The following is a 43,102-nucleotide window of genomic DNA, read 5'->3' as shown; positions in this document are numbered from 1 at the left end:
TCCGCCCCAGACCCCGTTCGCGCCTCAAGGGCGCTCGTCCTCAAACTCCCCCAAGGCCTCAAGGGCCAGGGGGGACCCCCATGACGGGCTGAAGATGCCGGTGCCGGCCAGCACCGACGCTGTCAGGGGCGCGGGGCTGTGACATTGTGCGGCTCCGCCGCGATGGGGGTCCCCCTGTTCGAGCGGAGCCGAGAACTTGGGGGAGCGACCAGCCATCCACCGCCCGCAGGCCGAAGGGCATCGGGAGTCCGTCCGGGGCACAGCCCCGGGGCAGGCCGCGCCGCATCCTGCCGGGGACCGGAGGGCGGGCGGCCCGCATCCCCTCGCACCGCCCGCCCCCCGGAGGGGTCAGCCCCGGCCGCCCCGCGCCCGCACCCGGGTCAGCACCAGCGCCCCCGCACCCCCCACGAGCAGCACCGCCGCCCCGCCCGCGAGGTACGGCGTGGCAGAACTCCCCCCGGTCTCCGCCAATTTCGTATCCGACGCGACGCTCTGCGTCTTCACTGCCGTGGAGACGGCACCTGCGTCCGGGTCCGCCGCGGCCGGTGCCGGCTTCACGGGCGCCTTGGGCGACTGGCAGGTCGCCTCGGCGAGGGTGACCTCGCCCTTGACGACGGCGACGTTCAGGTGGAGCGGGTTGACCGAGACCTTCAGCTGAAGGGCGACGGCCGCCGCGGTGCGCGAGGTGGTCGTGGCCTTCGACAGGTCGAGGGTGACCTCGCCGACCCCCGGCACCAGCACCCGCGTGGCCCCGCCCGCCGACAGCGTGACCTTCCTCCCGAGCACGGTCACCGCCCCCAGCACATTCGACTTGGCGACCGGCGTACGCCCCGCCTCGCAGACCGCGCTTGAGGTCACCTCCCCCACCTCGACGAGGGAGAGCAGCGGAAGCCCGGGCACGTGCAGCCGGGCGTTGACCAGCCGCGACGACCCCTCCGCCCGCTTCGCGTCGACGCTCGCCCCGGCCGTGGCCACGTCCGCCTTCAGGACATCGACGGGCTGCCCGCCGCCGACCCCGTCCAGCTTCACGGTCAGCGCGGTCTTCTCGGCACCGGCCGGCGCCTGCACCTCGTTGAGCGTGGCCTTGAGCGGTACGTCGACGGCCTTGTCGAGCAGGGACACATCGAGCCCGGTGCGCAGCACGACGGCGCTCGCCCGGCCGCCGCCGTCACCCTCGACGCCGGTGGCCCGCGCGGGCGCGGCGAGCAGCAGCGGCCCGGCGGCGAGCGCCACGCAGGCCGCGACCGCGGCGGAGCGGCGGACCGCCGGACGACGGGTGGCCGGACCGTTCGCGGGCAGGCAGAAGGGCAGGCCGAAGTTGTTGCTGTTCAAAGTGGTGGAACCCCCACAGGAGACATGACTGGCCGGACGCCCGCCACGGGGACTCGTGGGACTCCTGCGAATCGAGGGGCGCCCCGGCGACTTGGGACACCGAATCTTTACGCACTGAGAGTGAACTGGCGGTCACCTGGCGCGAGTTCACCCCAAAGGGTGGTTTCCGTTCCCACATTCGATTCTTCCGACACGGGCATCCCCTCCCGTCACCCCCGACACCGCCCCGCACCCCATACGCCGCCCCACCACCCCGGCGTACGCATGAAGAACTTCAACGACCCGGCCGCGCCGGGCGTAACGCCCGGTCAACCAAGCAATGTATTGGACAGCTCGATTCAAAATCGTGCTACGGTACGACCATGGCCCGACCGAGACAGTTCGACGAGGAGCGGGCCCTGGACGCGGCGATGCGCGCCTTCTGGGCGAACGGCTACGAGGCCACTTCGACCCAGGACCTGTGCGAGGCCACCGGACTGGGCCGCAGCAGCATCTACAACACGTTCGTCAGCAAGCACGACCTCTTCGAGCGGGCACTCGGCCGCTATATCGACATGATGACGTCGACCCAGCTAGAACTCCTCCAGGACGAGCGGCTCGGCCCCCTGGAACGGATCCGGGCCCTGTTCGCCACGGTCGTCGACGGCGAGATGAAGGAGCGCCGGGACGGGCGCAGCATCGGCTGCCTCGCGGTCAACTCCACGGTCGAGCTCGCCCGCCGCGACACCAGGGCCGCCGCCCTCCTGGAGCGCGACCTGGCCCGCCGTCTCGACGCGCTGCGTACGGTCATCGCCACCGGCCGGAGCGCCGGCGAGATCACCTCCCGGCGCGATCCGCTCACCCTCGCCCGCTACCTCAACTCGGTCATCGCCGGGCTGCGAGTGGCCGGCCAGGGCGGCGCCGACCGCGCCGATCTGGAGGGCATCGTCGACGCGGCCATGGACGCCCTGACCCACTGAGCCAGTAACTCACCGGCCCGCTGCCCCTTTCTCAACTTCCCCCGAATATCGCCTAGTTGATGCACACCCCGGTTTTGTACTAAACAATCCATAACCAGCAACACCCCCGAACAGGAGCGCACCTGTCATGCCTCGCGCCGTTTACGTACTGGCCCTGGGGATCTTCGCCATGGTCACCAGCGAGTTCGTCGTCGCCGGACTGATGCCGCAGATGGCGGCGGGCCTCGATGTCACCGTCCCCCAAATCGGCTATCTCATCACCGCGTTCGCGCTGGCGATGGCGTTCGGAGGCCCGTTCCTGACCGTGACCGTGATGCGGCTGCCGCAGAGACAGGCGCTGATGGTGCTGTTCGGCGTCTTCCTGGTCGGCAACGTGCTGGCCGCGACCGCCACCACGTACGCGGTCATGCTGCTGGCCCGGGTCGTCACGGGCACGGCCTCGCAGGCGTTCTTCGGTGTCTCGCTGTCGATCTGCGCCCAGCTGGCCCGCCCCGAGGAACGCGGCCGGGCCACGTCCGTCGCGCTCAACGGGCTGATGCTCGGCACCCTCCTCGGGCTGCCGCTCTCCACCCTGATGGGTGAACACCTGGGCTGGCGGGCCGCGTTCTGGGCCATCACGGTCCTGACCGTGGCCGCCGCCCTGTGCACCCTTGCCGGGGTGCCCCGGCTCGGCCGGGCCGAGGACGGCGGGGGCTTCGGCAAGGAGCTGGCCGCCTTCCGGCGCCCCGGGCTGTGGCTGGCGCTCGTCACCAGCACCTTCATCATCGGTGCGACGTTCTCCGCGTTCAGCTACTTCAATCCGATCCTGACCGAGGTCACCGGGTTCGGCAGCGGGGCCGTCCCGGTGCTGCTCATCGCGTACGGGGCCGCGACCGTGATCGGCAACCACGTGGTCGGCCGCCTCGCCGACCGGTACGCCCTGAACGTGCTCGCGGCCGGGCTCGCCCTGAACCTGCTCTTCCTCACCGGGTTCGCGCTGCTCGCCCACCTCGCCCTGCCCGCCGTGGTGTTCATGCTGGGCATCGGCCTTGTCGGGGTCACCATGAACCCGGCGATGGTCACGCGCGTCCAGCGCATCGCCAACGCCCGGCCGCTGGTGAACTCGGTGCACGCCTCGTTCATCACGCTCGGCGTCGGCATCGGCTCCTCGCTCGGCGGGGTCGGCGTCACCCACTTCGGCCTCCGGGCGCCGCTGTGGCTCGGCGCGGGCCTTGCCGCGCTCGGCGTCCTCAGCCTGCTGCCCGAACTGGCCGCCCGGCGGCGCGCCCCTGAACCCACCAGCCCTGAACGGGAGTTGGTCAGCCCACAACGCGCCCGTTGAGCACGATCCGGCTCGGCGCGGCAAGCGCCCGGACGTCCGCGCGCGGGTCCTGGTCGTAGACCACCAGGTCCGCCGGGGCGCCTTCTTCGAGGACGGGGCGGCCGAGCCACGTCCGGGCGCCCCAGGCCGTCGCCGAGAGCGCGTCGACCGGCGGGATGCCCGCCTTCACGAGCTCGGCGACCTCGGCGGCGACCAGGCCGTGGGCGAGCGAGCCGCCCGCGTCCGTGCCGACGAAGACGGGGATCCCGGCTTCGTAGGCCGAGCGCACCGTGTCGTAGCGGCGCTCGTACAACCGCCGCATGTGGGCGGCCCAGTTGGGGAACTTGGCCTCGCCGCCGTCGGCCATGTGCGGGAACGTGGCGATGTTGACCAGCGTCGGGACGATCGCCACGCCGCGCTCGGCGAACAGCGGGATGGTGTCCTCGGTCAGGCCCGTGGCGTGCTCGATGCAGTCAATACCCGCCTCGACCAGGTCCCTGAGCGAGTCCTCGGCGAAGCAGTGCGCGGTGACCCGGGCGCCGAGCCGGTGGGCCTCGGCGATAGCGGCCTCGACCTCGCCGCGCGGCCAGCACGCGGTCAGATCACCCTCGTCCCGGTCGATCCAGTCGCCGACCAGCTTGACCCAGCCGTCGCCGCGCCGCGCCTCCTGGGCGACGTAGGCGACGAGGTCGCCGGGCTCGATCTCGTGGGCGTAGTTGCGGATGTAGCGGCGGGTGCGGGCGATGTGCCGGCCCGCCCTGATGATCTTCGGCAGGTCCTCGCGGTCGTCGACCCAGCGGGTGTCGGAGGGCGAGCCCGCGTCGCGGAGCAGCAGCGTCCCGGCGTCGCGGTCGGTGAGGGCCTGCTTCTCGCTCACCTCGTCCGGCACCGGGCCGTGCTTGTCGAGCCCGACGTGGCAGTGCGCGTCGACCAGGCCCGGCAGCACCCAGCCGGTCACGGTGAAGGCCTCGCCCGGGGGCCGCTCGTAGGTGATCCGCCCGTCGACCGCCCACAGCTCGTCCCGTACGTCCTCGGGTCCCGCGAGGACGCGCCCCTTCACATGCAGCACCGTGCGATCGCTCATGGTCAGCACTGTACGAGGCGCTGGGTAGTCTCCATCCAGAGGATCGAACACCCGACCCGACCCCCGACTTGACCCCCGACTTGATCGAAGAAGGCATCGCCGTGACACACCCGCTCCTGGATCTGGCCCCGCTGACCGCCGACCACTTCGCGGCGATCGAGCGCCGCGTGGCCGTCCTGCTCGACACCGAGCAGGACGTGGTGATCATGCAGGGCGAGGCGCTGCTCCCCCTGGAGGGCTGCATCCGCGGCGCCGCGCACCCCGGCTCCACCGCGCTGAACGTGGTGACCGGGCCGTACGGGCAGACCTTCGGCAACTGGCTGCGCGACTGCGGGGCCGAGGTGATCGATCTGGAGGTGCCGTTCCATGCGGCGGTCACCGCGGAGCAGATCGATCGATCGCTGACCGAACATCCGGAGATCGATTTCGTTTCGCTCGTTCACGCGGAGGCGGCGACCGGCAATACGAACCCGGTCGCGGAGATCGGCGAGGTCGTGCGCCGGCACGGCGCCCTGTTCATGCTGGACGCGGTGGCCTCGGTGGCCGCCGAGCCGCTGCTGCCCGACGCCTGGGGCGTGGACCTGTGCGTGATCGGCGCGCAGAAGGCGATGGGCGGCCCGGCCGGCGTCTCGGCGGTCTCGGTCAGCGCCCGTGCCTGGGAGCGGATCGCCGCCAACCCGAACGCGCCGCGCCGCTCCTACCTCTCCCTCCTGGACTGGAAGCAGCGCTGGATCGACGGCGGCCGCAAGGCCCTGCTGCACGCGCCCGCGCAGTTGGAGATGCTCGCCCTTGAGGCGTGTGTGGAGCGCATCGAGTCCGAGGGCCTGGCCGCGGTGACGGCCCGGCACGCCTCGGCCGCCGCCGCGACCCGGGCGGGCTCCGTGGCGCTGGGCGGCGGGCTCACCCCGTACGTCCACGAGGCCGCGGACGCCGCCCCGGTGGCCACAACTCTGCGCGCACCGGCCAGAGTCGACGCCTCGGAGCTGGTCGCCAAGGCGCTCGCCTCCGACCCCTCGCTGCCGTTGATCGCCGGTGGCGGGGCACTGGCCTCGACGATGATCCGGGTCAACCACTACGGCGTGGACGCCACGCGCGGCGTCGTCCAGTCCTCGCTCGCGGCGCTGGGGGCGGCACTCGGCGAGTACGGAATCGCGGTGGACCTGGAAGCTGCCCGCAAGGCCGTTTCCGAAACCTGGTGACACTTTTTCCGCGTTCCTCCGGCGGGTAAATCACAACTGAATTCCGCAAAACGATCCACATAACGGGAAGCTGCTTATCCATCGCAGCTTCCCGTTTTCTTCTGCCCCGACTTCCCGACCTCAAACACAAAGGTTTCAACAAGGTTCCGGGGCCGTCACAGGGGTGTGATCGACTCCACAACCCTGCCCTTTTGTCCGGTAATTCCCGGACAAACCGGTTCGCGCGCATGCTCGCGTGATAACACGGATGACCTTCTGGCACACCCCCTCACGGGAATGCGATTTCAATTTCTGGTCGGTAAATTCCCTCGGCATGACCGCCGCGCAAACAGCAGTCCGTATCGAAAGCCCACGAGTGGAGGACGGAGCCGCGATCTGGCGCATCGCCCGTGACTCCGAGGTACTCGACCTCAACTCCTCGTACAGCTATCTGCTCTGGTGCCGCGACTTCGCCGGGACCTCCGTCGTCGCCCGCGACGACGCCGGCGAGCCGATCGCGTTCATCACCGGCTACGTACGGCCCGAGCGTCCCGGCACCCTGGTCGTCTGGCAGGTCGCCGTCGACCACGCCCACCGGGGCCACGGGCTCGCCGGACTGCTGCTCGAAGCGCTGACCGCGAAGGTGCGCGCCTCGCACGGGATCACCGGCGTCGAGACGACGGTGTCGCCGGACAACACCCCCTCCGACCGGCTCTTCACCTCGTACGCCAAGCGGCGCGGCGCCACCCTCGACCGTGAACTCCTCTTCGATGCGGGCCTGTTCCCCGACGACGGGCACCAGCCCGAAGTCCTCTACCGCATCGGCCCCCTCCACCCCCAGGGAGAATCGCTGTGACCATCACCCCGCCCGCCCTCAGTGTCTTCGAGTCGCTCGAATCGGAGGTGCGCAGCTACTGCCGCGGCTGGCCCGCCGTGTTCGACCGCGCGCAGGGTGCCCGCCTCACCGACGAGGACGGCCACAGCTACCTGGACTTCTTCGCCGGGGCCGGATCACTCAACTACGGCCACAACAACCCCGTACTGAAACGGGCGTTGATCGACTACATCGAGCGAGACGGCATCACGCACGGCCTGGACATGGCGACGACCGCGAAACGGGCGTTCCTGGAGACGTTCCAGAACGTGATCCTGCGCCCGCGCGACCTGCCGTACAAGGTCATGTTCCCCGGCCCGACCGGCACCAACGCGGTGGAGGCCGCGCTGAAGCTGGCCCGCAAGGTGAAGGGCCGCGAGTCGATCGTCTCCTTCACCAACGCCTTCCACGGCATGTCGCTCGGCTCGCTCGCGGTGACCGGCAACGCCTTCAAGCGGGCCGGGGCCGGCATCCCGCTGGTGCACGGCACGCCGATGCCGTTCGACAACTACCTCGACGGCCGGGTGCCCGACTTCCTGTGGTTCGAGCGGCTCCTGGAGGATCAGGGCTCCGGCCTCAACAAGCCGGCCGCCGTGATCGTGGAGACCGTGCAGGGCGAGGGCGGCATCAACGTGGCCCGCGCCGAGTGGCTGCGCGCGCTCGCCGACCTGTGCCGGCGCCGCGACATGCTGCTCATCGTCGACGACATCCAGATGGGCTGCGGGCGCACCGGCGCGTTCTTCTCCTTCGAGGAGGCGGGCATCGTGCCGGACATCGTCACCGTCTCCAAGTCGATCAGCGGCTACGGACTCCCCCTGTCGCTCTGCCTGTTCAAGGGCGAGCTCGACGTGTGGGAGCCCGGCGAGCACAACGGCACCTTCCGCGGCAACAACCCGGCGTTCGTCACCGCGACCGCCGCGCTCGACGCGTACTGGGCCGACGGCCAGATGGAGAAGCACACCCTGGCCCGCGGCGAGCAGGTCGAGCAGGCGCTGCTCGCGCTGTGCGCCGAGCACGGCCGGCTCGGCGCGAGCTACCGGGGCCGGGGCCTGGTCTGGGGCCTGGAGTTCGCCGACCCGGCCCGCGCCTCCGAGGTCTGCGCCCGCGCCTTCGAACTCGGGCTGCTCCTGGAGACCTCCGGGCCGAAGAGCGAGGTGGTCAAGCTGCTGCCGCCGCTGACCATCACGCCCGATGAACTGGACGAGGGCCTGCGGACGCTGGCCCGCGCGGTCGCCGCGACCGTCTGACCGGCCCGCACCCCACCGACACACACAGCCTGCGCAGACAGCGAAGAGAGAAAGGCACCAACTCACCGTGATCGTCCGCTCGTTCAAGGACATCGAGAACACCGACCGCCATGTGAAGGCCGCCTCCGGCACCTGGGAGAGCAAGCGGATCGTGCTCGCGAAGGAGAAGGTCGGCTTCTCCCTGCACGAGACCGTCCTGTACGCGGGCACCGAGACCTCCATGTGGTACGCCAACCACATCGAGGCCGTGCTGTGCACCGAGGGCGAGGCCGAGCTCACCGACGACGAGACCGGCGAGACCCACTGGATCGCGCCGGGCACGATGTACCTCCTCGACGGCCACGAGCGCCACACCCTGCGCCCCAAGACCGACTTCCGCTGCGTCTGCGTCTTCAACCCGCCCGTCACCGGACGGGAGGACCACGACGAGAACGGCGTCTACCCGCTGCTGACCGAACCCGAGGAGGGCTGACCATGACCGCCCAGGATCTCTACCCCACCCGTGGCACCGCCGAGGTGATCACGCCCCGCCAGGACCCGGTCGTCTGGGGCCCGTCCGCCGGGCTCGAATCGTTCGAGCGGGACGGCTTCCTCGCGATCGAAGATCTGCTCACGGACGACGAAGTATCGCTCTATCGCTCGGAACTTGAGCGATTGATCGCCGATCCTTCCGTGCGTGCCGATGAGCGGTCGATCATCGAACCGCAGTCGCAGTCCGTGCGTTCGGTCTTCGAGGTGCACCGGATCAGCGAGCTCTTCGGGCGGCTCGTGCACGACGAGCGGGTGGTGGGCACGGCCCGGCGGATCCTCGGCTCGGACGTGTACGTCCACCAGTCGCGGATCAACGTGAAGCCGGGCTTCGGCGCCTCGGGCTTCTACTGGCACTCGGACTTCGAGACCTGGCACGCCGAGGACGGCCTGCCGCGGATGCGGGCGGTGTCCGTCTCGATCGCGCTGACCGAGAACCACGACACCAACGGCGGCCTGATGATCATGCCCGGCTCGCACCGGGACTTCCTCGGCTGCGAGGGCGCCACCCCGAAGGACAACTACAAGAAGTCCCTCCAGATGCAGGACGCGGGGACGCCGTCCGACGAGGCGCTCACGAAGATGGCCGACCGGCACGGCATCCGGCTGTTCACCGGCCGGGCGGGCTCGGCCACCTGGTTCGACTGCAACGCGATGCACGGCTCCGGGGACAACATCACCCCGTACCCGCGCAGCAACGTCTTCATCGTCTTCAACAGCGTGGAGAACGCGGCGCAGGAGCCGTTCGCGGCCCCGATCCGCCGACCGGAGTTCATCGGGGCGAGGGACTTCACTCCGGTGAGCCGGTGAGGTGAAGCGCTTTCCCGGCCGGGGGTTCCCGGTACGCCGAACTGCCCGCGGCCGGAAGCCCCGCCCACAGAGATCGTTGGTACGGTCCCCCCATGTCCATGGTCGATGAATCTTCGCGAACTCCCGTCACCGCCGCCGACGTCGAGCACTCCGTGCGCCTTTCGGTGACCGCGCTGCGGGCCGGGCTCGCGGCGGACTGGGGCGTGAAGGCCGGAACGCTGGAGTGGGACTGCTGGGAGACCGTCGAGCACCTCTCGGACGATCTCTTCGCCTACGCGGTGCAGCTCGGTCCCGCCCAGCCGCCGCTGGACGGCGAGGTGCCGTACCTGTGGGAGGCGAAACGTCACGGCGGCCCCCGCAACGCGGTGCACGCGGACCGCGCGGCGGGGCCGGCCGGGCTGCTCCAGACCCTGGAGGCGAGCGGCGCCCTGCTCACCGCGATGGTCCGCACCACCTCGCCGGAGGTGCGGGCGTACCACGGATTCGGCGTCTCGGACCCGGAGGGATTCGGGGCGATGGGCATCGTGGAGACCCTGCTGCACACGCACGACGTGGCCGAGGGGCTCGGTCTTGCCTGGACCCCGCCGGCCGGACTGTGCGACCGGGTGCTCGCCCGGCTCTTCCGGGACGTGCCGGACGACCAGGACCGCTGGCGGGTGCTGCTCTGGGCCACCGGCCGGGCGGATCTGCCGGGGCGGGCCCGCCCGGACAAGTGGCGCTGGTACGGCGAACCGCTCAGCTGACACCCGGCACTCGCACGACCGGACCGCTCAGCCCTGGTGCAGCCACACGCTGAGCGGTCCGGTCGTGGTGAAGCCCGCGCGCAGCGCCGCCGCCAGGTCGTCGCCGCTCTCGTAGCCGACGACGGCGAGGCCGGGCCAGAGGCGGGCAACGGTGGCGAGGCAGCCTGCCCAGGCCGCGCCCTGGTCGCCGTCGACCGCGTACAGGTTGGAGATGCCCACCACCTGTCCGCTCCTGCCGGCGACGGCTCCCGCCACCACCTTTCCTTCCCCGTCGCGCTCCGCCAGGAAGGTGTGGGCGGATTCGGCGAGCAGTCCCGGCGGGAAGAGCATTTCGCTGTCCCCGTCGGACCAGGCCCGCTCCCACTCGGCCAACTCGCCCTCGGTACGCACGAGTTGCCAGCCCTGGCCGGTGGCTCGCGGGGCCGGGCGATGGATCCACTCGGCCTCGAAGAGCACCTCGAAGCCGTCGCCGGTCAGGTCGAGCGAGGCGAAGCTGTCCTTCACCGAGGCGCCGGGGTTCGCGAGGTCGATACGGCCGACGATGTCGCGGGGCGAGGCCTCGGGGGTGAGCGTCACGGCGTCCGGATAGTAGAGCGGGGTTCTGCGCGGGCTGGTCCAGGCGTACGGTCCCGTTTCCCCCGCGATGCCGTGCGCGCGGCAGAGCGCGGCGCACCATTCGGCGTTGTTGCGGACGGCTTCGCGCACGCGCCCGGTGTCACTGGTGTCACTGGTCACGGCCCGATCCTGCATGCTCCTCCCGGGCCGTGCCCAGCGGATTTCACGCGTCGAGCGCCGGGTAGTCGGTGTAGCCGCGGTCGTCGCCGCCGAAGAACGTGGAGCGGTCGGGGGTGTTGTAGGGGCCGCCCGCCCTGAGCCGGGCCGGCAGGTCCGGGTTGGCGAGGAAGAGGGCGCCGTAGGAGATGAGGTCGGCGGTGCCGTCCTCGACGAGGGCGAGCGCGTCGGGCCCGGTCGGCCCAGCGGTCGCCGCGTTGAGGATGAACGTGCCCGAAAAGGACTTGCGCAGCTGAAGCGTGAACTCCCGCTGCTCCGGGCTGCCTTCGAGGAGGTGCAGGTAGGCGAGGCTTAGCGGTTCGAGGGCGGCGACGAGCGCGGTGTAGGTCGGCTGCGGCTCGGGCTCGGCGATGTCGTTGTACGGGTTGCCGGGCGAGAGGCGGATGGCGGTGCGCTCGGGGCCGATCTCGGCGACGACGGCCTTGGTGACCTCGACGGCGAAGCGGATGCGGCCTTCGACCGAGCCGCCCCAGCCGTCGTTGCGCACATTGGAGTTGGGCGCGAGGAACTGGTGGATGAGGTAGCCGTTGGCACCGTGCAGCTCGACCCCGTCGAAGCCCGCCTCGATGGCGTTGCGGGCGGCGGACACGAACTCGCCGATGGTGACCTGGATCTGGTCCTCGCTCAGCGCCTGCGGGGTGACGAACGGCTTCGGCCCCTCGTGGGTGTAGACCTGCCCCTCGGCGGCCACCGCGGACGGGGCCACGTTGATCAGCCCGTCGGGCAGCAGATCGGGGTGGCCGATCCGGCCCGTGTGCATCAGCTGGGCGAAGATCCGGCCGCCCTTGGCGTGCACGGCGTCGGTGACCTTGCGCCAGGCCGCGATCTGCTCGGCGCTGTGCAGTCCGGGGGTGTCGGGGTAGCCCTGGCCGACCACGGAGGGCTGGATGCCCTCGGTGATGACGAGCCCCGCCGAGGCGCGCTGGGCGTAGTACTCGGCCGTCGAGGAGGTCGGCGAGTTCCCCGGGCCGTGGGCGCGGCTGCGGGTCATCGGCGCCAGGGCGATGCGGTTGGCGAGCCGGGTGCCGGCCAGGTCGATCGGATCGAAAGCTGTGGTCACAACGGCCTCCAGGGAGACATGAGGGGGGAATATGTGGTCGGCCAAGTAATGTCGACGAGAGCCACTGTAGCGCAATGATTGGCCGACCAAGGTAATCTTGACGCATGATCTCCGAAGACCCCGCCCGTACCGAGTACTCCCGCCTGCCGAGCGCCGCGAGCTGCGGCCCGTTCAGTCACGCGGTCTCCCGGGTGGCCCGCCTTCACCGCTTCACCGCGGGCCGCCTGCTGCGCACCATCGGGCTCTACCCGGGCCAGGAGTTCCTGATGATGCACCTGTGGGACGCGGGGGCGACCCGGCAGTCCGAGCTGATCAGGCTGCTCGATCTCGACCCCTCGACGGTCACCAAGATGCTCCAGCGCCTGGAGCAGGCGGGCTATGTGCGGCGCAGCCCGGACCCGAAGGACCGGCGCGCCTCGCTGGTCGAGGCGACCGAGGACAGCCTCGTACTCCACGAGCGGGTGAAGGCGGCCTGGAACGAGCTGGAGCAGCAGACCCTGGCCGGCCTCGACGCGGCCGAACGGGCCGAGCTGACAAGGCTGTTGGGGAAGGTCGAGGCCAATCTGTGCCCTACGGCGGGCGACGGCGGCTGCTGACGGCGGGGCGGCCGGGGAGCCCCGACCCCCCGGCCGTAAGCGGCCCCTGCCGCGGCCGCGACTCCGGCTCAGCGGGCGGGCAGCAGGTCGAGCAGCCGGTCGACGTCCTCGGCCGAGGTGTAGAGGTGGAAGGCCGCACGCAGGTTGCCGGCCCGGTTGGAGAGCTCGATGCCCGAGCGGCTCAGCTCCTCCTGGCGGTGGCCGAGCCCCGGCACCGCGACGATCGCCGAGCCCGGCGCGGCCACCGGCTCGTATCCGAGCGGCGCGAGCCCGGCGCGGAAGCGGTCGGCGAGTGCGGTGTTGTGCGCGCGGATGCGTTCGGTGCCCAGCTCCTCGACGAGCGCGAGGGAATGCCGGGCCCCGGTGTACGAGAAGAGCGCGGGGCTCTCGTCGAACCGCCGCGCGGAGTGGGCGAGTTCCTCGACGGGCCCGTAGCAGGCGTCCCAGGGGTACTCGCCGGCCACCCAGCCCGCGAAGATCGGGTTCAGGCCGCCGAGGTCGTCGGGGACGGTGAGGAAGGCGACCCCGCGCGGGGTGGTCAGCCACTTGAAGCCGACCGTCACCGTGAAGTCGTACGCGTCGGCGTCGACCGGGTACCAGCCCGCCCCCTGGGACACGTCGACCAGGGTCCGGGTGCCGTGGGCGCGGGCGGCCTCGCGGATCGCGGCGAGGTCGGCGATGCGACCGTCGGCGGACTGGACCGCGCTGACCGCGACCAGCGCGGTGCCCGGTCGCACCGCCTCGGCGAGCCGCTCCAGCGGAGCGGTGCGCACCTTCAGGTCGCGGCGCATGTGGAACGGGTTCACCACCGAGCTGAAGTCGGCCTCCGCGACGAGGACTTCGGAGCCTTCGGGCAGCGAGGTCGCGACGAGGCCGGTGTAGACGGCGACGGACGCACCGGCCGCGACGCGCCGCACGGGCACGCCGGCGATCCGGGCGTAGGCGGCGCGGGCCGCCTCCACGTCGCCGAACATGTCGGTCGGCGCCCCGGCGGCCGAGGCGGCCACGGCTTCACCCATGGCCGCCACGGTCCGGGCGGGCAGCAGCCCGGTGCTCGCGGTGTTGAGGTAGGTGGTCTGCGGCGCGAATTCGCCGCGCGCGAGGGAGTCCAGTTCCATGACTCCACCCTGAATCCCCGCCAACCCCAAGTCAATTGGGCAAAATTGACTGATGCCCCTAAGCAACTCTTATGAAAGGGCCCTCACCGGGGAACCTCGCACCCCTCGGGGCCGCAGGCCTCGGCGTCGCCCTCGATGGTCTTCAGGGCCGGGGTGTGCGCCTGCCAGGCCTGGTCGAGGGCCTGCGTGAAGACCTCGGCGGGCTGGCCGCCGGAGATCCCGTACTTGCGGTCGAGCACGAAGAACGGGACGGCGTTGGCGCCGAGCTCGGCCGCCTCCCGCTCGTCCGCGCGCACCTCGTCGGCGTACGCGTCCTCGTCGGCGAGGACCGTACGGACCTCGTCGGCGTCCAGGCCGGCCGCGACCGCGATGTCGACCAGGACCTCGGCGTCGAAGACGGAGCGCTCCTCGGCGAAGTTGGCCCGGTAGGCGAGGTCGAGCAGCTCACTCTGGCGGCCGCGAGCCTTGGCCAGGTGCAGGACGCGGTGGATGTCGAAGGTGTTGCCGTGGTCGCGGCCGTCGGCCAGGTACCCCAGGCCCTCGGCGTGCGCGTTGGACGCGACGTGCGCCTCCATCTCGCGGGCCTCCTCGATGGTGCGGCCGTACTTCTTGGCCAGCATCGGGATCACCGGGCCGACGTCGCCCTTGGCCCGGTTCGGGTCGAGCTCGAAGGAGCGGTGGACCACCTCGATGTCGTCGCGGTGGGCGAACTCCGCCAGGCCCCTCTCGAAGCGGGCCTTCCCGATGTAGCACCACGGGCAGGCGATGTCGCTCCAGATCTCGACGCGCATGTCACTTCTCTCAGTTTGTTGAAGGTCGTACGTTTTACGCCAACGCGCGGGGCGCCCGGCCCATTCCCGGAGGAACCTCCCGGCTCATGCCGCCGCCGTCAGCCTGCTGAAGGTGGCCCGGTAGGTGCTCGGCGTGAGCCCGGTGCGCCGCACGAGGTGGCCGCGCAGCGAGTCCGCGCTGCCCAGGCCGCTGGCATCGGCGACCTGGTCCATGGCGAGGGTCGTCGTCTCCAGGAGCTCCTTGGCCCGCTCGATGCGCTGGTGAAGGAGCCACTGGAGCGGGCTCACGCCGCTCTCGGCGTGGAAGCGCCGGGTCAGGGTGCGCACGCTTACGCCCGCGTGCCGGGCCAGGTCGGTCAGAGTGAGCGGCTTGTCGAGGTTGCGCATCGCCCAGCCCCGGGTGTCCGCGCAGACCGCCCCGCGCTCGGCGGGCAGCGGGGTCTGGGTGAACTGGGTCTGCCCGCCCGGCCGCACCGGTGCGACCAGCGTCCTGCGGGCCACCGTGTTGGCGACGGCGGCGCCGTAGTCGGTGCGGATGACGTGCAGGCACAGGTCGATCCCGGCCGCGTACCCGGACGAGGTCATGACATTGCCGTCCTGGACGTACAGGACATCGCCCTTGAGGTCGAGCGCCGGGTAGCGCCTGCGCAGCTCCTCGGCGAGCTCCCAGTACGTGGTGGCGCTGCGGCCGTCGAGCAGCCCGGCCTCGGCGAGCACGAAGGCGCCGCTGCAGATGGACGCGATGCGCACGCCCTCGGCGGCCGCCTTCGCGACCGCGGCCACCGTGCGCGGGTCGGGCTCGTAGCGCTGTCCGGTACCGGCGACGAGGATCGTGTCGGCGCCCTCGACCGCGTCCAGGCCCCGGCCCACGTACAGGTCGAGGCCGGCGGTCGTGGCGATCGGGCCCGGCTCAGGGGTGCAGACGACCACCTCGTACCCGGGCCCGCCGTCCACCTCGACCTTGCTGAAGAGCAGCTCGGGGATGGCGAGGTTGAACATCGAGACGGGCGAGGGCGCGATGACGGCGACCCGGTGCAGCGGCATGGCCAGAACCTCCGGACGTATGGCATTCAGGCCACTACTGTACGCGGCTCACCCTCGCCAGGCTGGGGGCATGTCACCGAACGCCGCACTCCAAGCCCCGCCCACCGACCGCCAGTTGGCCCCGAAGCCGCCGCGCGGAGCCTCCCCCGCCCTCACTCTCGCCGCCTCCCTGCTGGGCTTCGCGCTGATCACCCTGGACGCGTCCGTGGTGAACGTGGCGCTGCCGGCGATCGGAAGCGACCTCGGCGGCGGCATGTCCGGGCTCCAGTGGGTGGTGGACGCCTACACCCTCGCGTTCGCCGCGCTGATGCTCTCGACGGGGGCCTTCGCCGACCGGATCGGCTCGGCGAAGGCGTACGCGCTGGGCACGGTCGTCTTCACCCTGGCCTCGGCGGCCTGCGGCCTGGCCCCGAACCTGGACGTACTGATCGGCGCCCGCGTCGTACAGGGCGTGGCGGCGGCCGTGGTGCTGCCGGCCTCCCTCGCCCTGGTCCGCCAGGCCTATCCGGACCCGGCGCGGAGGGCCAGGGCGGTGGCGCTCTGGGCGGCCGGGGGTTCGGGCGCTGTCGCGCTCGGCCCGGTCGCGGGCGGCGCGCTGACCACGGTGTGGGACTGGCGCGGCATCTTCTTCATCAACCTGCCCCTCGGGCTCGCCGCCCTCGCCCTGACCGCCCGCGCCCCGCGCACCGAGCGACGTCCCGCGCCGCTCGACCTGCCGGGCCAGCTGGCGGCGGCGATCGCGCTCGCCGCGCTCGCCTTCGCGGTGATCGAGCAGGGCACCGTACGGATCGTGGCGGGCGCCATCGCGCTGGCCGCCGGGGTGACGTTCTGGCTGATCGAGCGCCGCGTCGCGCACCCGGTGGTGCCGCTCGGCCTGTTCCGCAACCGGACGGTGGTCGTCGCCATCGGCGCGGGCGCCGCGGCCAGCGTCGCCTTCTACGGGGTGATCTTCGTCTTCAGCCTCTACTTCCAGCGGGTGCGCGGGGAATCCGCCCTGACGGCCGGCCTGATGTTCCTCCCGATGACCGCACTGATCCCGGTGGTGAACGTGTTGTCGGGGAAGCTGTCGAACCGGTACGGGCCGCGTGTCCCGATGCTGATCGGCCAACTCCTCGCGCTGGCCGGTCTGTTGGTGCTCCTCGTGGCCGACGAGCACACCCCCGCGCTGCTCGCCGCGTTCCTGATGGTCCCGCTCGCGCTGGGCTGCGGCATCTCGGTGCCCGCGCTGACCGCCGCGATGATGGAAGCGCTGCCGCAGGAGCGGGCGGGTCTTGCGGCGGGCGTCCTCAACGCGGGCCGGCAGGTCGCGGGGGCGCTGAGCATCGCGGTGTTCGGCACGATGGTCGCGGGCGAGGGGGGTTTCGTTCCGGGGCTGCGGGCGAGTCTGCTGGTTGCGGCGGGATTGTTCGCGCTGTCGGCGCTGGCGACGCTGCGCCTGCGGCCGACCAAGTGATCCCCGCCCCGCCCCTTCCCGAGACCCTCCGGGGGTGAAGGACCCTGGGGCTCGGCCCCAGACCCCGTATCGCGCCTCAAGGGAGCTCGTCCTCAAGCTCCCCCAAGGCCTTAAGGGCCAGGGGGGACCCCCATGACGGGCTGGAGGTGCCTGTACCCGGCGTAGTTAGGAGCGCGGGGAACTGCGCGACCAGCCACGCACGGCCCGCAGCCGAACCCCACCCACCCCCGGCGGGTCTCGGGAAGGGGTGCAGTGGGGGTTCAACCGGGGTCTGGGGCGGAGCCCCAGGAACGGCCACCAGGGTCAGGTTCCATCCCGTAGGGCTTTCGGCGCGTACCCCCGGAACTCCACCGAGTCGAACGCCACCGCACACCCCTCGCCCGCAGGCGACTGCGCCAAGAACCCGACCCGTGCCACCCCGCTCTCCTGAGCCGTGCCGAGCGCGAAGACCCGGACGAAGATCCAGCGCTCGCCGTCGGTCGAGGCGTGGAAGGCGAACGCCTTGCCGGTCCGGCTGACCCGCAGCCAGACGCTGTCCCCCTCCACCTCCCAGGAGTTCGCGTCGTCGGAGAGCCCCCGCGTGACGACCGTGCAGATCGTCGGCCGCCGTGGCGAGAGCTCCAGGCAGAGCTTGGCCCACTGCCGCTCACCGACGTGGACGTACAGGGCGCCCGCGTCGAAGGGCGCCTCGAACGAGACGGTCGCCCGCGCGATCAGCTGGAAGTCTCCCGCGGGGGCGGCCCCGAGCAGCCGGGGCGCGTCGGAGGCGGGCTCCGGGCCCTCCCCGGCCGGCGGCACGAACCGGTCCTGGCGGGCTCCGGCGCGTACCGAGAGGACGCCGTCGTCGTACGTCCAGGGCATGGCCGGCCCGAACTGCTCAAGCGGGAAGGGCAGTTCGGGCAGGCGCAGCGTCATCCGAGCGCGCCGTTCACGCGGCGGGGCAGCCCCTGCGGGTTGTCGTCGCGCAGCTCGGGCGGCAGCAGGGCCTGGGGAGTGCTCTGGTACGTGACCGGGCGCAGCCAGCGCTCCACGGCGGTGGCGCCGACCGACGTGGAGGTGGAGGTCGTCGCCGGGTAGGGGCCGCCGTGGTGCTGGGCGGGGGCGACCGCGACCCCGGTGGGCCAGCCGTCGACCAGCACGCGACCGGCCAACTTGGTCAGTTCCGCGAGGAGTTGAGGACCGGAGCCCTCACCTGCCGCCTCGGCGGAGGACAGCTGGAGGGTCGCGGTGAGGTTGCCCGGCAGGCGTGAGAGCACCGCGCCGATCTCGGACTCGTCCGCGTACCGGGCGACGACGGTGACCGGGCCGAAGCACTCCTCCAGGAGCAGGTCGTGCTCGCCCTGCGCGGCAAGGAGCGCCGCCGGTACGGTCAGGAATCCGCCGCTCACCGTGTGCTCGCCGCCCGCGCCGGGCGTCACCGGGGCCTCGACGCCCGGCAGCGCGGCCCGCTCGGCGACCCCGGCGACGAACGCGTCCCGCATCCGGTGGTCGAGCATGACCCCGGCTTCGGTGTCGCTGACGGCGGCCGTCAGGGCCTTGAGCAGGGCGTCGCCCGCCTCGCCCCCGGGAGCGAGCACGAAGCCCGGCTTGGTGCAGAACTGGCCGACGCCCATGGTCATCGAGGCGCCGAGACCGGCCCCGATCTGCTCGCCGCGCTCCTCGGCGGCCGCCGCCGTCACCACGACGGGGTTCAGCGAGCCGAGCTCGCCGTGGAAGGGGATCGGCACGGGCCGCGCGGCCGCCGCGTCGAACAGCGCCCGCCCGCCGCGCACCGACCCGGTGAACCCGGCGGCCGACACCAGCGGATGACGTACGAGCTCGACGCCCGCGGTGAAGCCGTGCACCAGGACCACGACGTCCTCGGGGAGGCCGACCCGAGCCGCCGCGCGGCGAAGGAGCGAGACGCAGAGCTCCGAGGTCGCCGGGTGGTCGGGGTGCGCCTTGACCACGACCGGGCAGCCGGCCGCGAGCGCGCTCGCGGTGTCGCCGCCGGGCACGGAGAAGGCCAGCGGGAAGTTGGAGGCCGCGTAGACGGCGACGACGCCGAGCGGGATCTTGACGCGCCTGAGGTCCGGCCACGGCGGTGTGCGGGTCGGGTCGGCGTGGTCGATGCGTATGTCGAGGAAGGAGCCGTCCTCGACGGCCTCGGCGAACGCCCTCAACTGGGCGGTGGTCCGGGCCAGTTCGCCCTTCAGGCGGACCGGGCCGAGCGCCGTCTCGGCGTCGGCGGCCTCCACCACGTGCTCGGCCGAGGCGTCCAGGAGGTCGGCCGCGGTCCGCAGGAACACGGCGCGTACGCTCAGGCCGGCCAGCGCACCGCGCGCGGCGTGGGCGGCCCGGACGGCCTGGTCGACCTCTTCGGGCGTGGCTTCGACCGCAACCTCTTCACGCGGCTTCCCCGTTCGGGGGTCGACACTCCAGACTGGTGCTGCTGCGCTCACCGCGTTGTCCTTCCACTGCCGGTCCGCTCCTGCCGCCCACCAGGACTTGTTCGGTATTCTGAACAGAGTTCCCGATGCTGAATATGCTGGGACTCTATTGATGGGCGTTCCGCCTTGGCAAGAAGCCTCGGCGAGAAGGAGCGGGGTGCTGGATGTCGGCTGCCGATTCAGGTGGAGCACAGGTCAAGTCCGCGGTGCGGACCGTCGAGTTGCTGGAGTATTTCGCGGGGCGGCCCGGAATGCACTCCCTAGCCGCGGTCCAGGAAGCGGTTGGCTACCCGAAGTCCAGTTTGTACATGCTTCTGCGCACCCTGGTCGAGCTCGGCTGGGTGGAGACCGACGCGACGGGCACCCGGTACGGCATCGGCGTGCGGGCCCTGCTGGTCGGCACCTCGTACATCGACGGCGACGAGGTGGTGGCGGCGGCCCGCCCCACCCTGGACCGGCTCTCGGACGACACCACCGAGACGATCCACCTCGCCCGGCTCGACGGCACGAACGTGGTCTACCTCGCCACCCGCCAGTCCCAGCACTACCTGCGCCCGTTCACCCGGGTCGGCCGACGCCTGCCGGCCCACTCGACCTCGCTCGGCAAGGCGCTGCTCGCCACCCACAGCGACGAGCAGGTGCGCAAGCTGCTCCCGGAGACCCTGCAGCAGCTCACCGAGCACACCATCACCGACCGCGAGAAGCTCATCGAGGAGCTGCACCTCATCCGTGAGCAGGGCTACGCCGTGGACCGCGAGGAGAACACGCTGGGCCTGCGCTGCTTCGGCGTCGCGATCCCGTACCGCACCCCGGCCCGCGACGCGATCAGTTGCTCGGTGCCGGTGGCCCGGCTCACCCCGGCCCACGAACAGATGGTGAAGGACGCCCTGTTCGACGCACGGGACCGCCTGACCCTGGCGACCCGCCGCCTCTGACCAGGCTCGCCCCGCCTCCCCCGCGCGGCGGAGGCGGATCGTCGGGGCGCAGGACGCGGTGGGGCGGGGCCGCGCGGGACCGTGAGGGCATGACCACCGTCGCCGCGCCGCGCCCCGCCCTCCGCCCCGCTCTGCGGGCCGCCGCCATCGCCGCCTGCCTGCCCTACCTCTGCCTCAAGTTCGCCTGGGTCGCGGGCAGCCACCTGGGCATCCCTGACCACAGCGTCCTGCTCGCCCACCGCGCCTCGATGGCGGCGGCCAACAGCGCCTCGGTGCTCATGGACTCGTGCGTGATCGTCCTCGCGCTGCTCCTGACCCGGCCGTGGGGGCTGCGGGTGAGGGCCTGGCTGCTCGCGCTGCCGATGTGGCTCGCCACCGGTCTGCTCGCGCCTGTCATGACCGGATACCCCCTCCAGCTCCTGGTGCGCGCGCTGAGCGGCACCGCCGTCGGCAAGCCTTCCGACCCGGCGAGCGCTCCGTTCCTCGACGAGTGGGTCTTCGGCGTCGTCTACACCGGTTTCATCATCCAGGGCCTCGCGCTCGGCACCCTGTTCGCGCTGTACGCCCGCGACCGCTGGGGCCACCTGTGGCGCGGCCGGCTCGGCGAGCTCCCGGACGGCACGGTGCGGCCCGCGCTGCGGACGGCCGCCGGCGCCGTGGCGGTGCTTTCGCTCCTTCCGGCCGGTACGCATCTGCTGTGGTCGACGGGGTCGGCGGCGGGCCTGAGCCCGTCCCTGGCCGAGGGGCGGACGGCCGACCAGTACGTCGTGGAGGCGGTGTTCGCGGCGTTCGCCGTCCTTGGCGCGGCAGGTGTGCTGATGGTCGCGTTCGGGCTCGGCCGATCGCTGCCGCTCCGGATACCGCTGGCCCTGGCTTGGCTCGGTTCGGGCGCCACCGCCTGCTGGGGCGGCTGGCTCTGGCTCTCCGCTCTCACGGTCACGGACGGCGCGGCGGACGGACCCACCGCGCTGATGGACCTCACTTACGCTGTGCAGATGATCGTCGGGACGCTGGTCGTCACCCTGGGCGCCCGGTTCTTCGCCGAGCGCCGCCGCCACCCGGGCCGTACCCCGTGATGCGGGCCCTGTTCGGCATACGGGCCCGGCACCGCTGGGTCCATCTGGTCATCGGCGGGGCCCTGTTGATGCCGTACTTCCTGGTGGGCTCGGTCATCGTCGGCTCTTCCGCGCCCGGGGTCAGCTCCTTCGACTCGTTCCCGCGTGCGCTCGTCACCTTCGCCGTCGCGCTGCCGTTCGCCGCCGTCACCGGCCTGGTGCCGATCGCCCGGCCGCTGCTCGTGTTCGGCGCGCGGGCGCTGTGCGGGGTCGGTCCTTCGGCGCTCGCCGACGGTCCCGCCCGCTCCCGCGACGCCCGCCTTCGCGCCGCCGCCTGGTACACGCTGCATGTCGCGCTCGGCGGGATCCTGAGCGGGATGAGCCTGGCGCTGCCTCCGTTCACGGTGTTCCTGATCGCACTGCCCGCCTTCCCCGGCCTGCGCCACACCGTGTACAGCACCGGCGGGCCGCTCTCCAGCGGCTGGGGCATCGCGTGCGCCCCGGTCGCCGGGATCGCGATGCTGCTGGGCCTCGCGGCCTGTTCGGCGGCGGCCGGGGCGCTGCTCGCCCGGCTCGCGCCGGTGCTGCTCGGCCCGTCGCCGGCCGACAGGTTGGCCGCCGCCGAGCAGCGCGCGGCGGAGCTCGCCGTACGCAACCGGCTGGCGCGCGAGCTGCACGACTCGGTGGGCCACGCCCTGAGCGCGGTGACGCTCCAGGCGAGCGCGGCCCGCCGCGTCCTGGACTCGGACCCCGAGTTCGTACGCGAGGCGCTCGCCGCCATCGAGGAGACGACCCGGCGCACGGTCGGTGAACTCGACTCCGTGCTCGGCCTGTTGCGCCAGGACGACGGCGATCTCGCGACCCCGGACCTCGCCGCCCTGGAGGGCCTGCTGTCCCGCACCGGCCTGAAGGTGACGTACTCCCTGAAGGGCGATCCGGCCTCGGTGCCCGAGCTCGTCTCCCGGGAGGCGTACCGCATCGTCCAGGAGGGCCTGAGCAACGCCCTTCGCCACGGCGGAAGTTCACCTGTCACCCTGCAAGTCGCCATAGCCGATGGAGAGTTGGTCCTTGTGATGGAGAACCCCCGGTCCGGGGCCGCGCCGGTGGTGCGGCCGGGCGGCGGACGCGGTCTGCGCGGGATCGCCGAGCGGGCCGTGCTGCTGGGCGGGCACGCCTCGGCGGGCCCGGAGGGTGACGTCTGGCGGCTCAGCGCGCGCCTCCCGCTCGGCGGTGCGCGATGAGCGGCGCGATCCGGGTGGTGGTCGCCGACGACGAGCGGATGGTGCGCACGGCGCTGCGGGTGATCCTCGACGCCGAGCCCGACCTGGAGGTGGTCGGCGAGGCCACCACCGGCGCCGAGGCCGTCTCGGTCGTCCGCGCCAAGCTCCCCGACGTCGTCCTGATGGACGTCCGGATGCCGGAGATCGACGGTATCCGCGCCACCGAACAGATCCTGGCCACGCTCGCCGCACCGCCGAAGATCGTGGTGGTCACGACCTTCGAGAACGACAGTTACGTGTACGACGCGCTGCGTGCGGGCGCCTGCGGGTTCCTCCTGAAGCGGGCCGCCGCCGAGGAGCTGATCCAGGCGGTCCGCCTGGTCGCCCGCAGCGACTCTCTCCTGTTCCCCGCGCAGGTCCGCGAGCTGGCCGCCCGCCACTCGTCCGCCCGCACGGCCACCTGGACCGCCCGGCTCACCGAGCGCGAGGCGGAGGTCCTGCGCCTGATGACGACGGGCCTCACCAATGCGGAGATCGCCGGGCGCATCGGTGTGGGACCCGCCACCGTGAAGACCCATGTCGCCTCGGTCCTGGCCAAGACGGGCGCGCGCGACCGCACCCAGGCGGTGATCGCGGCGTACGAGTCGGGCTTCGTGCGGCCCCGATGACGGTTTCCCGATGAAGGTTTCCTGAGAAACCGGGACAACCGGAACTCCGCGCTCGGGCCCGTCCGTCTTGCGTACGGGATGAACAAGACAATCAGGCGCGCCTCGGTCTTCTGTCTGCTGATGGTGCTCGCCCTCCTCGGACGAGCCACCTATGTGCAGTTCTACAAAGGCCAGGCCCTCGCGGACGACAAGCTGAACCGGCGGAACACCATCGCGGAGTACTCGCAGCCGCTCGGGGACATCATCGTGGCCGGCTCGCCGGTCACCGGCTCGGAAAGGACGAAGAGCGGCGACCTCGCCTACCAGCGCAGCTACAAGGACGGGCCGATGTACGCGCCGGTCACGGGCTTCGCCTCGCAGGTGTACGGATCGACGCAGCTGGAGGGGATCTACTCCAAGGTCCTCGACGGCAGCGACCCGCGCATGCAGAACCCGTTCGACGCGCTCACCCGGCAGCGCGCGCCCGGCGGCGACGTCCTGACGACGATCGACCCGGCGGTGCAGAAGGCCGGGTTCCAGGCGCTCGGCAACAAGGAGGGCGCGGCCGTCGCGATGGACCCGAAGACCGGCCGCATCCTCGGCATGGTCTCCACGCCTTCGTACGACCCGTCGAAGATCGCGGGTTCCTCGTCGGCGGACGGCGACGTGTGGAAGCAGTTGTCCGAGGACCAGAGCCAGCCGATGCTCAACCGGGCGCTGCGCCAGCCGCTGGCGCCGGGTTCCACGTTCAAGCTGGTGGTGGCGTCGGCAGCGCTGGAGAACGGCCTTTACTCCTCGATCGACGAGAAGACCACGAGCCCCAACCCGTACCGGATGCCGGGCACGACGACGGATCTGCGCAACGAGTCGGCGTCCGCGCCCTGCGAGAACGCCTCGATCCGTACGGCGCTCGAATACTCCTGCAACAACGTCTTCGGCAAGATGGCCGTGGACCTGGGCCAGGACAAGGTGCGGGCGATGGCCGAGAAGTTCGGCTTCAACGACGCGGAGCTGGACGTTCCCGTCCGTGCCCAGGCGAGTGTGTACCCGAAGAACATGAACGCGTCGTCGACGGCGTTGTCCGGCATCGGCCAGTTCGACGTGACCGCGACGCCGATGCAGATGGCCATGGTGTCGGCCGCCATTGCCAACGACGGTGTGATGTCGTCGCCGCACCTGGTGTCCAAGGTGACGGACTCGAAGGGAGCCACCCTCCAGTCCTACTCGGACTCGGACGGCAAGCGCATCATGTCGTCGAAGACGGCGCAGCAGATGTACAGCGCGATGGTCTCGGTGGTCACCGACGGCACCGGGTCCAACGCGAAGATCGACGGCATGGAGGTCGGCGCCAAGACGGGCACGGCCCAGCACGGAGTGGACAACTCCAAGAAGCCGTACGCCTGGTTCACCTCGTTCGCCAAGGACGCGAAGACCGGCAAGGAGGTCGCGGTGGCCGTGGTCATCCAGGACTCCGACGCCGAGCGCTCCGAGGTCAGCGGCAACGGCCTGGCGGGCCCGGTAGCCCAGGCGATGATGAAGGCAGCCCTGGCCTCGCAGTGAAGCCCGGCCCGGGGCGCGCGCGGACGGACGAGCGCCCCGGACCGGAGTGGTGGCGGGGTACGGGAGTTACGGCAGGAAGTACATCGGGTTCGGGATCTTGTACGTGTTGTCCGCGTAGCCGCCCGAGAGGTCGGTGTACTGGTCGCCGAGGTTGGCCACGATGTTGTAGCCGAGCGACTCGATGTGCTTGCGGGTGCCCGACTTGTAGTCGACGGTCGAGCAGGTCCAGGTGGGCTTGCCGCAGCTCAGGTAGGCCGGCGGGTTGGCCTTGTCCTTGAGGAAGAAGTGCGCGGCGTCGACCGGCACGTTGTAGCCCGCCTTGGTGAGGTTGGCGGCGCTGGCGGTGCGCTGGGAGGCGTCGCGCCCGGTGAGGAAGAAGACGGTGACACCGTTCTTGGCCGCGTAGTTGACCAGGTCCGGCATGCCGAACACGGCGATCGACCGCGCGCTCTGCACATAGGCGTCGAAGGCGGCGGCGTTGTAGGCGAAGCCGTTCTTCTTCTCGTAGTCGTACGTGAGCAGCGTCGTGTCGTCGACGTCGAGCACGATGGCGGGCTTACGGCCGTCCCGCCCGGGGTGCTCGGCGGCGTGCTTTATCTGCCGCTTGGCGCGGGCCTCGATGTCGGCGACCTGCTTGGCGTAGTTGCTCTTGGGCGACGCCTGGAAGTTCCCGGAGGCGTCGGCGGTACCGCCGTAGTACGCGTTGATCTTGTCTTCGACCTTGGTGATGTTCGGTATCTCGCGGTCCGACTTCGGCGCCGCGTTGTCGGCGGAGGCCGCTCCGACGCCGTAGAAGGCGACGCCGGTGACGGCGAGTGCGGCGGCGGTGGTTGCGGCTTTGGTGAGAGTGCGCATGGGCATTGTCTACGCGCATCACATGGCGCCCCGCCAGGGGAAATGCGGAAATCTTTGCCGCACTGTGTCCTACCGGGGGTAGGCCCGCCCCGGACCCCGCCGCGCCCCCGGCACAGTGGTCCACCCGGCCCGCGCGGCCGGGAGTCCACGACACCCGATACAACAGGCCTGCCCAATTCGCCGCCCGCGCATCACGCACCCCGCGATATCGGGCCGACCGGCAGCGCTGGCGAATGTGGGCCGCGTGCGCCCGCCCGGGGCGAGAATTGCCGAGCTCAAGAAGCGCCGGAGCGGCGCTTAAACGCGGCCCAGGAGTTCACCTGCGATATTGCCGAGGACGCCTCCGTCCATTTCGTCATCGGGCGACATTTCGATCCTGCCGTGCTTACGGTCGGAGGCGTCGCGATGCTTACTGCCGGGGATAGGCTCAAGCCGGGTGGTTGAACCCCCGGCCGTGTCCCTCGGCGGAGGCGCCGCGGAAGCCCCATTCATTCCGATGGTGGCGAGTAGGACAGGTGTGGCGAGCACAATGGCCAGGGCTCTGCGTACGCGCATGGCTTTCTCCTCATCCAGGACAACAAGTCGCCGCCAAGCTACCCCGGCATTCACCCCGAATAACCGCTCATCGAACTAACCGCTCGTACGGCCGAATACCTGGCGCCCCCGCTTTTCTCGTGGAGCTCGATAGGGCTCGACTCCGAAGTCTGCGGAATTCCGGCATGACTCCGTCTCGCCGATTTCACGGCTCCGCCCCGGTGCGGGCCGAGTCGGCTCGTACCGGGGCGGCGATGCGGTGCGGGTGCCGGACCCTGCCCTGAGTTGCCCCGGCTCGTCACCAGGCCCGAACGGGCGACAGAGGCGGTTCGAGTACGCCTCTCCCGGCTCTCTCGCTAGCCGAGCAGGGCCTTGAGGAGGGCACCTACGACGTGGAGGAGCCCGCCCACGACAGCACCAAGGACGACAAGAATTGGCACAGTGATCTCCCTGCTGTGAAATGGAGTTTGACTGGCTCGACGCCTCGTTCGAGCCACCCCTGTAACTGCCTGACCCATCAAATGGACACGCTCGTCTTCACCCGCCCGTGGAAGATTAAATGCCCCCTCCGCCTCTTGGGCGGTGATCCCGCCCATTCCCGGATGCCCCCGCCCTCCCCTTGCTCCGCCCCTGGGTTCCCCGAGCCGACCACGGGAGGGCGCCGCGAGAAGCATCGAGGCGAGGCGAAACAAGGGCCGTGAAACCGTTAGGCATCTGCGTTCATCGGGTGCTCGCCGCCATAACGGCGGGACCACGCAAAATCAGTTCGGCGCTTTCGCCGCCGAGGCGCGATCACGGCGTGCGGCCGACGGCCTTCGACCGTTCTGCCCAAGGGGTGCCCAAGGGGTGCTCCCTTCCCCTCTCACCGTCGAGCGGAAGGGGGGTCAGAAACTCGCCGCCGGAGCCGTAGCCGTCCATTCCGTCCGCCTGCGATGTCCACCTGCCATACGGGGTCGGCCCGCGGCTGCCGGACGGGCAAGCGCGCCGCAGGCGGCTACCCCAGTGCCCCCGACTTCCGCACCGCCTCAAGGTCCGCCCCCGACGCCAACCCCGCGTGGTACAGCCGGAGTTCCGTCGCCCCCAGGGCCGCCGCCCGGGCCGCATCCTCCGCCAGCGCCCTCGGCCGGCCCCCCATCCCCGACACCACCGTGAAGTTGGCGGCAATCACAGCCCCCGAAGGGCCCCGCGCGGCAAAGGGTTCGAGAAGCTCCGTCCCGCCCGCACAGGGCACCACCACCCCATCGGCCACACCGAGGATGTGCGCGGGGTCGACCCCCACGTTGGCCCCGCACCGCTCCGGCCGCGGATCCGCGTGCAGCAGCACGCGAAACCCCGCCCGGGCCCGGGCCCGTACCGCCGCGACGACCGCCTCCTGAAGCTCCCGAGCGACCCGCGTACGGAACTCCAGCGTGCCCGCGCGCAGTTCCGCACCGGACGCCCGCACCGCCCCGCCCCGCCACACCGGCTCCAGCGCCTCTCGCACCCGTATCCTCAACTCGCCCGCGTCCAGGCCGATTTGGCCGTACCCCCGCTCACAGAACGCGCAGAAGCAGAGCGACATCAGATATTCCGCGGTGTCGTCCAGCGCCACCCCCGCGATCTTGTCGTGGCCGTGCAGGTGAGCGAGCCCGTACCAGCCGCAGGATTCGAGTTCGGTGCCGCCGGCGCCGGGCCGTACCGCCGCCTCCGCCGCCAGGGCGACGAGATACGCGCGGACCCGGGGCTGGGCGATGCAGGGCGCCCAGGGGTAGCGGTCGCCGTAGGCGTTGACCACCGACGTCCCGGGGTGCTCCGCACCCAGCCGGGAGTTGTGCGCGAGCACCACCCAGGAGTGCACGTCGAGCCCGGCCCCCGCCAGCGCCTCGGCGGCCTCGCCGTACGCGTCGCCCGGCGCCCAGGCCCCGGCCGGGTACGGCCTCAACTCCCGCCCGTTCCAAGCGAGTTCATCGGGCGGGTACAGCACCGCCGCGTGCTCGGCCGTGACGATGCGGTGGCGCGGGTGGCGCGGCGTGAGGGCGCGGGTCGAGTGGTAGGCGCAGGCAAGCGTCACCTGCCTGGCCCCGAGGTCCGCGATCCGGGCCGGGGCGTCCGGGTCGCCGAGCACGTCCCAGGGATAGAGGAACGCGGACGCCTTCACGCGCCCGCCCCGGACGGACCGGCCTCGCCCTCAGCCCCGGACTCACCAGCCGCACCTCCGCTCGCTCCGTCCTCCCCCGAAGCCAACAGCCCCCGTCCCCGCTCGATCAGCGCGGCCAGCCGTTTGATGTGGTCCGCGTCCGGCTCGCTCAGCGGGGGCCGGACCTCACCCACCTCCAGGCCGCCCAGCCGCACCCCCGCCTTGACCAGCGAAACGGCGTACCCGCGGCCCTGGTTGCGCAGTTCGACGAGCGGCACGAAGAAGCCGTCGAGGAGCCGGTTGGCCAGGGCGTCGTCGCCGGATTCGAGGGCCCGGTGGAAGGCCAGCGCGATGTCCGGTGCGAAGCAGAACACCGCGGAGGAGTACAGGGTGATGCCGATGCCCCGGTAGGCGAGGCCGGTCAGTTCCGCGGTGGGCAGACCGTTGAAGTACAGCGGGCTCAGGCCCGCCGAGCGTACGGCGCTCACGATCCGCTGCATCAGATCGAGGTCGCCCAGGCCGTCCTTGAAGCCGATGACGCCGTCGACGCGGGCCAGCGCGACGGCCGTCTCGGGAGTGAGGATCGCGTTGTCGCGCTGGTAGACGATGACGTCGAGCGAGGTCGCCGCGGCCAGTTCGGTGTAGTGGCGCAGCAGGCCCGCCTGGTCGGCGACGACGAGGTAGGGCGGCATCGCGAGCAGCCCGTCGGCACCGGCCTCCTCGGCGAGGCGGGCGTACTCGACGGCGAGGGCCGTGCCGTATCCGGCGCCCGCGACCACCGGGACCCGGCCCGCGCTCTCCTCGACGGCGGCGGCGACGCAGGCCCGGAACTCCTGCGGGGTCAGGGCGTGGAACTCCCCCGTGCCGCAGCAGGCGAACACCGCGGCGGCACCCGCCTCGATGCCGTCGCGCACGTGCACGCGGAAGACGTCGAGGTCGAGGCCGCCGTCCGGCCCGTACGCGGTCACGGGGAAGAACAGCGGTCCGCTGACGTGGGTGAGACGGGCGGCGAGCGGGGCTGAGGTCACGGGCTGCTCCCTGGGCAAGGACCGTCGTGCACAATTCTGACTGTCGTCTATATTTCTGAACTGCGCCACGCTAAGCCCGCGCCCTGGCGGCGGTCAAGGTGAACGACCTTGGCGCGCGGGCGGATTCGACACTTTCGCGTCCCCCTTGACGGGGTCCGACCGCGCTCCCTAGCGTGTCCACACATGTGAATGACGTCTATGGATGCGGTGATCCGTCAACCCGTCACCCCCTCCATCGGCGTCCCCATGGACGGCCCCGCACCCCCGAGGAGAACCCATGCCAGGTCCCCGCACCGTCCTGCTCACCGGCGCCGCCGGCGGGCTCGGCACCCTGATGCGCGGGCTGCTCCCGGCGTACGGATACGAGCTGCGGCTCCTGGACGTGCTGCCGATCCCCGGTGAACCGGACGCGATCACCGCCGACCTCGCCGACAAGGACGCGCTGCGCGAGGCCGTACGCGGGGTCGACGCGGTCCTCCACCTCGCGGGAATCTCCCTCGAAGCCTCCTTCGACAAGATCCTCAAGGCCAACATCGAGGGCACGTACAACCTCTACGAGGCCGCGCGCCAGGAGGGCGTACGGCGGATCGTGTTCGCCTCGTCCAATCACGCGGTGGGCTTCACGCCCCGCCCCCAGGGCGCGGACGACCCGCTGATTCCGGTCGACACCGCGCACCGGCCCGACACCTTCTACGGGCTTTCCAAGGCCTTCGGCGAGGACCTCGCGCAGTTCTACTGGGACAGGCACGGCCTGGAGACCGTCTCGGTCCGCATCGGTTCCTGCTTCCTGGAGCCCACCTCCGTACGGATGCTGTCGATCTGGCTGAGCCCCGGCGACGGAGCCCGGCTCTTCCACGCCGCGCTCACGGCCGAGCGGGTCGGGCACAGCGTGGTGTACGGATCGTCCGCCAACACCCGCCTGTGGTGGGACCTTTCCTCGGCGCGGGCGCTCGGTTACGAGCCGCGGGACGATTCCGAGCAGTACGCCGAGAAGCTGCTCGCCGAACAGGGCGAGCTCGACCCGGACAAGCCCGAGCACGCCTGCCTCGGCGGCCACTTCACCACCGACCCGCCGATCTGGCCGCACTGAGCCGGTGCGGAGCGCGCGGAACGCGGCCCCGACATTCGGGCGAGGTTCAAGGAACCGTAAAGCGACGCCGCTCGTTTCCGGGGCATGACCGCAATGACCCCCGGCTCGAACCTTCCGCTCCCGACCACCCGGGTGACGGTGGACGTGACCGCTCCCGTACGGCTCGACGTCTCGGGCCTGCTGCTCACCGCCGACGGCAAGGTGCGCTCGGACGACGACTTCATCTTCTACAACCAGCCGCAGGGCCCCGGTGTGACCTACCGCCCCGGCGGCGGCACCGCGCCCGACGCGATCGTCGTGGACACCGCCGCCGTGCCGCCCGGCATCGAGAAGATCGTGGTGACCGCGAGCCCGGACGCGGCGGGCCAGAGCTTCCAGGGCATCGAGCCCACGGCCACCCTGCGCGACGGCGACGGCGGCGTGATCGCCTCCTTCACCCCGCCCGGTCTCGGCGTCGAGACGGCCCTGGTGGTCATGGAGATCTACCTGCGCGGCGGCGCGTGGAAGGCCCGCGCGGTGGGCCAGGGATACGCCAACGGCCTGGCGGGGATCGCCACGGACTTCGGCGTCTCGGTCGAGGAGCCCGCGGCACCGGCCGCCGCGCCCCCGATGCCGTCCGCCCCGCCGGCCGACCCGCGCCTCGCCGCCCCGGCCCCGGCGGCCCCCGCAGCACCGGCCGCGCCCGCGCCCGCCCCCGCGAGCAGCGGGAAGATCAACCTGGACAAGGGCCGGGTCAGCCTCCAGAAGAACCAGACGGTCTCGCTGGTCAAGGGCGGCCGCCCGCTGCTCTCCCAGGTCAAGATGGGCCTCGGCTGGGAGCCCGCGTTCCGCGGCAAGGACATCGACCTGGACGCGTCGGTGATCGCGTACGGCCCGCAGCGCAACCACCTGGACAGCTGCTACTTCGGCAAGCTCTCCATCCTGAACGGCGCGATCAAGCACTCCGGCGACAACCTGACGGGCGAGGGCGCGGGCGACGACGAGGTGATCGTGGTCGACCTCGGCCGCATCCCCGCCGAGGCCACCGGCCTGGTCTTCACCGTCAACTCCTTCTCCGGCCAGAAGTTCACCGAGGTCGCCAAGGCGTACTGCCGCCTGATCGACGCGGCGAGCGGCGAGGAGCTGGTGCGCTTCGACCTGACCGGGGCCGAGCCGCAGACCGGGGTCATGATGGCCAAGCTCATCAAGCAGTTCTCCGGCGAGTGGGAGATGACGGCGCTCGGCTCGTTCGTGAAGTCCCGCACCGCCCGCGGCATGGTCAAGCCGGGGGCCGAGGCGCTGTAGCGCGCCCACCACTGGTGTGTGAGGGCGGCGGGGTCACGGGCCCCGCCGCCCTCCTCTCATGCGCCCCCCTGCCCCACTCGCGCGACCGCCCTGTCGGAACCCCACAACACCCCCGGGACAAATCGCTGCCTCCCTACCATTCGCGCGGAGCCACCTCCCCTGGCAGAGTCGGAGCATGAGCGATCTTGGAGAAGTACTCGTCACCGGGCTCGGCGCGATCACCCCGCTCGGCGCCGACACCGCGACCACCTGGGCCGGGATGCTGGCCGGTACGTCCGGGGCGGGCCTGATCGAGGAGGAGTGGGCGGCCGACCTGCCGGTCCGGGTGGCCGCCGGGCTCTGTGTGGACCCCCGCTCGCTGCTCGACCGGGTCGAGGCACGCAAGCTTGACCGTTGTGAACAACTCGCGATGATCAGCTCCCGCGAGGCCTGGCAGGACGCGGGCACCCCGGAGGTCGCTCCCGAGCGGCTCGCCGTGGTGATCGGCACCGGCACCGGCGGCGTGCTGACCACCCTGGGCCAGGACGACACCTTCGAGCAGAGCGGTGCCCGGCGGCTCTCCCCGTACGCCGTGCCGATGCTCATGCCGAACGGGCCCGCCGCCTGGGTGTCCATGGAGCTCGGCGCGCAGGGCGGCGCCCGCACGCCGGTCAGCGCCTGCGCGTCGGGCGCCGAGGCCATCGCGATGGGCCTGGACCTGATCCGCTTGGGCCGGGCCGATGTGGTGGTGGCCGGCGGCACCGAAGCCTGTCTGCACCCGTTCACGATCGCCGCGTTCGCGCAGATGAAGGCGCTGTCGACCGAAGACGCGGACCCGGCGTCGGTGTCCCGGCCGTTCGACAGGGACCGCAGCGGCTTCGTGATGGGCGAGGGCGCGGGGATGGTCGTCCTGGAGCGGGCCGAGTTCGCGCGGGCCCGGGGAGCGCGGGTGTACGGGTCGGTTGCCGGGGCGGCCGTCACGTCCAGCGCGGACCACATCACGGCCTCGGACGTGGCCGGCCAGGTACGGGCCGTCGAATCGGCGCTGCGGGACGCCGGGTTGGGCCCCGCCGACATCGGCGTGGTGCACGCGCACGCCACCTCCACGCCGTCGGGCGACCTCGCCGAGGCGGAGGCGGTGGCCAAGGCCATCGGCACGCACCCGGTGGTCACCGCCACCAAGTCGATGACCGGCCACATGCTGGGCGCGTCCGGCGCGGTGGGGGCGATCGCGGCGCTGCTCGCGCTGCGCGACGGCATCGTGCCCGCGACCCGCAACCTGGACCACCTCGACCCGGCGGTCCGGCTCGACGTGGCCGCGGGCGAGAACCGCAAGGGCTCCTGGGACGCGGCGCTCGCCAACTCCTTCGGGTTCGGCGGGCACAACGTGAGCCTGGTGCTCGGGCGGGCCTGAGAGCCTGTGAGAACCCCGGGGACACCGCCGAGCGCCCGCCACGGGTGACCACGTATAAACAGCAGTGCAGCCAAACGGCAGTGCAACCGCCGTGACCCCGGGGAGAGTTCATGAATCTGTCGGCCACCGATCGCCGTGTCCTCGTCAGCGGAGCCTCCCGGGGGCTCGGCCGCGCCGTCGCCCAGGCGTTCGCGGCCCAGGGGGACCGCGTGGCCGTGCACTTCGGGTCCCGGGAGGAGGAGGCCCGCGAGACTCTCGACTCGCTGAAGGGGTCGGGCCACGCGCTGGTCGGCGGCGATCTCACCGACCCCGCCGGGGCCCGTCGCGTCGCCGATGCCGCCGCCGGCGCGCTCGGCGGCATCGACGTCCTGGTGAACAACGCGGCCGTGAACCTCCCCCATCCCCTCGCCGACACCCCGTACGAGCAGTGGGCCGAGCTGTGGCAGCGGCACGTGAGCGTGAACCTCCTCGCCACCGCCAACCTCAGCCATCTCGCGGCGTCCCGGATGATCGCGCAGGGCACCGGCGGGCGGATCGTGAACATCGGCTCGCGCGGCGCCTTCCGCGGGGAGCCCGACCACCCCGCCTACGGGGCGACCAAGGCGGCGGTGCACGCGCTCGGCCAGTCGCTCGCGGTGTCGCTGGCCCCGTACGGGATCGGTGTCGCCTCGGTCGCGCCCGGGTTCTTCGAGACGGAGCGCGTCGCGGGGCGGCTCGGCGGAGCGGAGGGCGAGGCGATCCGGGCGCAGTCGCCGTTCGGGCGGGTCGCCTCCGCCGAGGAGATCGCGGAGGCGGTGCGCTGGCTCGCCTCGCCGCTCGCCCAGTGGTCGTCGGGCGCGGTGCTCGACCTCAACGGGGCGTCCCACCTGCGGACTTGAGGCGGCGCCGCACACAGCCCGGTGGCCCCCCGATCAAGCGATCAGGGGGCCACCGGAATGGGACCCGGGCTCTCAGTCCTACAGCCACGGCCAGTTGACCGAGCGGCCCGCCTCAAGCAGCGGCACCATGCGGAACGCCGCGTCCGTCAGGCCCGCGAACACGTGGCGGTTGTCCGTGCCCGACGGGCCGTGCCCCACCCGGTACCCCGCGAGGTTCCAGGTGTAGACCGGCACGTCCGCCGGAACCAGCGCCGTCGGGTCGCCGCCGTAGTGGTACGAGGCCTGCTCGTCCGTCACGATCAGCACCCGGTCGTGGCGGCGGTAGTGCTTACGGACCGCCTCCGCGGTGTTGGTGCCGCCCAGGTCGCCGAAGCGCTCCAGGATCTTCAGGACGGACTCCCCCGCCCTGTACTTCACCCGAGCGCTGTCGGTACCGAACTCCACGAGGTCCGCGTCCGCGGCCCGCAGCGCGAGCGCCGTACCGAAGATCGCGGCCGCGTCCGCCCGGTTGAGCTTCGAGCGGTCCGAGAGCGGCGACCACATCGAGCCCGAGCGGTCGACCAGGATCAGGGTGCGGCCGCCGAGCGCGGGCACATTGGCCAGCGAGTGGCCGAGCGCCTTCTCCAGCGGGTACGACCAGCGCAGCGACGGCGCGTGCTGGTACGCGGCCAGGTAGCGGAACGGGAACTGCCGGGACTTCGCGACGACTTCGGGGTCCGATATCTTCGCGCCGACCTCGGCCGCCACCTCGTCCGAGACGCCCGCCTCGTCGAAGTTGCGCAGGTTGCGCACCAGGGCCATCGGGCCCATCGACGGGATGACCGCCTCCCAGGCCTCCTTGTCCATCGGCCCCTGCAGCCAGCCCGCGAGCGCCTCCCAGGTCAGGCCCGCGGCTGCCAGCCGCTCCGCCCCGTCCGGAGCGAGCACGACCGCGCGCCGCTCCTCGACCGGCAGCGCCATCAGCTCGCGGTGCGCGGCCAGCACCCGGTCGCCGGCCGGCGGCACCGCGGTGTCGGGGTTGTGCCGGCGGTCCAGCGCGTACCGGAAGAGCTCGCCCTGCCACGGCTTGGCCGGGTCGGGCGCCGCGTGCACCAGGTTGAGGATGTCGCCGAAGCGGTACCCCTTCGAGGCGGTGTCGTACTTGAGCAGCGACTTCCCGCTGTAGAGGCGGCGTACGGCATCGGCGATCCCGCGCTTCACGGGCTTGGGCACGTTCCGCCCGTACATCGAGGTCCAGTACCCGAGGAGTTCGCCGGGCTCGTCCGGGCGGAGCAGCACCGAGGCGACGACCTGCCGGTTCGACGGGCCGGTCGCGGCGCCCGCGTCGAGGCGCGCCTTGACGTACTCGGCGGCGCCGACGATCGAGGCGGTACGCATCCCGCCCTCGCCGCGCAGCCAGCCGAGCAGGCCCGCGGTCCACTCGGCGTCCTCGACGGCGAGCTTCCGCACGAGCGCCGCGAACCGGTCGTCGCGGGCCTCGCCGGTCTCGTAGAAGGTCTGCTGGGAAACGAAGTTGGCGACCGCGAGCAGGAAGAGCTCGGACCGGGCGTCCCGCAGGTGGCCGGGGCCGCTCTCGTGGGTGTGGGCGGTGGCGCCGGTGGACGCCACGGGCGAGGTGGTACGCGCCTTGGTGGCGCGCAGGTTGAACCGAGCCATGGTGAATGGCCTCCCGAGATCGAATGTCGGCGACGGCGCTGTCGTGGAAGAAGGAGCCGTTGCCTGCGCACCGGGAGGTGCACGAACTGATGAGGTGTGGGTGCCGCGGAAGCAGGTCCTGCCTGCGCGTCCGGACGAGTTCGACCTTAGGCGGCGGCCCGGACGGCACGCCAAGCATTTTCGCGGGGGGCTACGTGGCCCGGCAGGAGGTCATGGCTTCGACTGGCCGCCCTTCAGCCGCAGTTGGAGAAGTGACGGAGTGTCGGACATGCCGCCGCCCGGGGGCCGTGCGGCCCCCGGGCGGATGGAGTGCGGTGAGGGATCAGGCGCGGGAGCGGGCCTTGAAGGCGGCCTTGCGGGCCTCCTTCGCCGTGGACTTGTCCGGGTGGAGGCGGCCCATCGCCTCCAGGACGTCGGCGGTCGCGGGGTGCTCCACCCGCCAGGCCGCGTCGAAGAACCCGCTGTGCTGGCCGACCAGGCCCTCGACGAGCTCCTGGAGCTCCTCCAGATCGCCCTCCACCGCCAGCTGCGCGGCGATGGTGTCGATGGCCAGCCAGAAGATCATCGCTTCGGACGGCGGCGGCACGTCGGGGGCGCCGCGCTCGGCGAGCCAGACCCGGGCGAGACCGCCCAGTTCCGGGTCGGGCAGCACCTCGCGCACGGCGGGTTCGGCCAAGGCGCCGGTCAGGGCGAGGGCCTGCTGGCAGTGCAGCCGGCGCAGCGGGCCGCCCTCGTCGCCGCCCCGGGCCGCGGTGAGCAACTCCCTTGCCGCCTCCGCCGGTTCGCGCCGCGCGAGCCACTGCTCGGTCTCGGCGCGGGCCGAGAGCTCGGGGAAGAAGGCGATGCCGTCGAGCAGCGCGTCGGCGCCCTTGTCGGCCAGGTCGCCGACGGCCGGGGCGTCCACGCCGGCCTCCAGCATCCGGGCACGCACGCCGTAGAGGCCGAGCGGGGTGAGGCGGACCATGCCGTAGCGGGAGACGTCCTCGTCGTCGACCGGCGGGGCGGGCTCGTCCCCGACCTCGGCCATCAGGGCCTCGTCGACGGGCTCGTACTCGACCAGGCCGATCGGCTCCAGGAGCCGGAACTGGTCGTCGAGGCGCATCATCGCGTCGGAGACCTGCTCCAGGATGTCGTCGGTGGGCTCGCCCATGTCGTCGGGGACGATCATCGAGGCGGCGAGCGCGGGCAGCGGCACCGGCCCCTCCGGGGTGCCGCCCTCGCTGACGGTGAGCAGGTACAGGTTGCCGAGGACGCCCTCCAGGAAGTCGGCCTCCTCCTCGGGGTCCCATTCGAGGCGGTCGAAGTCGATCTCGCCGTCCTCGCCGACCAGGTCGGCGAAGTCGTCGATCATCGGGGCGGTGGCGTCCGCGAAGACGACGTCGAAGGCGTCGAGCCAGAGGGCCAGCACGTCGTGCGGCGAGCCGGAGGTGAGCACGGAGAGGTTGTCGCCGGGCGAGGCGGTGCCCTCGGCGTCCTCGTCGTCCTCACCCGCGGAGTTCGGCGTCTCGGGGGCGTCCTCGATGTCGACGAGGCCGGTGTCGACCGCGACCCGCCAGGCCTCGCTCGCGTACGCCGGGCCGTCCTGGTCGTCGCCCAGGCCGAGTTCGGCGGCGGCCGCGGGCAGCTGCTCCTCGACGAGTTCGCCGCCCGCGCCGACCCGCGTGTCGGGCCCGGCCCAGCGGGCCAGCCGCACCGCGCGGGCGAGCAGCGGGGCGGACAGCGCGTCCCGGGCCAGCTCCGCCTCGGAGTTCAGCCGTACCGGCGGCAGGGTGGGGCGGTCTCCGGACATCTGGGGGTACTCCTCGGCCGTACGGTCTGGGCGCTCTGGGTCGCGCTGGGTCAGCGATGGTTGAGCGGCACCCAGCGTAGACGCATTTCACCGGGTTTCGCTGCGCCGGTCGTGCGCACCCGGCGCCCGCCCCCGCTTCCCCCGGCTCCACCGCGGCGCGCCCCCGGCGTCGGCCGCGCCCCATCCCCGGGGGTTCATGTACCCGTCAGTTTTCGTCCACCCGGGAAGTCTTGACAACTCCCCACCCCAGACAAGAGATTGACGCGCGTAGAACCGCACCGCCGCACGCACGTTTCTCTCATCTCCGTCCCTCATCACCTCCGGAGTACCTGAATGCCCGTTCCCAGAACCGCCGCCGTGTCCGCCGTGGTCGCCACCGCACTCGCCGCCGGCCTGGTCTGCGCCGCTTCCTCGCAGGCGGCCCCCGCCGCCCCCGTGCAGGCGAAGATCCATGACATCCAGGGCACCACCCGGATATCCCCGCTGGCCGGCCAGCAGGTCACGGGCGTGACCGGCGTCGTCACCGGCGTGCGCGCCTACGGCTCCTCCAAGGGCTTCTGGTTCCAGGACACGGCGCCCGACAAGAACCCCGCCACCAGCGAGGGCGTCTTCGTCTTCACCGGCTCGAACCCGACCGTCGCGGTGGGCGACGCGGTGAGCGTCTCCGCCACCGTGACCGAGTACGTGCCCGGCGGCCCGGCCTCCGGCAACCAGTCGGTGACCGAGCTCTCGAAGCCGACCGTCACGGTCGTCTCCTCGGGCAACGCGGTGCCCGCGCCGGTCGTCATCACGGCCCGCTCGGTGCCCGACCGCTACACGCCGAACGGCGACCCGGCGGCCGCGGGCAGCGTCAACGGCCTGACCCTCCAGCCGAAGAAGTACGCCACGGACTACTACGAGTCCCTGGAGGGCATGAACGTCCGCATCGGCACCTCGCGGGTGGTCGGCGCCACGGACCCGTATTCCGAGCTGTGGGTCACGGTGAAGCCGCAGGAGAACCGGACCCCGCGCGGCGGCTCGCTCTACTCCTCGTACAACGACCAGAACACCGGCCGCCTCCAGATCCAGAGCCTGATCCCGACCGCGCAGCAGGCCTTCCCCACCGCGAACGTGGGCGACACCCTGACCGGGACCACCGAAGGCCCGCTGGACTTCAACCAGTTCGGCGGCTATACGATCACCGCGCGCACGCTCGGCACGGTCAAGGACAACGGTCTCAAGCGCGAGGTCACCCGCAAGCAGCGCACGGGCGAGCTGGCGGTCGCCACGTACAACGTCGAGAACCTGGACCCGAGCGACCCGCAGTCGAAGTTCGACGCGCTGGCTCAGGGCGTGGTGACCAACCTCGCCTCGCCGGACATCGTGGCCCTGGAGGAGATCCAGGACAACAACGGCGCGAAGAACGACGGCACGGTGGACGCCTCGGCGACCGTGAAGAAGTTCACGGACGCGATCGCCCTGGCGGGCGGCCCTGCTTACCAGTGGCGCTCGATCGACCCGGAGAACAACAAGGACGGCGGCGAGCCCGGCGGCAACATCCGCCAGGGCTTCCTCTTCAACCCGGCCCGCGTCTCCTTCACCGACCGTCCCGGCGGCGACTACAAGACCGCCGTCGGCGTCACCGGCACCAAGGGCCACCCGGCGCTCACCCTCTCGCCCGGCCGGATCGACCCGGCGAACGCGGCGTGGACGGACAGCCGCAAGCCGCTGGCCGGCGAGTTCGTCTTCAAGGGCAAGACCGTGTTCGTGATCGCGAACCACTTCGCGTCGAAGGGCGGCGACGAGAGCCTGGTCTCGCAGCACCAGCCGGTGCCGCGCTCCTCGGAGGCCAAGCGGCTCCAGCAGGCGCAGGCCGTCAACGCCTTCGTGAAGCAGCTGCTCGCGGCCGACAAGCACGCGGACGTGCTGGCCGTCGGCGACATCAACGACTTCGACTTCTCGGGCACGACCAAGGCCCTGGAGGACGGCGGCGCGCTGCGCTCTGCCTACCGCACCCTGCCGAAGAAGGAGCGCTACTCCTACGTCTACCAGGGCAACACCCAGGTCCTCGACCAGGTCCTGACCAGCCCCGCCATCCGGGACTTCGACTACGACAGCGTGCACATCAACGCGGAGTTCGCGAACCAGACCAGCGACCACGACCCGCAGATCATCCGCTTCCACCCGTAGCGGCCGCCGGGCCGGCCGGGGAGGCGGACCTCACCCCGGCCGGCTCACTCGGTACCGTCGCTCCGGATCGCGGCGACGGCCCGGCCGAGCAGCGAACGGAGCAACTCCCGCTCCTCTGCGGTGAATTCACGCTCGATGCGGCGCTCGATGGCCACCGCCCGTTCGTCGGCGGCGGCCAGTGCCGCAGCCCCCTCGTCGGTGAGCCGGGTCTCCAGGACGTTGCGGTGCCAGGGGTGCGGGGTGCGTTCAACCAGGCCGCGCTCTTCGAGGTTCTTCAGTACGACGTTCATGGCCTGCGGGGTGACCAGGCAGGCCCGGGCCAGCGCGGCGGCCGAGATGCCGGGCGCGCCGGAGAGCCCGAACAGCGCCGCGTACTGCGGCACGGTGAGCCCGGCCACCTTCACCGCCGCGCTCTTCGCGGCGATCAGCTCCTGCTCGGCGCGCTTGATGTCGAAGCCGAGGCGCTCCTCGGGCGGCATGGTCATGCTTCGAGAATACGACGCACCCATAAAAAGCTTGCGCATCATCAATACATTGATAACGTTCAGCGCCATGACGACATCGAAGAAGACGAGCCCGAACGGCGCCGCCGCCACCGCGATCAACGAACCCGTTGTCCCGGCCGGCCACGCCGATCTGCTGACCCGCCCCCTCTTCGTGCACCTCGCCACCAAGGGCCCGGACGGCACCCCTCACGTCAACCCCGTCTGGCAGGAATGGGACGGCGAGTTCCTGCGCTTCACCACGACCACCACCCGCCGCAAGTGCAAGAACGTCACCGCGGACCCCAGGGTCTCCGTCTCGGTCAACGACCCCGACCAGCCCTACCGCTACCTGGAGGTCCGGGGCACGGTCGAGCGCATCGAGCCGGACCCGACGGGCGCGTTCTTCGACGTCCTGGCCAAGCGGTACGGGCTTGAGTACGAGGCCCCGGTGGGCGACGCCGAGCACCGGGTCGTCCTGGTCGTACGCCCGGAGCACACCACTTCGCAGTGACGGGCCGACTTATTGATTCAGCAGCACTACGGCGAGTCGCCACAAACTCTAAGTAGACGTTAACTCTCGGCCCGGGCAAAACTGTCGCATGACGACATCAAGCCCACTCCACTCTCCCTTCCGCCCCTTCGGACGCGCCCTGTGCGCCATGGTCACGCCGTTCACTCAGTCGTACGAGCTGGACCTCCCGGCCGCGCAGAAGCTGGCCGCGCACCTGGTCGACAACGGGTGCGACGGCCTGGTCCTGAACGGCACGACCGGGGAGTCGCCGACGACCTCCGACGAGGAGAAGACCGCGCTCGTACGGGCGGTGGTGGAGGCGGTCGGCGACCGGGCGGCGGTCGTGGCGGGGGTGGGCAGCGCCTCCACCGCGCACACCGTCGCACTGGCCCGGGAGGCCGAACGGGCGGGCGCGGACGGCCTGTTGGTGGTGACCCCGTACTACAGCCGGCCCCCGCAGTCCGCCGTCGAGGCCCACTTCCGCACGGTGGCCGATGCGACCGCGCTGCCGGTGATGCTGTACGACATCCCGGTCCGCACGGGCACGCGCATCGAGGTCGCGACGATGCTGCGGCTCGCGGAGCACGAGCGGATCGTGGCGGTGAAGGACTGCGCGTACGACCTGCTCGGCTCGACCAAGGTCATCGGCGGTACGTCGCTGGCGTACTACTCGGGCGCGGAGGAGCTGAACCTTCCGCTGTACGCGGTGGGCGGGGCGGGCTATGTGAGCACGGTGGCGAACGTGGCGCCGCGCGAGCTGAGGGCGGTCCTCGACGCGCACGACGCGGGGGCCGTCACCGAGGCGGCCCGCCTCAACCAACTCGCCACCCCCCTGACGGAGTTGATGATGACGTCGGGCCTGCCGGGCACGGTGACGGCGAAGGCCCTGCTGGGCTACCCGGTGCGGGCGCCCTTGCAGCCGGCGGGCCCGGACGAGGTGTCCCGCTTGCGGGCGGCGCGGGATGCGCTGGCCCACATGGGCATCTTTGGCCCGTCCGGCGTTTGAGGACGAGCGCCCTCAAGGCGCGAATGGGGTCTGGGGCGCAGCCCCAGGGCTCAGCTCATCCAACCCCTTGCACGGGCGGGAGGGTGGGCAAACCGCCGGGGGTCCGGGGGCGGCGCCCCCGGACCCCGGGCTGCCGGGCGACCCCGGCTAGTTGTGCGCGTGCAGGACCTCGTTCAGCCCGCCCCACACCGCATTGTTCGGCCGAGCCTCGACCGCGCCGGTCACCGAGTTCCGCCGGAACAGGATGTTGGACGCCCCCGACAGCTCCCGGGCCTTGACGATCTGCCCGTCCGGCATCGTCACCCGCGTGCCGGCCGTGACGTAAAGACCCGCCTCGACGACGCACTCGTCGCCCAGCGCGATCCCCACGCCCGCCTCGGCGCCGACCAGGCACCGCTCGCCGATGACGATGCGGACGTTGCCGCCGCCGGACAGCGTGCCCATGGTGGACGCGCCGCCGCCGATGTCGGAGCCGTCGCCGACGACGACGCCGGCAGAGATGCGGCCCTCGACCATGGACGTGCCGAGCGTGCCCGCGTTGAAGTTCACGAAGCCCTCGTGCATGACCGTGGTGCCCTCGGCGAGGTGGGCGCCCAGGCGCACCCGGTCGGCGTCGGCGATGCGTACGCCCTTGGGCGCGACGTAGTCCGTCATGCGCGGGAACTTGTCGATGGACGTCACCTGGAGGTGCAGCCCCTCGGCGCGGGCGTTCAGGCGCACCCTCTCGACGTCGTCCACCGCGACCGGGCCCAGCGATGTCCACGCCACGTTGGAGAGCAGCCCGAAGAGGCCGTCCAGGTTCTGGCCGTGCGGCTTGACGAGCCGGTGCGAGAGGAGGTGCAGGCGCAGGTAGGCGTCGTGCGCGTCCAGGGGCTTGTCGTCGAGGGAGGCGATGACCGTACGGACGGCGACGACCTCGACCCCGCGGCGCTCGTCGGCGCCGACGGCCTTGAGGGCACCCGCGCCGAGGAGTTCGGCGGCGCGCTCGGCGGAGAGGCGCTCGGTGCCGGCGGGGCCGGGCTCGGCGACGGTCACGAGCTCGGGGGCGGGGAACCAGGTGTCCAGGATGGTGCCGTCGGCGGCGATGGTGGCGAGGCCGGCGGCCGCGGCGCCGGTCGTAGCAGTAGTCGTGTCGGTCATGCCCCAAAACCTAACCGGCCGCGGCCCGCCGCGGCGAACCGGTCTCAAGTGACGGTCCCGTGTCCGCCCCGGCCGGCGCACCCGGCAGCCGCCGCGCCCACAGCACCGCGAGACCGGCCAGTGCGGCGAGCGCCGCGCACAGCGGCCAGAGCAGCCCGGGGGCCAAGGCGTAGAGGGCGCCGCCGAGCGGCGGGGCCAGCACCTGTCCGCTGATGGAGGCGCCCGCGTACAGGCTCTGGAATCGCCCCTGGGCATGGGCGGGCGCCTGGTCGGCGACGTACGCGGTGGCCGTGGTCTTGTAGAGGATCTCGCCGAGGGTGAGGAACACCATCAGGGCGACGGCCGCGCCGAGCGAGGCGCTGGGCACGAGTGCCGCGTACCCGAGGCCGACCAGAAGCAGCCCCGAGCCGACC

39 protein-coding genes (1 of these 39 cut by a window edge) are annotated in these 43,102 nt (G+C 71.8%); 22 read left to right on the top strand and 17 right to left on the bottom strand.

Features of this window, described 5'->3' with window-relative positions; all coding sequences use genetic code 11:
• Positions 1-348 precede the first annotated feature (348 nt).
• Entirely contained in the window at positions 349-1,332 is a 984-nt protein-coding gene (locus ADK54_RS32700) for an SCO1860 family LAETG-anchored protein (RefSeq protein WP_107090674.1), read from the bottom strand.
• A 362-nt stretch (positions 1,333-1,694) separates the two neighbouring features.
• On the opposite strand from ADK54_RS32700, the gene ADK54_RS32695 reads away from it, so the two are divergent.
• Together ADK54_RS32695 and ADK54_RS32690 are read left to right on the top strand one after the other, a co-directional pair.
• Complete coding sequence (locus tag ADK54_RS32695) at positions 1,695-2,291, top strand: TetR/AcrR family transcriptional regulator (protein ID WP_053729399.1); 597 nt, start codon at positions 1,695-1,697, stop codon at positions 2,289-2,291.
• Between the two features lie 127 nt (positions 2,292-2,418).
• Positions 2,419-3,612, top strand: coding sequence for an MFS transporter (locus tag ADK54_RS32690; RefSeq protein ID WP_053729398.1), 1,194 nt, complete (start codon positions 2,419-2,421; stop codon positions 3,610-3,612).
• Here the strand turns inward: ADK54_RS32690 and ADK54_RS32685 are convergent.
• Positions 3,590-4,675 (bottom strand): amidohydrolase family protein, encoded by a 1,086-nt coding sequence (locus ADK54_RS32685; RefSeq protein ID WP_053729411.1) that lies wholly within the window; start codon positions 4,673-4,675, stop codon positions 3,590-3,592. The two genes, ADK54_RS32690 and ADK54_RS32685, sit on opposite strands and share 23 nt — an antisense overlap.
• Before the next feature lie 101 nt (positions 4,676-4,776).
• Between ADK54_RS32685 and ADK54_RS32680 the strand changes: the two genes are divergently transcribed.
• The 6 genes from ADK54_RS32680 to ADK54_RS32655 all read left to right on the top strand — a co-directional run bounded on the left by ADK54_RS32680 (position 4,777) and on the right by ADK54_RS32655 (position 10,055).
• Positions 4,777-5,874 (top strand): pyridoxal-phosphate-dependent aminotransferase family protein, encoded by a 1,098-nt coding sequence (locus tag ADK54_RS32680; RefSeq protein WP_053729410.1) that lies wholly within the window; start codon positions 4,777-4,779, stop codon positions 5,872-5,874.
• A 313-nt stretch (positions 5,875-6,187) separates the two neighbouring features.
• Positions 6,188-6,709: a diaminobutyrate acetyltransferase gene (gene ectA / locus ADK54_RS32675; protein ID WP_078966801.1), complete on the top strand. Its 522-nt coding sequence runs from the start codon at positions 6,188-6,190 to the stop codon at positions 6,707-6,709.
• Positions 6,706-7,974 carry a diaminobutyrate--2-oxoglutarate transaminase gene (ectB, locus tag ADK54_RS32670; RefSeq protein WP_053729396.1) on the top strand — a complete coding sequence of 423 codons (1,269 nt, stop codon included), beginning with the start codon at positions 6,706-6,708 and terminating at the stop codon, positions 7,972-7,974. Before ectA ends, ectB begins: the two co-directional genes overlap by 4 nt.
• 67 nt (positions 7,975-8,041) lie before the next feature.
• Entirely contained in the window at positions 8,042-8,446 is a 405-nt protein-coding gene (locus tag ADK54_RS32665) for an ectoine synthase (protein ID WP_053729395.1), read from the top strand.
• Positions 8,447-8,448: 2 nt separating this feature from the next.
• The gene (gene thpD / locus ADK54_RS32660) at positions 8,449-9,312 is read left to right on the top strand and encodes an ectoine hydroxylase (RefSeq protein ID WP_053729394.1); all 864 of its coding nucleotides are present in this window, start codon (positions 8,449-8,451) and stop codon (positions 9,310-9,312) included.
• Between the two features lie 92 nt (positions 9,313-9,404).
• Complete coding sequence (locus tag ADK54_RS32655) at positions 9,405-10,055, top strand: hypothetical protein (RefSeq protein ID WP_053729393.1); 651 nt, start codon at positions 9,405-9,407, stop codon at positions 10,053-10,055.
• A gap of 27 nt (positions 10,056-10,082) precedes the next feature.
• Here the strand turns inward: ADK54_RS32655 and ADK54_RS32650 are convergent, their stop codons facing one another.
• The gene (locus ADK54_RS32650; RefSeq protein WP_234392290.1) at positions 10,083-10,790 is read right to left on the bottom strand and encodes a hypothetical protein; all 708 of its coding nucleotides are present in this window, start codon (positions 10,788-10,790) and stop codon (positions 10,083-10,085) included.
• 43 nt (positions 10,791-10,833) lie between these two features.
• Positions 10,834-11,907: an alkene reductase gene (locus tag ADK54_RS32645; protein ID WP_053729391.1), complete on the bottom strand. Its 1,074-nt coding sequence runs from the start codon at positions 11,905-11,907 to the stop codon at positions 10,834-10,836.
• Positions 11,908-12,011: 104 nt separating this feature from the next.
• Between ADK54_RS32645 and ADK54_RS32640 the strand changes: the two genes are divergently transcribed.
• The gene (locus tag ADK54_RS32640) at positions 12,012-12,503 is read left to right on the top strand and encodes a MarR family winged helix-turn-helix transcriptional regulator (RefSeq protein WP_053729390.1); all 492 of its coding nucleotides are present in this window, start codon (positions 12,012-12,014) and stop codon (positions 12,501-12,503) included.
• Positions 12,504-12,571: 68 nt separating this feature from the next.
• On the opposite strand, the gene ADK54_RS32635 is transcribed toward ADK54_RS32640, so the two are convergent.
• From ADK54_RS32635 to ADK54_RS32625, 3 genes are all read right to left on the bottom strand, one after another.
• Positions 12,572-13,621, bottom strand: coding sequence for an aminotransferase class V-fold PLP-dependent enzyme (locus ADK54_RS32635; RefSeq protein WP_053729389.1), 1,050 nt, complete (start codon positions 13,619-13,621; stop codon positions 12,572-12,574).
• A gap of 83 nt (positions 13,622-13,704) precedes the next feature.
• Positions 13,705-14,412, bottom strand: a complete 708-nt coding sequence (locus tag ADK54_RS32630) for a DsbA family oxidoreductase (protein ID WP_053729388.1) — start codon at positions 14,410-14,412, stop codon at positions 13,705-13,707.
• A gap of 84 nt (positions 14,413-14,496) precedes the next feature.
• Positions 14,497-15,456 carry a GlxA family transcriptional regulator gene (locus tag ADK54_RS32625; RefSeq protein WP_053729387.1) on the bottom strand — a complete coding sequence of 320 codons (960 nt, stop codon included), beginning with the start codon at positions 15,454-15,456 and terminating at the stop codon, positions 14,497-14,499.
• 70 nt (positions 15,457-15,526) lie between these two features.
• Between ADK54_RS32625 and ADK54_RS32620 the strand changes: the two genes are divergently transcribed.
• On the top strand, positions 15,527-16,909 hold the full coding sequence (locus ADK54_RS32620; protein ID WP_053729386.1) for an MFS transporter: 1,383 nt from the start codon (positions 15,527-15,529) through the stop codon (positions 16,907-16,909).
• Positions 16,910-17,212: 303 nt separating this feature from the next.
• Here ADK54_RS32620 and ADK54_RS32615 read toward each other — a convergent pair whose 3' ends face one another.
• Both ADK54_RS32615 and ADK54_RS32610 read right to left on the bottom strand, forming a co-directional pair.
• Positions 17,213-17,824, bottom strand: a complete 612-nt coding sequence (locus ADK54_RS32615; protein ID WP_053729385.1) for a DUF1349 domain-containing protein — start codon at positions 17,822-17,824, stop codon at positions 17,213-17,215.
• Positions 17,821-19,350, bottom strand: coding sequence for an aldehyde dehydrogenase (NADP(+)) (locus ADK54_RS32610; protein WP_053729384.1), 1,530 nt, complete (start codon positions 19,348-19,350; stop codon positions 17,821-17,823). The genes ADK54_RS32615 and ADK54_RS32610 overlap by 4 nt, the downstream gene beginning before the upstream one ends.
• 152 nt (positions 19,351-19,502) lie before the next feature.
• On the opposite strand from ADK54_RS32610, the gene ADK54_RS32605 reads away from it, so the two are divergent.
• From ADK54_RS32605 to ADK54_RS32585, 5 genes are all read left to right on the top strand, one after another.
• Entirely contained in the window at positions 19,503-20,273 is a 771-nt protein-coding gene (locus tag ADK54_RS32605) for an IclR family transcriptional regulator (protein WP_053729383.1), read from the top strand.
• Positions 20,274-20,362: 89 nt separating this feature from the next.
• On the top strand, positions 20,363-21,349 hold the full coding sequence (locus tag ADK54_RS32600) for a hypothetical protein (RefSeq protein ID WP_053729382.1): 987 nt from the start codon (positions 20,363-20,365) through the stop codon (positions 21,347-21,349).
• Positions 21,349-22,569: a sensor histidine kinase gene (locus ADK54_RS32595; protein WP_053729381.1), complete on the top strand. Its 1,221-nt coding sequence runs from the start codon at positions 21,349-21,351 to the stop codon at positions 22,567-22,569. Before ADK54_RS32600 ends, ADK54_RS32595 begins: the two co-directional genes overlap by 1 nt.
• Positions 22,566-23,216, top strand: a complete 651-nt coding sequence (locus tag ADK54_RS32590) for a response regulator transcription factor (protein WP_053729380.1) — start codon at positions 22,566-22,568, stop codon at positions 23,214-23,216. The genes ADK54_RS32595 and ADK54_RS32590 overlap by 4 nt, the downstream gene beginning before the upstream one ends.
• Before the next feature lie 78 nt (positions 23,217-23,294).
• Entirely contained in the window at positions 23,295-24,755 is a 1,461-nt protein-coding gene (locus ADK54_RS32585) for a peptidoglycan D,D-transpeptidase FtsI family protein (protein ID WP_053729379.1), read from the top strand.
• Positions 24,756-24,821: 66 nt separating this feature from the next.
• On the opposite strand, the gene ADK54_RS32580 is transcribed toward ADK54_RS32585, so the two are convergent.
• From ADK54_RS32580 to ADK54_RS32570, 3 genes are all read right to left on the bottom strand, one after another.
• Positions 24,822-25,610, bottom strand: coding sequence for an HAD family acid phosphatase (locus tag ADK54_RS32580; RefSeq protein WP_053729378.1), 789 nt, complete (start codon positions 25,608-25,610; stop codon positions 24,822-24,824).
• A 1,528-nt stretch (positions 25,611-27,138) separates the two neighbouring features.
• A complete protein-coding gene (locus ADK54_RS32575; RefSeq protein ID WP_053729377.1) occupies positions 27,139-28,281 on the bottom strand; it encodes a hypothetical protein in 1,143 nt (380 codons plus the stop codon).
• The gene (locus ADK54_RS32570) at positions 28,278-29,288 is read right to left on the bottom strand and encodes a 5-dehydro-4-deoxyglucarate dehydratase (RefSeq protein ID WP_053729376.1); all 1,011 of its coding nucleotides are present in this window, start codon (positions 29,286-29,288) and stop codon (positions 28,278-28,280) included. The genes ADK54_RS32575 and ADK54_RS32570 overlap by 4 nt, the downstream gene beginning before the upstream one ends.
• A 277-nt stretch (positions 29,289-29,565) precedes the next feature.
• Here ADK54_RS32570 and ADK54_RS32565 point away from each other — a divergent pair, with 277 nt between their 5' ends.
• From ADK54_RS32565 to ADK54_RS32550, 4 genes are all read left to right on the top strand, one after another.
• Positions 29,566-30,378, top strand: coding sequence for an NAD-dependent epimerase/dehydratase family protein (locus tag ADK54_RS32565; RefSeq protein ID WP_053729375.1), 813 nt, complete (start codon positions 29,566-29,568; stop codon positions 30,376-30,378).
• Between the two features lie 84 nt (positions 30,379-30,462).
• On the top strand, positions 30,463-31,662 hold the full coding sequence (locus tag ADK54_RS32560; RefSeq protein WP_053729374.1) for a TerD family protein: 1,200 nt from the start codon (positions 30,463-30,465) through the stop codon (positions 31,660-31,662).
• A 175-nt stretch (positions 31,663-31,837) separates the two neighbouring features.
• Positions 31,838-33,055, top strand: coding sequence for a beta-ketoacyl-[acyl-carrier-protein] synthase family protein (locus ADK54_RS32555; RefSeq protein WP_053729373.1), 1,218 nt, complete (start codon positions 31,838-31,840; stop codon positions 33,053-33,055).
• 110 nt (positions 33,056-33,165) lie between these two features.
• Positions 33,166-33,933, top strand: coding sequence for an SDR family NAD(P)-dependent oxidoreductase (locus tag ADK54_RS32550; RefSeq protein ID WP_053729372.1), 768 nt, complete (start codon positions 33,166-33,168; stop codon positions 33,931-33,933).
• A gap of 78 nt (positions 33,934-34,011) precedes the next feature.
• On the opposite strand, the gene ADK54_RS32545 is transcribed toward ADK54_RS32550, so the two are convergent.
• Positions 34,012-35,589, bottom strand: a complete 1,578-nt coding sequence (locus ADK54_RS32545) for a TROVE domain-containing protein (protein WP_053729371.1) — start codon at positions 35,587-35,589, stop codon at positions 34,012-34,014.
• A 322-nt stretch (positions 35,590-35,911) separates the two neighbouring features.
• A complete protein-coding gene (locus ADK54_RS32540; protein WP_053729370.1) occupies positions 35,912-37,378 on the bottom strand; it encodes a hypothetical protein in 1,467 nt (488 codons plus the stop codon).
• Between the two features lie 333 nt (positions 37,379-37,711).
• Here ADK54_RS32540 and ADK54_RS32535 point away from each other — a divergent pair, with 333 nt between their 5' ends.
• Positions 37,712-39,547 carry an endonuclease/exonuclease/phosphatase family protein gene (locus ADK54_RS32535; protein ID WP_053729369.1) on the top strand — a complete coding sequence of 612 codons (1,836 nt, stop codon included), beginning with the start codon at positions 37,712-37,714 and terminating at the stop codon, positions 39,545-39,547.
• Positions 39,548-39,591: 44 nt separating this feature from the next.
• Here the strand turns inward: ADK54_RS32535 and ADK54_RS32530 are convergent, their stop codons facing one another.
• Positions 39,592-40,032 (bottom strand): MarR family winged helix-turn-helix transcriptional regulator, encoded by a 441-nt coding sequence (locus ADK54_RS32530; protein WP_234392289.1) that lies wholly within the window; start codon positions 40,030-40,032, stop codon positions 39,592-39,594.
• Between the two features lie 67 nt (positions 40,033-40,099).
• Between ADK54_RS32530 and ADK54_RS32525 the strand changes: the two genes are divergently transcribed.
• Both ADK54_RS32525 and dapA read left to right on the top strand, forming a co-directional pair.
• On the top strand, positions 40,100-40,543 hold the full coding sequence (locus ADK54_RS32525; RefSeq protein WP_053729368.1) for a PPOX class F420-dependent oxidoreductase: 444 nt from the start codon (positions 40,100-40,102) through the stop codon (positions 40,541-40,543).
• A gap of 88 nt (positions 40,544-40,631) precedes the next feature.
• Entirely contained in the window at positions 40,632-41,549 is a 918-nt protein-coding gene (gene dapA / locus ADK54_RS32520) for a 4-hydroxy-tetrahydrodipicolinate synthase (RefSeq protein ID WP_078966794.1), read from the top strand.
• 147 nt (positions 41,550-41,696) lie between these two features.
• Here the strand turns inward: dapA and dapD are convergent, their stop codons facing one another.
• Both dapD and ADK54_RS32510 read right to left on the bottom strand, forming a co-directional pair.
• Entirely contained in the window at positions 41,697-42,689 is a 993-nt protein-coding gene (gene dapD, locus ADK54_RS32515) for a 2,3,4,5-tetrahydropyridine-2,6-dicarboxylate N-succinyltransferase (protein WP_053729366.1), read from the bottom strand.
• Positions 42,690-42,699: 10 nt separating this feature from the next.
• Positions 42,700-43,102 carry the 3' portion of an MFS transporter gene (locus ADK54_RS32510; RefSeq protein ID WP_053729365.1) on the bottom strand. Its footprint extends 830 nt past the window's final position, so only the last 403 of its 1,233 coding nucleotides appear in the window; the start codon falls outside the window, past its right edge — the gene reads right to left on this strand; it ends in the stop codon at positions 42,700-42,702.

The organism is Streptomyces sp. WM6378 (assembly GCF_001279695.1).
In the GTDB taxonomy this organism is placed as follows: Bacteria; Actinomycetota; Actinomycetes; order Streptomycetales; family Streptomycetaceae; genus Streptomyces.
Note: the sequence above shows the minus strand (reverse complement) of the source record. Positions and strands in the feature narration are given on the sequence as shown.

Excerpts from the sequence above, each read along its gene's own strand:
- ADK54_RS32630 (WP_053729388.1), bottom strand. The coding sequence starts at position 14,412 with ATGCGCGTCGAGATCTGGAGCGACATCGCCTGCCCGTGGTGCTACATC.
- ADK54_RS32605 (WP_053729383.1), top strand. The coding sequence starts at position 19,503 with ATGTCGGCTGCCGATTCAGGTGGAGCACAGGTCAAGTCCGCGGTGCGG.
- ADK54_RS32540 (WP_053729370.1), bottom strand. The coding sequence starts at position 37,378 with ATGTCCGGAGACCGCCCCACCCTGCCGCCGGTACGGCTGAACTCCGAG.
- ADK54_RS32585 (WP_053729379.1), top strand. The coding sequence starts at position 23,295 with ATGAACAAGACAATCAGGCGCGCCTCGGTCTTCTGTCTGCTGATGGTG.
- ADK54_RS32595 (WP_053729381.1), top strand. The coding sequence starts at position 21,349 with ATGCGGGCCCTGTTCGGCATACGGGCCCGGCACCGCTGGGTCCATCTG.
- dapD (WP_053729366.1), bottom strand. The coding sequence starts at position 42,689 with ATGACCGACACGACTACTGCTACGACCGGCGCCGCGGCCGCCGGCCTC.
- ADK54_RS32555 (WP_053729373.1), top strand. The coding sequence starts at position 31,838 with ATGAGCGATCTTGGAGAAGTACTCGTCACCGGGCTCGGCGCGATCACC.
- ADK54_RS32530 (WP_234392289.1), bottom strand. The coding sequence starts at position 40,032 with ATGACCATGCCGCCCGAGGAGCGCCTCGGCTTCGACATCAAGCGCGCC.
- ADK54_RS32590 (WP_053729380.1), top strand. The coding sequence starts at position 22,566 with ATGAGCGGCGCGATCCGGGTGGTGGTCGCCGACGACGAGCGGATGGTG.
- ADK54_RS32525 (WP_053729368.1), top strand. The coding sequence starts at position 40,100 with ATGACGACATCGAAGAAGACGAGCCCGAACGGCGCCGCCGCCACCGCG.
- thpD (WP_053729394.1), top strand. The coding sequence starts at position 8,449 with ATGACCGCCCAGGATCTCTACCCCACCCGTGGCACCGCCGAGGTGATC.
- ADK54_RS32615 (WP_053729385.1), bottom strand. The coding sequence starts at position 17,824 with ATGACGCTGCGCCTGCCCGAACTGCCCTTCCCGCTTGAGCAGTTCGGG.
- ADK54_RS32625 (WP_053729387.1), bottom strand. The coding sequence starts at position 15,456 with ATGCCGCTGCACCGGGTCGCCGTCATCGCGCCCTCGCCCGTCTCGATG.
- ADK54_RS32690 (WP_053729398.1), top strand. The coding sequence starts at position 2,419 with ATGCCTCGCGCCGTTTACGTACTGGCCCTGGGGATCTTCGCCATGGTC.
- dapA (WP_078966794.1), top strand. The coding sequence starts at position 40,632 with ATGACGACATCAAGCCCACTCCACTCTCCCTTCCGCCCCTTCGGACGC.
- ADK54_RS32545 (WP_053729371.1), bottom strand. The coding sequence starts at position 35,589 with ATGGCTCGGTTCAACCTGCGCGCCACCAAGGCGCGTACCACCTCGCCC.
- ADK54_RS32635 (WP_053729389.1), bottom strand. The coding sequence starts at position 13,621 with ATGGAACTGGACTCCCTCGCGCGCGGCGAATTCGCGCCGCAGACCACC.
- ADK54_RS32580 (WP_053729378.1), bottom strand. The coding sequence starts at position 25,610 with ATGCGCACTCTCACCAAAGCCGCAACCACCGCCGCCGCACTCGCCGTC.
- ADK54_RS32560 (WP_053729374.1), top strand. The coding sequence starts at position 30,463 with ATGACCGCAATGACCCCCGGCTCGAACCTTCCGCTCCCGACCACCCGG.
- ectA (WP_078966801.1), top strand. The coding sequence starts at position 6,188 with ATGACCGCCGCGCAAACAGCAGTCCGTATCGAAAGCCCACGAGTGGAG.
- ADK54_RS32640 (WP_053729390.1), top strand. The coding sequence starts at position 12,012 with ATGATCTCCGAAGACCCCGCCCGTACCGAGTACTCCCGCCTGCCGAGC.
- ADK54_RS32620 (WP_053729386.1), top strand. The coding sequence starts at position 15,527 with ATGTCACCGAACGCCGCACTCCAAGCCCCGCCCACCGACCGCCAGTTG.
- ADK54_RS32695 (WP_053729399.1), top strand. The coding sequence starts at position 1,695 with ATGGCCCGACCGAGACAGTTCGACGAGGAGCGGGCCCTGGACGCGGCG.
- ADK54_RS32565 (WP_053729375.1), top strand. The coding sequence starts at position 29,566 with ATGCCAGGTCCCCGCACCGTCCTGCTCACCGGCGCCGCCGGCGGGCTC.
- ADK54_RS32685 (WP_053729411.1), bottom strand. The coding sequence starts at position 4,675 with ATGAGCGATCGCACGGTGCTGCATGTGAAGGGGCGCGTCCTCGCGGGA.
- ADK54_RS32550 (WP_053729372.1), top strand. The coding sequence starts at position 33,166 with ATGAATCTGTCGGCCACCGATCGCCGTGTCCTCGTCAGCGGAGCCTCC.
- ADK54_RS32535 (WP_053729369.1), top strand. The coding sequence starts at position 37,712 with ATGCCCGTTCCCAGAACCGCCGCCGTGTCCGCCGTGGTCGCCACCGCA.
- ADK54_RS32655 (WP_053729393.1), top strand. The coding sequence starts at position 9,405 with ATGTCCATGGTCGATGAATCTTCGCGAACTCCCGTCACCGCCGCCGAC.
- ADK54_RS32600 (WP_053729382.1), top strand. The coding sequence starts at position 20,363 with ATGACCACCGTCGCCGCGCCGCGCCCCGCCCTCCGCCCCGCTCTGCGG.